Below are 57,671 nucleotides of genomic sequence, written 5' to 3' on the forward strand. Positions count from 1 at the left end.
CCATTTTGAGCAATTACATCTGCTAATAATATAACCTGGAAATTCTTATTTATGATTTGGGAATAACTTAAAGAACCAGCAAAAGTATTTCTATTTGCCGATCCATAATCGTCATCATCCCCATAACCATAGCCCCTTAATTCAATTGGTTTAATCAATTTGACCTGATCTAAAAAAGCCTGAAGTTTTGCGGAGAATTCACCGTTTTTGTTTTTTGTTTTTTGAGCAAAGTTAATGTTCCCTCCAAAAGACTGATAATCAAATTCCGTAGAAGACGATAAACCGAAACCAATTGTAGTTCCTTTTTCTTCATTTTCTATAGAATAATTAAAAGAAGGATAAAAACGAAAATCAGCTGAAGATGCCGAAGAATTTGCCTGTAAATCAATCATGTCAGAGGAAGCCGAACTGTAATGGTCAATTCCTGCTTCTAAATCCAGTGTATGTTTGTTTCCGGTTTTACCATACCTAATTAGTTTTACATCAATTGTGTTAGAAATATCCGTTAGTTTTTCTGAACCAATTCCTCCTGTAACAGCCGCATTATTTCCATCTTGTTTGTAATAACTCGAAACCAAATTAATTTCATCAATCTTAAGTTTTTTGTTTTTATAAGAAGTTGAATCTGTAGGTGTAGCTTGTGAAAAAGCTTTAAATAACCCTAGTAAGGCAAAACCTGTAATGTATATTCTTTTCATTTTCTCGATTTAATAGAATTAGGGTTAATTACAGCCGCAACCGCCACCACTTTTTCCCGCATTTGCTCCTGAAGATCCTTCGCGGTAAGACTGAAAACTGAGTTCGGTTTTTTCAATTTTTCTATTTGAAAGCACCATTTCTGAATCGTTTAATTTTCCTTTTTGATACTCTTTTACCACTGTACAGGAATGTAATGAAAGTGATAGTATTCCTAAAAGTACTAAAACGTGTCGTTTAGTTTGCTTTTTCATTTGAGATTAATGTTTTTGGAAGTATAAATTTTGTTGTTGTCGTCAATAATGATACAATATAAATCCGGAATTTGATCAATAAGATACAAGCCGGCTTTGATTCCCATGATAGCAATAGGAGTAGCCATAGCATCAGCAAATTCGGCATTGCTGCTTATAATGGTAACACTTTTTATTCCGCTTATGGGCAAACCTGTTTTTGGATCAATCGTGTGGGAATATTTTTTGCCGTCAATCATGATGAATTTCTCATAATTTCCGGAAGTTGCCACCGCTTTATTTGATATTTCAATATAAGAGAATGCTGCAGCAGGCAGGTCGGGATTAGCAATTCCAATAGTCCATGGCTTACCATTAGGTTGCACGCCCCAGGTAGTCAGGTCACCACTGGCATTGATAATTCCGCTAACGACATTATTTTTAATTAAAATATTTTTTGCCATTTCGGCAGCGTATCCTTTACCAATGCCTCCAAAACCAATACGCATACCTTTTTCTTTCAAAAAGACGGAACAATCTTCTTTATCTAATAAAATGTTGTTGTAATTAATCAGATAAACCATTTTTTTTGCTTGTTCGGCAGAAGGTAAGGAGGTCATGGTTTTATCAAAATTCCAAAGTGATTTGTCAATACTGCCGTACGAAATATCAAAAGCTCCTTGTGTAATTTTAGAAATTCCAATACTTCTTTCGATTAAATCAAAAACCTCTTTGTCAACTACAATTGGTTTTATTCCTGCATTTTGGTTGATTAAATTGGTTTGACTGTTATTATTATAGGTAGTAAACAATTGTTCGATGCGCCTGATTTCGGCTATGGCCAAATTGATATTTTCCTGTGCAAAAGATTCGTTATCGGCAACTACTGAAATCGTAAAATTATTCCCCATCAATTTCAGGGATTGTGAAAACACTCTCATTTAGAATTATTTTTGAGCATCACAAATTGTTTTGATTTCCTGTGTCCATTGTTCAACCGAAATCTTTGGTTTTCCAATCCAGGATTTTATAACTTTTCCATCCGAATTCAGTAGTAGAGTAAGTGGAAAACTGCCTTCTTTATTGTATTTTTCGGCTAAAATTTCGTTTCTTTTAACGATATCGGCAGCAGGTTCATTTTTTTTCTTTCTGGGAAAATCAACATTTACCATTACAAGATTTTTATCGGCCATTTCAGTAAAAACCGGACTGTCAAAATATTCACGATGCATTGCAATGCAAGGAATACACCAATCAGAACCTGAAAAATTCAATAAAATTAATTGATTTTTTTCTTTAGCTGCTTTTTGAGCTGTTTCAAAATTGGTTTCCCAACGAGATGGTACTAGGAATAACAAAAGAATGGCAATAAATTTCATATATAAGTAATAAAGAGAGATTGTTAATTTTTTAAAAATTATTACAACTAAATTAATTTTTTTTTATTTCTAAATGTTTAAAAAAAACTTAAAACAATTTAGTTTATACTAAGAATAAATAAATCGCTTTTAAATTAAAAATTCAATAACAAAAATGATTATTTAACCTTCAATCTAACTGATAACGTTTGATTTATGTTTTTATTACTTTTGTGTTGAGAAGAGTCTAAGAAGGTTAGGCAGAATTTAATTTTAAATTGAAATTAATAATTAAATTATAAATGAGGAGATTTTTAATTGCTTTTTTATTTTACATAATATAAATTATAGTGCAAAAGAAATGAGTCAATTCTTTGATAATCAATACTTTAAAACTAAAAGATATCAAACGGCTACCCCCCTTGATACTAATACGGTTTTGGTAAGCCAAGAATTAGTTCATTCAATAGATTTGCCGAACATTTATAAAACATTAATTCATAATATGAGGCGGGTAGCAAAAACAAATAGAACAGTAAAAGAGACAAAAGAAAATAGAAAACCAAGGATTGAATATTGCGGATATTCAATAAATGGAAATACAAACAATCCCGTTCAAATGTGTAGCAATCCCAAAGGCGGACTTTTTTTTAATGGGATTGCGAATTGTGGCGGTTATTGGCGTTGTCCCGTTTGTGCTCTTAAGATTTCAGAAAATAAAAAAGAATTATTAGCGGGATTAATTACCGAACATCAAAACAGAAATTTATCAATTGGATTTCTAACCCTAACTGTTCGTCATTCAAGATTAGACCGATTAAAAAGAACCTTAGATAAAATCACTAAAAATTATAGAAAATTTCAAACAGGACGATTTTTTGCAAAAACAGATAACGGACTAATTGGACAAGTTAAAACTCTTGAAATAACATACTCAGAAATGAACGGATGGCATCCGCATTTGCATTTGCTTTTTTTCTACAATCATAACGATGTAAAAGCAATCGAAAAATTTCAAAAGGATTTTATAAGCCGTTGGTTTAAATATGCAGATAACAACGGAACGTTAAGCGCACAAAATCAAAAAATTGTTACTTCTGATATATCGGATTATTTGGCAAAATATGATATAACATCAGAAATGACAAAAGGGCAAATAAAATCATCAAAAGGCTTAACCCCTTTTACCTGTTTGGCAAAAATAGCTGTTGGCGATTATGAAGACTATCAGGAAAAACGCAAACTATACGGTATTTATGCCGAATATGTAGAATATACACAAGGCAAACACTTTGTAAACATTTCCAACTCAATCAGAAACGAATACAAAGAATTTTTACAGGATAAAGAGAAAACAGATGATGAAATTGTAAATGAGGTAACAATTGACGAAGTCTTATTAAAAATCTCTATTCCTGTCTGGAAAAAGATAGCTATGCACGATTTACAGCCTCTAGTTTTAAATAAATGGAAAGAAAACGGTTTAGATGCTGTTTACAATCTTTTGACGTATTACAAGGCTTTTAAAGATATAGAAATTGAATATATAAACGATGTCCCACTAATAACATAACCTATGACTTTAATTAAATTTTTCAGCCGAATTCCTTTTTATAAAGGCTATAACATCAATCAAAAAATAACCTTTAAAAGTTACGCTTATGAATCCGCAAAATCCAAGTAAAAAAGTTTTTACAGGAAAAACCAAATCAAACGAAACAGTAAAAAACTGTCGTGTATTGCCTGTTTTTCATTGTCAATCGTGTGGTAATTGTGAAACACGTTTTTTTAAAGATGAGAAACTAAACGAAAAAACAGGATTCTGTTTGAGATTTAAAGAAACTGTTCTACTAGCTGAAAAAAATATAAGTTGCTGGACGAAAAAAGAAAATACATACTATAAAGATTTGTTTTTGAAAGTAGAAAAGCAAAAAACAGCAATAACCCACATTGAACAAAAAAAAGCCGAACAACTAAATTTATTTTTTGATAATGAAAACCCTTTCAATAATTAAACATATCCTTTTCTTTCCATTTAAGCTTATTACAATTTTTTTGTTGCTGTTATTGATTATTAGTAAACAATTTATTTTAAATCCGTCTAGTATAGTCATTATACCGCAAGAAATTATCAATTATTTAATGAAAATATTATTAAACAAATAAGGCGGGAATGCCCTCCCGCCCTATTCTAAAAATCCTTCAAATTATGGCAGACACCAACAATTATAAAGAATTTCAAAAGTTATCATTTAAAGATATTCAAAGCTTGATGTTAGTATCCGAGGCAACGGCAAAAAAATATCTCACAGATATAAAAACACATTTTTGTATTACAATAGTAACGTATTCCCATTTTAAACAGTATATAAAAGCGTAAAAAAGTATAAAAAAGTATTAATAATATAAAAAGGCTCAACAGCCTTTTTTTTTATTTCAACTTTTGTGCCAATAATATTACTAATTAAAAACTTTCAATCATGAAAATTTGGGAAAAATTAGCGGTTACCGCAATTACTGAAAGTGCTGAAATTGTTCTAAACAAGGGAATTTCAGCTTTGGTTATTTGTTCAGATGTAGCCCCCCACTCTTTTACTACTGAAACAATCAGTATTTGGGTAGAAAAAGCAGGGAAAAACATTGACATCGCAAAAGAGATGTTAGTTAAGGATTTAGTTGCTTTGGGAACTTATGCCGAGGACATTATCCAATCAAATGCAACATTGGCAACAATTGCAAATTGTGATTTAACACAGGACGCAGGTTATATTGTTTTGTCAGAAAGTGAAACAATCAAATTCAAACTAAGGAATTTGGATGCTTCGAAAATTTACGAGTTACACGGTTTAGAAGCTTTTTTCCCGTCAACAGGAGTAAATAAGTACGAGCGTAAAAGTATGGGGTCTGAGGATGTAAGCCGAGATTTTGATGTAAAAGGATACGATTTAGCTTCATTGCAAAAGGACAATTCAATTACAGAAATTTCATTAACTCACGAAAATGGAAGTGTTGCAAAATACACACAGTTTGAGTTAGAAGTTATGGCACGTTCTGCCGATTCTGCAAACGTTATTGCGGATGGAGTTATTAAAGTTTCGCAAACTAACAGAATTGTATTTCCTGTTCATCAAATTGTAAATGTGAATATTAGAAAAGAGCCGGGAACAAGACTTGATTTTTCATTAAGAATTGACGAAAACGATTATATCCGTTATCAGATGCCCGCAAAATAGAGTATTAACTTAATTTCTATTATATGGGATTTTTTAAAAATATCGGTAATACGATAAAAAAAGCCACTAAGCAAATTTCTTTTAAAAACATTGTTAAGCTTGGTGCATCACTAGACCCAACAGGAATTGCGGGCGGTGTTGTTGCATCAATTCAGGCAAAGAAAGAAGAGAAAAAAGCTTTAGCCGAGCAAAAAAAGGCAGAGGCAGAATACCAAAAACAACTTGAATTACAGAATCAAGCTGAGGCAAAAAAGCAGTTAGAACTTATGGAACAAGCGAAGCAAAATGCAGAATATCAAAGAATGGTTATTGCCTCAAACACTCAGGCAGTAGGCGGAAAAATTGGTATTGTTGCGGGTTCAATTGGTGGTCAAATCACTAAAGAAGCATTAGCGCAAGCGGGACAGCAAGTAAATGCAGATTTACAAACAGGTCTTGCAAAAGCAGGTGCAACAATGGCAAATCAAACTATGAATGAATGGTTAAAAATGCATTGGTGGAAAGTTCTTTTAGCAGTTGTCGGAATTGGTTTTGGATTAAGAATGTTACTTGGTGGGTCAAGGCGATAAGCTTAAAAACCGTATCTATTTTTTAATTTTTTTTTTAGATACGGTTTATTTAATCATTAAAAAAATAGAGCAAATTAGAGAAATAATAATCAATTTAATACATTGAAAAAATGGCACAAGGTCAAGACAAATTCGGAAATCCACAGGTAGTTGTAGGATTAAAAGATAAAAGCGGTTCAGGTTATCCGAAAGGATTTATTGAAATAGGTGGAAGCTTATTTAAAATTACCACTTCACCATCCAATAAAGAGGGGGTTCACGAATGGGTAACGCTTACGAAAATGCAAAAAAATCGTAATCGTGGTTTTGGTGGAAACAACCAAAAAAGAGGTTTCTAATGTTTCGCTTATTGCTTAAATATTCTTTAAAGTTACTTCCGCTAGTTCTCCATGAAATAGCGGATTACATCAAGGAAAAGCAAGCAGAAAAGAAAGAAAATCAAAGTATCACTTCAAAAATTCAAGAAAATGAAAACAGTAAATAGTATAACAACTGTCTTAAAGCTTGTAATCAAATACGGTGCTTTAATCGCTGTAGCTGTGAAAGTTATTCAATTTGCAGTTGACGAAATCGAAGCCTTAAAGCTTGACGAAAAAGAACCCGCTAAAAATGTCGAATAGTATTTCAGAGTCTTTTAAAAGCAAATTAAGCGAATCTAATCAGTTGAAAGTTTTGGAAGTTTCTGCGGAATTGTCGATTAATCCAAATTGGTTACTGGCTGTAATCTATTTCGAAACGGCAAAAACTTTCAGTCCTTCCAAAACTAATTCAATAGGTTCGGTTGGCTTAATACAGTTTACTAGAGATAAAGCCGGAGTAGCTTACAAGACTATAAACGGGGTCAAATACGTTCTTACAGATATTGCAAAATTGGATTTTAATAAGCAAATGGATTTAGTTTCTGAATACTTCAAGGAAGTAAAGAAAACTACAGGAAAATCTTTTAACTCCTTTATGGATGTTTATTTTGCCGTGTTTTTTCCAAAGGCTTTAAATCAGTCAAGTTCGTATGTTCTGCAAACATCAGGTTTAACAGCAAGTTTGATTGCAAAACAAAATCCAATCTTTGACACAAACAAAGACGGGAAGATTACAAAAGCAGAAATTCAGGACTTTTTTAAGGGTTATTTCTCGAAAAATGGTTTTGATTTTGATACCGAAATCAATCAGAAAAAGGCATTAACGTGGGTTCTTCCGCTAGTGGTTTTTTTTTATTCGGTTGGTATTATTTTTCTGTAAGAAAAACAAATAATTAATTAATTTAAAATTTAAAAAAGTGGATAAAATAAAAGATTTTTTAGCTAAACCAATCGGAATGATTGCTTTGCTAGTTGTAGGTTTTGGAGCGGGTTTTTACGTATGTAAACGCAAAAAAAGAAGAGGTTATGCAGGTCGCTAACAGGAATCAAAAAAGCCTTTCAGTTTTGGAAGGCTTTTTACTTTGGGTAAAGGCAAATTTACCTATGGTTATTATGGTTGTAGTTGGTGCAATGGCTACCCCTTTTTTGTACAGATATTTTAAATCTCAGATTCAAAATAACAAAGAGCAGGACGAAGATATAAAAGCCGAGCAACAACTTATTGAAAATAAGAACCCAGCAACAGCGCAACAAAACGCAAATAAAATTACACTAGACAAAGGTGTCCAAGCTTCCGCCCAACAATTGGCGGTTGATTTAGGTGTAAAGTATAGCGATGCGGGTAATTGGTGGGATTTCTTGAATCCTAGAGGATGGACGGAAAATGATGCTGCAGTTTTAAGAACATTGAAGTATCAAGTAAGAAACATTCATTTAGTCGAAAAGCTATATTTTGAAGTTTACACGAAAAGAAGAAATTTAAAAGACGATGTAAACAAGCTTTTAGACTCAAAAGAATTAGCAGAATTAAAAGAATATTATAAAAAATACGGTAAAGTATGGTAAATCAAAATTATGCGTTATACGTTAACGAAAAGAGGCAATTAAGAAGTGTAAAAGTCAATATTGAGGAAACAGACACTTTGTATAACATTTCTTTTTCCATTAAAGAAAAACACTTAATTTGTGGTTTGGTGATTAATGGAGTTATTGTAAAAGGTCAGGATTTGGAAAACCTACCTTTTTCAGAGTTTGAAAAATACATGTTTGATTCATCAAATATTTTCTTTTCAATTCCTGATCTAGAATTTAATCAGGAAAACAAAGATTATTCTTTTTCAATTGGTAGCTTAGGAATGATTTTAAATAGATTAATTCCTATTGGTGAATTACCTTATTTTGTCGCAGGAGATATTAAATACCCGTTGTATTTTTCTACTGATTTTAAAAATTATTATGATTCATTTAATTCTGTTACTCCTTTGTTTATAGATTGTTCATTTAATGGTGTATCTTTTAGACTATTAAGATTGCAAAACTTTATTAAAACGGATACATTAGGACGTTATTATTTAAGTTTTTCCGATGCTCCTACCTTAAAAGCTTTGGGTATTACTATTGACCCTTTTATTGATTATTCTGAACAGTTACCTAAATTTTTTAAAATTTATACAAATACTGCTTCGGGTAGTATTCTTGGTGTAGAATCAAGATTTTTGCAAATACCTGCAAAAAAAGAATCAATGGGTACAATTACAAACATTTCATTGTACAATTATGTTTCTCCAAGTGAAATTTATTACAGGGATATTTTTTATAATTTTATTCCTGCAATTATTTCAAGAATGGATGCGGATAAAAAAGCAGACGGAACAAACTGGGGGAATCAGGGTATTTTAATTTGTATCAAAAGACCAACGGATGCGGAATTTATGACGTCAATTTTCTATGATTATGATTCTCCCGAAAGTTTGCATAACATAAAGGTGAGTGATTATCCATTAATAGACGATGCGGATTTATTTCCTGTAGGTACACAGGTTAAATTTTCAGATGCAAGGGGTATTTATGCCGATTCAAACATTTTCGTTTGTACTTAATTTAAAATTTAAAAAAATATGTATATTTGCTTAAACTTCGATACAAGATAAAGAGGCGGGAACCTCTCTTGTTTGATAAAAATCAGATATATGAAAATACCACACTTATATATAAATAGTGTAGTCATTAATTTGGCTATACTATTTTTTTTATTTAGCTATAGCCTGAATAATTTTTTTTATCTCTTACCCCTTACCCCTCACCCTTTGAATAATTTTTTTTATCTCTTACCCCTATGAGAAATATATATGAAGGTTTAAAGGATAAGAATGATTATTCAGTAACCGTTTATTTGAATGGTCAAAAGAGATTGTTTACTGAATATGTTCATACTATTTATAGTTACACTCAGTGGCTTCAAAAAAAAGGTATTGAATGGGATTATATTTTAGTTTATGTAAGAAGGACAAGGGCAGTTCTTTGTTTTTACAAAAAAGGGGACTATTTACATTCAAAACCTGATTTTTCTATCAGGGGACGAACAAAACAAGGTTGGTAATCAGTTGTTTACAAAAAATATCGCCCAGGCATAAAACGAAATATTAACGCATAAAAAAAGAGGCTCTAACGGTACGGGAATACCTCGCCTCTTATTCGATAAAAATCTATGACAAATATACAAAAAAATTCTTTCCATACTATAAATTATAGTTCAAATTTAGTATATAGTAAAATATCCATTTTTGATGTTTTTATTGCCTTATTCTTTTTATAGGAATCATAATAATATGTCTTAGTTCTAAGGATATTAAAACCCTATAAATAAAAAAAACCGATACAAATCCTTGATTCACATCGGTTTTTAGTTCTTTAAAAATATAATTTATTCAGTAACGAGAATATTTTTTGTTTTTTTCTGTTTAACAGAAAGTTTATAAGTTGCATATCCATAATGAGTTACAACTGCCAAACAAATTAAAGGCAAAATAAAAGAAAAATTAACTTCGGGAATAAATCCTAAAATTTGAACATCCGAAAATCCGGAACCGCCCCAATCCAAAATACTTCCTTGCAATACAGGCATTAATGCACCACCAACAATTGCCATAACCAGTCCGGCTGAACCAATTTTAGCTTCGTCGGCCATGTCTTTTAATGCAATTCCGTAAATAGTTGGAAACATAATCGACATGAAAATAGAAATGCTAATCAACGAAATTAATCCCGGTATTCCCTGAAAAACAATTGCTCCGGCAGCACAAAAAACACCTCCAAAACCAAAATACATCAGTATTTTAGACGGATTTGTGTTTTTCATTAACGCAGTTCCAACCCATCTTCCCGATAAAAATAAAAGCATTGCACCTATATTGTAATAAGTCGCGGTTAATTCTAATCCGAATGTTTTATTGATATTGTCCACATACTGGAAAATAAATGTCCAACACATAATTTGAGCCCCTACATAAAAAGCCTGCGCGATAACGCCGTGTTTGTAATTCCTATTAGCTAATAATTTTTTAAAAGATTCTCCGATAGACATTTTGTCTTCATGAGCTGTTTTTGGCATTTTTGTTAAACAAATAATCACTAAAATAACCAATACAAAAAGTCCTAATCCAATATAAGGAATACTGATAATTCCTAAATCATTTTCTCTAATACTAGCCAATTCTGTTGAAGACAAAGCATTGAAAGCTTCTGTGCTGTAATCGTCTGATTTTATTTCTTTGATTACTAAAAACTGAGCCATTACAAGTCCTGTAATGGCACCAATTGGATTGAATGCCTGAGCTAAATTCAAACGTTGTGTTGCCGTTTCTTTGTTGCCCAGGAATAAAATTAATGGATTAGAAGTTGTCTCTAAAAACGCTAAACCACAGGTAATTACCCATAAGGATACCAGAAAGAAATTATAACTTTGATAATGAGCTGCCGGATAAAACAGGAAAGCTCCTGTTGCATACAAAATTAGTCCTACTATTATTCCTGATTTGTAACTGTATTTTCTAATGAATAATGCAGCCGGCAATGCCATAAAGAAATAGCCAAAATAAAAAGCAAATTGTACCAATGAAGCTTGTACATTGGTGAGTTCAGGCATTACTTTTTTGAATGTCGAAACCATTGGAGTGGTCAAATCATTAGCTATTCCCCAAAGGGCAAATAATATGGTGATAATAACAAACTGAAAAACATACTCTTTGCTGACAACGGATATTTTTTTAGATAAACTCATAGTTTTATTGGTTTTTGGTTAATGGATTACAAACTGTATTTTGTTTAAAGGGTTTCATATTGAGATGTCTTTTTACTGAAATCACCTAAAAATGCATCGATTTCCGATTGCGAAATAATTGGGTTTGCTCCTTCATTTTGCGCCACAATTGCTCCAATAGCACTGGCAAAATTGATGGCATATTGCGGATCTTCTCCATTGAGCAGCATGATAATTAATGAAGCCAAAAAAGAATCGCCTGATCCTACGGTATCTGCTACATTTACCTTGTAACCACAGTTATGATAGAATTTATTGTTATGAAAAAGCACTGCGCCGTGAGATCCCAACGTAACACAAACCGTTGGCGTATTAGTAAACTCAGCAATGAATTGGATGTTTTGTTCCAGAGATTTTCTATTCGAATGCAAGTCTTCGCAGATTTCATTCAATTCCTCATCATTAAATTTGATAAAATCAGCCGCATACAATAAATCCAACACATTTTTTTTGGTATAATGCGGCACTCTTAAATTCACATCGAATATTTTGTATTTGGCTACAGCCAATAATTCCAATAATGTATTTTTAGAAATGGCATCTCTACATGACAAACTTCCGTAAACCATAAAATCAGCCTGTTCCACTATGGTTTTATTTAAAGAAGAAATTTCAATTTTGTCCCAGGCCGAAGGATATTGAATATCATAAGAAGCATTTCCTTTTTCGTTCAAAATTACATTGACAATTCCTGTTGGATAATTCGATTTTACTTCAATTCCTGTGGTATTAATTCCTAAATCATTCAGATAGGTGGTTAGTTTTTTGCCATTGCTATCGTCCCCTACTGCACTTATCATTGCGACCTCCCCTCCTAAGGCTTTTAATCTTGTGGCTACGTTAAGTGGTGCTCCTCCAATTTTTTTATGTTCCAGAAATACATCAAAAAGGATTTCTCCAAAACAAACTGCTTTTAATTCTTTTTTCATTGCTTCTTTTTTTAGGTTTACTGTAGTAATTATTTGTGTGAGTTGTTATAGTGTTTGTTTACCATTGCTTTTATAAATTTCAGACTGCCTTTCGCAAGATCTTCCGAATTGTATTTGGAAGACCTCCACAGTGAAGTAGGTCCAATTAATTCCTTAATTTCAGAAGAAAAATTCTCCAATACCAATGGTTCCTGGTAATTGATTTCGGCCAGAGCTTTAAATAAATTATCCCAATGTACATTGCCTTCTCCTGTCATTCCTCTGTCTGATTCTGTGATATGAAGGTGTTTTAAATTCTTTCCGGCACGAATAATCGGATTATAAAAATTCTTTTCTTCAATATTCATATGGAAAGTATCCAAATGCAATCCTAAATTTTTAGCTGGGATACAATTAATTAAATCCAAAACTTCATCGGTACTTGTAAATACATAGCTTTCATATCGGTTGATAGGTTCTATAGCGATTGTGATATTTTGTTTTGACGCATAAGTAGACACTTCCGAAAACACCTGTTGAAGAATTAATTTTTCATCATTCGAACAAGGTTTTCCTGTAAATGTCCCAATAGCCGAATGCAGTACACCTCCTAAAAAATCGCCATCCATTTCGGCTACTTTGTCAAGCGCTTTTTTTATAATTTCAGTTGCATTTTCAGGATAAAAAGGAATATGACAATCAGCAGGCAAATTAAGCGTACAACGCGCTGAAATTCCTGCTGCATCCAGTTGCTTTTTTGTCAATTTTGAATCAAAATCTAGTGAAGCAGGTAAAATAATTTCCAGCATATCAAAACCATATTCAGCAGTTTTTTTTATGGCATATTGTCCTGCATCAGGAGTCCAGCCAGGAATAAATGATAAAATGGATGTTCCAAAAATCGGCATAACTATTTAAATTTTTATTTTAAAAATGATTTTAAGTAATGTCAGGTAAGTATTTGCAAATTAGACAGAAATAATTTTTAAAAAAGCCACCATTCTGTTTTTACTCCAACATAAGTTCCCCAACGTTTTTGATTGATTTGTAAAAAAGGAGAATAATTATGATTACGTGCATAATCGTTGTATCGAGCTACAGTTCCAACTAAACGAATATGAGGGCGGCTCCAGGGATCTCTTTTTCCCAGCGGAACAAGTGTAGGGGCTAATGAAAATTTCCACATGCCGGCTTCGGGATTATCACCGTCTTTTCTAACAGCATAATGTATTTCCTGAATTAAGTGAAACCAATTGGTCAAATAAAAAAAGTTACGCAGACCCACTACAAAATCCGTTTTTCGATTGTAGAATTGTTTCCCATTAAAATATTCATCAGTATTAGTGCTTGTCGAACCTCCTTTACTTTTAGTAAAAACTCCGTAACCATTGATGCTAAACTTGTTTGAAAGATTCAGTAAAAAATGTTCCACAATTGTAAATGAATAAGCATTAGTATATTTTCCGTTGTCATCTGGTGCGCCATAAGTAGCCCAAGTAAACGTATTACCGTTATCTCCACCATTGGCAATTCCCGAACCATAACGAGCTGATATTTGGTTAAACGAACCCGGTTTTACTGTTTTAAACGGACTATTGTATTTGATTCCGGCAACCCAGCCGTTATCGGAAGGCAGATTTTTAGAAGCTGCTGCCGAAGTTTTGGAAACATAATGAAACTCTCCTAAAAGTTTGATGGTAGCATTATTTTGCAAATGAAAACTTTGTTCTCCAATCCAAACCATACGTTGTCGAATAGCCGGATTTGTTGCTCCTGCCACTGTAACCTGATAATTGTATGGATAAACTCCGGTAGAATCGGTTGAAGCTGGCATCAGCATTGTCAATTCGGTATTTTTATATTTTACTCCAAATCCCTGTGCCGAATGGTCGTCAAAATAAAAATAATCACTAATGTGGATATCATCATATCTGCGAAAACGAGAACCCGCCCAGGCTGACCATTTACTTCCCAAAATATTTGTAGCTTCAACAAAGGCTTCCGGCAAAATAAAAGTAAGTCCATTATTAGAACGGCTACTTGCATTACCTACAAACTGTCCATTAGCCGAATACATTCCTAATCGCACCTGAAAAGTCACATTGGTACTGTCTTTTCCAATTATTTTTGGTGTAAAATGAATTGCAGGTAATAAATCAACATAATCGTTTTGCTCCATACGTCCGCCTAACGAACCCTGACCTGATAAATTTAATGGTTTCCACATATTTCCTTCCCCATTTGGCGAAAGCCCAACTCCTATTCTACCGGTTGTTCCCAATGAAAAATTAGAATTGGTAATTACCACCTGTGCTTTTGTACTCATTGAAATACTGCAAAATAGAATTGCCAAAAAAACTTTTTTTAGGTTTTTAAGATGGTTTGGTTGATAATTTATTTTCATGGTTATTGGCAAATTTGCAAAACATTTTATTAAACGTCATTTTGACTATTGTTTTTCAAATGTATTATTTTATTTTTGTATTCAGCAAATAAAAATCAATATTTTTTTGTTTTTATCAATATTATAAAAGATATATTACACATTAATAATGTAAAATAGCTATAAAAATGAGCATACTGTAAAAGAAGAATATTTAACGTTTTATATACGTTTAATTTTTATTTTTAAAGAAAATCAAAAGAAGGAATATTAAAATTTAATCGTTAAATTTGTGACATAACAAAACCAACTTACCCAAAAAAACTATGAGTTTGATTCAAAATAGGAAAGTCGAAATAATTCCAAATATATCTGTTGACTGTGTAATTTTTGGATTTGACAACACTACAAAATCATTGAATGTATTGTTAATCGAACGTGTTTTAAAATTAGAAAACACCAAAGACGCTATTGTGAATGATTATGTTTTGAAAGGATTTCACACTTATGAAAATGAGACCATAGACGATACGGCTAACCGGGTTTTGAAAGAATTAACGGGTCTGGATAATTTATACAAAAAACAATTTAATGTTTTTGGAGATCCTAACCGTTTGAAGAATGAAAAAGATGTAATCTGGGCCGAAAGCGAACATTTCAGCGAAAGAACCATCACTATTGCTTATTATATTTTATTGCCAACGGATATCGTTCAATTAGAAAATCAATACAATCCGCAATGGTTTCCGGTAAATCAACTTCCGGAATTAGGATTTGACCATGAAAAAATTATCGCCGAAGCCTATGCCGATTTAAAAGAAGATGCTTTGTCTAAGCCTATTGTTTTTGAATTATTGGCTGATAAATTTACCATCAAGGATTTACAGGATGCTTACGAAGCGATTTTAGGAGTGGAAATTGACAACCGAAATTTCAGACGAAAATTAATTACCAAAAAATACATTATTGCTCTGGACGAAAAACAAACGGGCGTTTCTAAAAAACCGTCTCAGTTGTATATGTTTAGCAAAGATGTGTATCAAAAAATCTATAAAGAGAGTTATCTGATTAATATTTAAGCTGTTTTTATTCTCAGATCACAAGGATTTTTTACGGATTATTCCGTGCAAACTTGTCTATCTGATGAAGAAAGAATCTCTGTTATTTGAGCAACTAGATGGGATTGCTTCGTTCCTCGCAATGGTAAACTAAGTGATTTTCACTTTATGTAAAAAAGAACATTTTAGAGGCTTTACCCGAAATCTTGTCATTCCGAGGAACGAAGGAATCTCACTCAGTAATTCTACACTAACTAAAGTTTTTTTAATCTAATGTGTTATCATTTTTTTCAGAATACATTACTTCATTTATTTTGTCTATATAAACCTTTCTAACAATTACTGTTCCTGCAATAAAATCATGTACTGCTCTTTTTCTTTTATTAGTCAACAAAACAAAAAATTCACTGTAAATCCAAATATTGCTTGTCCATGCGTGTACCATAAAAGGAATTGCAGCAAGTGACATTAAATACTCTGTTTGTTTTAACCAACCCAAACTATTAAAAACTGTTTCATTAGCTTTTAACAGACTTATAATCATTACTATGACACTAAAAATAGTTAGTATAAATAAAACAGAATGTCTTAAAATTGCTTCTTTCCAGCCAATTGGTTTACCATTTATTTTTATAATTTTTATACCTGCAATTAATTTACCGGGAGTTCCTCCATATTTCTTTGGAAGATAGATATTATACCAAATCCCAATTAACAGATTAGGAATTATTGTGTAAAAATACATGTTTATTGAAAGTCCATTTAGATATAAGATTAAAAAAAGTACTGGTAACAGAATTATAGAATCCATTATCATTGAAGCAAATCTTGATGAAAATCCAGCATAAATATTATTGTCAATTCCCGGAATTGTAATTGGTGTTTGTTGGTTGTCTATTTAGTTTATTTTTTATGGTCAGTTATTTATTACCAAATATAACGACTTTATCTAAAGTAATCTATTTCTTGTTATGAAAAATATTTCCATAAAAAAACCGATACAGTCTTTGCATCGGTTTCTCTATTTTTATTTGAAAAAAGGTTTAGATTTTTTTCATGAGAAATTCTCCCAATCCAAGTTTCAATATTACTTCGGTTTCGGTTAACTTTAAAATTAAAAGATTGAATTTTTCTTTCTCTGAAGTAATCAAAGTAATCAATTTTGTTTTTTCATTAAACGACCATTTTCCGTTCATATTTTGTCCAAATGCAAAAGCATTAAATTCGCTATTATTTTTAAACTCAAAAGTCATTTTATTAATTATATCTGCTTTTAAGGTTTTTCTACCTAGATCATCAACTTCTTTATTTAAAGCTTTCTTAAAAATCCATTTTCCTTCTAAATTTACTGTGCTTTGAGCACTCAAAGTCATATTTATTATCAGAAAAAATAACATTATAATATTTTTTTTCATGCAATTTTAATTTTATTATTGATTGTTTTACGCATATAAAAATAACCCCTAAAGTTCCCATTATACAAGCGGTTTATGGTTTGACGTGCAATCTTGTCATTCTGATGAGATTCCGCAAAGTATTTAAATTAATTACTCATCTTTTGGGTACGGAAAGAATTTACGCGCTATTGGAGATTTTGTGCCATAAATAAATCTATTATTCTATTTTATGTACTTCAAAAATACTTTCTAAAATTTTTTGATATTTTGTGTATTTATATAGGTTTGATTCTTTTAAAATTGAACCAAGTAATAAATCATTTTTTTCTTTTTCAGATTTATTTTCTTTATTTAAGCAAAGTAAATGTGATAAAAGTGTCTCATAATATTTATCAAGATAATAACTTTTATAACTTTGAATACCTTTACCTTCAACTATCTCCATTTCAAAATCAGTAAAATAAAAATCTGTATATTGATAATATTTTTGGTCATTAAATTTTGGAAATTTTTTTATGTAATCGTAGGCTTTACTCGTATTTGCAGGTTTCACAATATTCATATATCCCCAAATCGTTTTAGAACAAAAATCCATACAAATTAAATACATAATTCCTTTTTCTGTTTCATCTTTAAAATTGTAATCATTCATTTTAAAGTTTGTTTTTGAAAGATCAAAAGGCTGATTTTTATTACCAACAGAAGTAAATAACATGTCATAGTAATTATCAATCAATTCATATACACTAAGATTTTTATTCAATAAGCTATCAATTAGTTTATTATTATCAATTTGATTTTCTTTCCTAATGTTAAAATTAATAGCTCTAATTATGTATAGCTGTTTTAAAATATCATTTTCTGGTCTTGATAGAAAAGATTGCGATAAAAGTTTATTTTTTGATGTAATAGCTTCAGCAATAAAATCTGATGTAGTTTTTAAATTTTCAGGAACGTTTGATTTTATTTCTTTTAATATTTCCTTTGTAGGCTCGTTACGAAACATAAAGTTCTTATAATCTTTAGCAAGTTCTATCATTTTTTGATTTTCACTAATTTGCCCAAATGATATAGAATGAAAGCAAATTGCCAAAAAAGTAAAAAATATATTTTTCATTAGATAGGTTTTATTACATTAATTTGATTCGAATTATTTTCAAATATACTTATTTTAAGTAATCTATTTCCTATTTTGAAATATAAATGCATAAAAAAACCGATACAGTCTTTGCATCGGTTTTTTTAATATCTGAAAAGTAATTATTTTGTACTATCTTCTGTTTTTACTTTTTTATCCGGTCTGATAATCATTCGCAATGAATTGTCTTTAGAGAAATAAGCAATCATCCAGTTGTAGAAAGTTTTTACTTTATTTCGGTAGGTAATCAATGAAATCAAGTGAATAAATAACCAAATCATCCAGGCAAAAGTGCCTTTGAAATGCATTTTTGGCTTTGGTAAATCCACCACAGCTTTTGCTTTTCCAATGATGGCCATTGAACCTTTATCCACATATTTAAACGGCACAAGTGCTTTTTTCTGAATTTCCAGTTTGATATTTTTAGCCAGATTAATTCCTTGTTGGATAGCCACCTGTGCTACCTGAGGATGTCCGTGAGGGAAAGCTTCATCATTAAATTGAATACAGGTATCACCAATAGCGTAAATATTAGCTGTACCTTCAATTTTATTAAAAGGGTCTGTTTTTAAACGTTTTCCACGACCATAACTCTCAGCAGGAATCCCTTTGAATTCACGTGCCGTAACTCCGGCTGCCCAAATTAAATTTTTTGTCTGAATGGTATCTCCGTTAGCAAAATGAACTGTATCATCAACATAATCAACCACATTGTTGTTCAATTTTACAATGACGCCTAAATCAGTAATGGCTTTATAAGTATCTTCCTGAGATTGTTTGCTCATTGGTGTCAACAAAGCCGGAGCTCCGTCAACCAGATAAATATTACTGGCCGTAGTTTCTAATTCAGGATATTCTTTTAAAAGGATGTTTTTACGCATTTCTGCAAACATTCCCGAAATTTCAACTCCTGTAGGGCCTCCTCCGGCAACTACAATAGTCAATAATTTTCGGCGTTTACGAATATCTTTAGTAATAGAAGCTTTTTCCAAATTTTTAAGCAAAGTGTTACGCATTACAATGGCATCATTCAGCGTTTTCATTGGAATGGCGTTCTTTTTTACGTTTTCCATACCAAAATAACTTGTCTCTGCTCCCGTTGCAAAAACCAATTTGTCGTATGATAACTCACCATTACTCAGGATTACTTTATTTTCAGCAGGTACTACTTCCAATAATTCTCCTAAACGAAATTGTAGGTTCTTTTTGCCTGCGAAAAATTTTCTAAAAGGGTAACTGATACTTGATGGCTCCAAATAAGCCGTTGCTACCTGATAAATAAGTGGTGGAAAAAAATTATAATTATTTTTATCAACCAGAGTCACGTGAACTCCATCCTGATTTAATAATTCTTTTGCCAGATTCATTCCTGCAAAACCGCCTCCGATTATTACGATTTCCATAATTTGTGACCATTTTTAGATTACACCTTCTGCTAGTTAGCAAAAGATGCTGAGTTTGTTTTTATTTTTTTTGTTTTAGTTTTTTTACTGGTTTTTCTATTGCCTGGTTTTTATTTTGCAATAAATGATGGGCTAGTATTTTTTCAATTAATTCATCCTTTGTCAAATGATGAAAAATGGTTTTGATTTTTGTTTTTAATTCGGTATCGACTTCGTGGTTGGGTTTTGTTTTAAAAATTTGTTTTGCCCAAAGTACCGTGTTGTTGTCTTCGATACTGGCAACCGAAGGTTTTGCAAATGGTTTGAATTGGATACCTAATTCCCTTTCAAAATCAGCAATTTCAATTTCTTCTTCAGCCTGTAAAACGGTTAATGACAATCCGTTCGCCCCTGCTCTTGCGGTTCTTCCGCTACGATGAACGTAATTTTCGTAAGTATCCGGCAAATGATAATTGACAACATAAGCAATTTCTTTTACGTCAATTCCTCTGGCAGCCAAATCAGTAGCCACTAATATATTAATATGTCCTTCGCGAAATTGCTCCATAATACGGTCACGAATTCCCTGAGTCAGACTTCCGTGCAATGCTCCCGACGAAAAACGGTTGATCGCCAGATTTTTAGCTAATTTATTGACTGCAGCTTTGGTTTTACAAAAAATAATTCCGCGTTGTCCTTCTCTTGAATTCAAAAAGTGCATCAATACATCCAGTTTTTCAATTGGATCTACTACAATGTACTGATGATCAATCTGCTGATTTCCTGAAGTTTCCATATTGGCACTTACTTGCACTACATTTTTATGCAAATAATTCTGAATCAGTTGCTTTATCGTTCCCGACATAGTCGCCGAAAATAGATAAGTACGGTGCTTTTTAGGTAGTTCGGCAACAATTTCGTCTAAACTTTCCTTTAGAATACTCACCATTTCGTCAGCTTCGTCCAACACTAAGAACTGGGTTTCGGCTAGACTTATGGCTTTTCGTTGCAATAAATCAATCAAACGTCCCGGAGTAGCCACCACAATATGTGTGGGATTACTTAATCGTTCAATTTGCGGTTTTATTGGGATTCCTCCGCAAGTTGCTGCAATTGAAACTTCCGGAAGATTTTGAGCAAAACTTTCTAAATTTTTAAAAACCTGATGTCCTAATTCTCTCGTAGGAACTAATATTACAGCCTGTACAACGGGTTTCGAGCTATCGATTAATTGCAAAATCGGTAAACCAAAAGCAGCTGTTTTTCCCGTACCTGTTTTAGCTAATCCTACCAAATCGGTTTGATTTGCTAAAAGCAATGGAATTGCCTGTTCCTGAATGGCTGTTGGGGCCACAAGATGCAATTCGTTCAGGGATTGTAATAGAGCTGTCGAAATTCCTAAATCGGAGAATTGTTTTGACATTTTTTTGTTTTTAGTATTAATCTTCGTCTTCGTCAGGTTCGTTCATGATTTTCTCACGATACTTCTTCCCTATCAACAAGGTTAATTTTTGTTTATAATCGTCTACTAGCCATTCACGGTAGTTTTTGCTACATTGGCTTAAGCATTTCGCATAACGCTTAATACGACATTCAATATCATCATCTAATTCCTTAGACAATAATTTAGCTTCCTGTAAAGTTTCGGTATTGTAAACACACATGGTAGCGTGTTGATCCAATGATTTATCAAGTACTACTTTAGAACGTAAATTTTGTTTGATAGCTAATTTATGTTCTTCATCAACATCAAAAGTCACATCTTCCGTTTTACTGAACTTAGCTCTTAACTCAGGAGGCATGGTGTATTTAAAATACATCTCAATTTCGGCATCATCACGTAAATTTTCCAGATAAAATTCAGGTGATTTGAAAATGTGCTGCCAGTTTACCGGTTCACTCCAAAGTCCAAAACGAGCGGCATTGTTACCTAAATCGATAACGGAAAATTCATCTTTCCCCGGTAATTTACGGGAACCACGACCAATCATTTGAAAATATAAAGTCAATGATTTTGTCGCACGGTTTAATATGATGGTTTCTACTGTTGGTTCGTCAAAACCGGTTGTCAAAATCCCTACCGAAGTAAGAATAGCATCTTTGGTGTGTTTGAACCAATGTAAAATTTCTTTTCTTTCTTCGTTACTGCTGGTGTTATCTAAATGGCGAATAGCATATCCTGCTTCTCTGAAAGTTTCATATACATACAATGATGTATTGATACCGTTATTGAAAATCAGTGTTTTTTTGCCCAATGATCTCTCAGTATACGCATGCAATAATTTTTCCTGCATCAAAGTATTCGTATACAAATCATCAGAAGATTTAACGGTATAATCTCCGTTGATACCTACTTTTAATGAAGTTAAACCTACATCATAGCTGTAAGTGGTAGCTTTGGCTAAAAAGCCTTTTTCAATTAATGAACCAATAGTATCTCCTACAATTAACTCATTATAACTTTGATTCATTGGCAATTTTATGTTAGAACTCAACGGCGTAGCGGTTACTCCTAATATAAAAGCATTGGCAAATGAATTTAATAATTTTCTAAATGAATTATAATGTGCCTCGTCAATAATAACCAAACCGATGTTATCCAATAACAATTTCTCGTCGTTGATTCGGTTTTTAAGGGTTTCTACCATGGCAACAAAGCAAGAATACTCGTGTTGATCCGGTAAATCTTTTACTTTGCTATTGATAATTTTATTTTTAACGCCAAAACCTTTTAACATCTTGGAAGTTTGTTTACACAACTCAATTCGGTGTGTTAAAACAACTACTTTTTTATCGTGTTTAGACAGGTAACGGCGAACAATTTCAGAGAATATTACTGTTTTTCCTCCTCCGGTAGGCAGCTGGTATAATAAGTGGTGTTTTTCAGGACCATTATCGATACGCTCAAAAATGGCATCGATATCACCCTGTTGGTAGGCATAAAGTTCTTTTTTTTCTTCCTTTTCTATTTCTATCGTACTTTCGAACATTTGTTTTTGTTGAATTTTTGCAAAAATACGTCTAAAAAACAGTTATCCTGTTATATTTAATTTAAATTATTAACTCAATTTGAAATAATTTGATTTACACCTTCTTATTCGTTAATTCGCTCTATAATTTTTAAAAAATCATTCTTATTTTTCCATTTTTGCTCGGTAATTTCCTCAAAAATCGCAGTTATTCTACTTTTAAATTCACTTAAAATACCGTTTGCAATTAAAAATTGAACTGCTTGTTCAAAAGAATTGAACATACTTTTATAAAAAGCATCTTGTTTAATAGGAGTTTCGGCCGAAAATGTTTGAGCTATTTCGATAGTGTACAACATCACATCGGCAATTACGAAGGAATCAACCCCTAATGTGATAAAATGTTTGATGTATTTTTGGGCAACAGAACGGCGCATTTTAGCCCTTTTAGTTTTTCCTGTTGGAAAATATTCGTTGGAGATTTTTAATTTAGCTTCTAACAACAATTTGTCTTCTTTTGGATTAAAAACAAAATCGTAATATTCTTTTACAGGGGAAAATTTATCGTATAGTTCCAACAACTGCTCCTGAAGTTGTTCTCTATCGAGTTCTCCTAAATATTTCTTTAAATCCCTTTTGCTCATTGTTAAAGTTTTATGATTGCAAATGTAAATTACTTTGGGTTTTTATTAACGGGAAAATCGATGATAATCATTATTTTTGGCACGTAAATATTTAAAATAATATCCATGCTTAAGATTTTTAAAATTACTGCTGTCCTTGAAGGAATATCTTTTTTAGTATTAATTGCTAACATGATTATTCTTAAATCAAATAACCCGGAACTTTATCACACAATTGTACGTCCTTTTGGATTAGGACATGGAGCTTTGTTTATTGGTTATATTGTATTGGCTTTTTTGTTGAAAAAAGAACAAAATTGGAGTCAAAAAGACTTAGGGATTATTCTAATTGCTTCTTTAATTCCATTTGGTACTTTTTATATAGAAAAGAAATACTGCAAAAGTTTGGTTTTATCAAAATAATAAGGACAAAACTATAATAATTAAGAACCGCTAATTCACCAATTAGCGGTTTTATTTTGTAACAATCTGATTTTTAAGTAGTATCTGTTTCTGGTTGTTAAATATTGAATCACAGTAGATATTTACTTTAAAATAAAACTTCTTCAAGTATTTTTTTGCTATATTTAAGAAAAAAAGATGAGCCAGAGAGATAGTTTTTTAAGCGAGTTTAGAGGTGCAGCTATCGGTAGCGTAAGCACCCAATCTTCAAGTGATGAAATTTTTCAGAATGAAGTTTTGAGACCCATATTAAAACTACAAAATGATTTATTCATTGCTTCTTTTCATAATTTCATAAATAAATACAAACGGGATTTCTATTCGCTGAGTGTCGAAAAAAAATTGACAATCATAGAAAACGCGATTCAAAAAGACATCAAGTTTAGAAATGCCTTAAAAGGAATGATTATTGCCCTGTTTACCGTTGATGAATATTCAATTTATATCAGGAACTCATCGAGTTTAAACAAACGCATGATGAACATGCTCATTGAAAGATTAAAAAACCAAGTACAATTATTTGATAAAAGTTTGGTTGAATAAACAGCTTTTTTTTAAATACAATTCCGCTGTAAATTTACTTAAAATCAATTTTGGGTTAATTAAAGAATCATACTGTTATTGTTTTGATTCTTTAATTAACCCAATCTTTTTATTGCTTTAACAGAAGAATTAGATGTTAACAAATTGGTTTAAAATAATCTGTTTTAAACCTTAAAAATCAGAAATGTATTCAGCAAAGATAAAGAGAGTATTATCTTTTGGTTAAAATTAAAAAACGCTATTCTATATATAGATTTGATGTCATTTATTTGGTTATGATTAATAAAAAACAGGAGTTATTAAAAGGGTATTAAAACGTGTTTTTTGCTAATTCAACAGAGAAATAAGAAACCAAAATAAATACTTAATCCAGAATATATGAATGAGCGTTATTATAAGTGGTATTCTCCTAATTTGAGTCGAAATACTGAGATGCTGGTTTTTGGACATTCGGGCTATCCTGTGATTTTATTCCCTACTTCTATGGGGATTTTTCATGAAAATAAAGACATGGGATTAATTGAGTCTGCAAGATGGTATATCGAACAAGGACTAATCCAAATTTATTGTCCTGACAGCATAGATAAAGACAGTTTTTATAACAAACGAATCCATCCTGAACACCGCATACAAAATCACGATTGTTATGATAAAATGTTGTGTCACGAAATCATTGAAAAAGTAAGACATAATACCCCAACTGCAAAAGTAGCTGTTGCTGGTTGCAGTTTTGGAGGTTATCATGCCAGTAATTTTGCTTTCAGGCATCCGGGATATGTAAGTCATTTGTTTTGTATGAGTGGTATTTTTAATATCAAAAGTTATTTGGACGGTTTCTACAATGACAACGTTTTTTATCATTGTCCTGAAGATTATTTACCGGGACTTCAGGATTATGAATTGCAGAATATGGATATTGCCCTTGGAACATCAAACTGGGATATTTGTTTTGATGCCAATTTAAAAATGAGCCATTTACTGAATCAAAAAAACATGAATCACTGGCTGGATATCCGTCAAAACAGGGAACACGACTGGCCGCTTTGGAAAGAGATGTTTCCTCATTATTTATCCCGAATAAAATTTGCATAAACTCAAAACCAATACAATTATAAAATAGTAAACGAAACTAAATCGTATGAAGAAAATTGGAATTCTATTTGGAATGGAAGACACCTTTCCGCAAGCTTTTATTGACAGGGTAAATTCAAAAAACGAAAAAGATATTATAGCTGAAGCTGTATCAATAGATAAAGTAATACAAAATAAAGGAGGCGAATATGCCGTGATTATTGATAGAATTTCGCAGGACGTGCCCTTTTATCGTGCCTTTCTTAAAAATGCCGCATTAACCGGGACGAATGTTATTAATAATCCGTTTTGGTGGAGTGCCGATGATAAATTTTTTAATAATGCCTTAGCCGACACCTTGGGAGTTCCATTGCCTAATACCGTTATTATTCCTTCGGCTGAACACCCAACGGATACCAATTCTAATTCATTTCGAAATCTCAAATATCCTTTAGACTGGGAAGGAATTTTTGATTATGTTAAATTTCCGGCTTATATGAAACCGTATGCAGGCGGTGGATGGAAACATGTTTACCGACTTGAAAATAAAGAAGAATTTTGGGAAAAACATCAGCAAACCGGGCAACTTGTAATGTTATTACAAGAGGAAATTGTTTTTACCGAATATTTCAGAGTGTATTGTTTAGGCGCAAAGGCGGTTAAAATTATGAGATACGAACCCAGAAACGAACCGCATTTACGTTATGTACACGATGGTCCTGCTATAGACAAAAAATTATCTGCAACTATTAAAGATTACACTATTAAACTCTGCAAAGGTCTGGGTTATGATTTTAATACGGTAGAATTTGCGGTCCGTGATGGGATTCCTTATGCAATCGATTTTGGAAATCCTGCTCCCGATGCTGATGTCAATTCAGTAGGTGAAGAAAATTTTGAGTGGGTGGTTGAAGAAGCTGCAAAAATGGCCATTGCCTCCGCAAAAAAGCAAAAGCCCGGAAAAATAAATTTAACATGGGGAACTTTCATTAAAGAAGCCGTAATAACTAAATAAAACCACAGCTAAGAAGTATTTTTTTTATAGATTAGTATTTATAGAAAAAACCACGATTAAATTATAGAATTGAGAATGAAAAAATTGCCTGTTTTTACTCTTGGTATTGAAGAAGAGTACCAAATTATAGATCCCGAAACCAGGGATTTGCGTTCCCATTTATCAAAAATTGTAGATGGAGCGAAAATACTTTTAAACGAACAGGTAAAGGCCGAAATGCACCAGTCGGTTGTGGAAGTAGGAACTAATATCTGTAAAAATGTAAAAGAAGCCGAATGTGAGATTAAATTCCTGAGGACTAAAATTGTGGAATTAGCCGAAAAACAAGGACTTATTGTAGGTGGAGCCGGAACTCATCCGTTTTCAAAATGGCAGGATCAGCCCATAACCGATGACCCGCGTTATCATAATATCATCAACGAATTGCAGGATGCAGCGCGTTCCAATTTAATTTTTGGGATGCACTGTCATGTGGGAATCGAAAACCGCGAAGTAGGTTTAAAATTAATCAATCAGGCTTGTTATTTCCTGCCACATATTTTTGCATTATCTACTAATTCTCCTTTTTGGGAAGGAAGACAAACAGGTTATAAATCCTATAGAACCAAAGTTTTTGATAAGTTTCCCAGAACAGGACTTCCTGAATATTTTGATTCGGTAGCTTCTTATGATAATTTTTTAAATACGCTGGTAAAAACCAATTGTATCGATAATCCTAAAAAAATCTGGTGGGATTTGCGCCTGCATCCATTTTATGATACTATCGAATTCCGTATTTGCGATATGGCATTAACGGTTGAAGAAACCATGTGTATCGTATCTATTATTCAGGCTATTGTAGCCAAATTATATCGTATCAATACTCAGAATTTAAAGTTTAGTTCTTATCGGTTGGCACTGATAAAAGAGAATAAATTCCGTGCCGCCCGTTACGGAATTGAAGGTAATTTGATTGATTTTGGACTTCAAAAAGAAGTAGAAACTAAATTACTAATCATAGAATTATTGGACTTTATTGATGATGTTGTAGACGAATTAGGAAGTCGGGAGCATGTTAACTATGCCAGAGAAATTCTGAAAAATGGTACCGGTGCCGATAAACAATTAGTCGTTTTTGAAAAAACAAAAGATTTGAAAAAGGTAGTTGATTTTATAACGACCGAATTTACTAAAGGTTTGTAAATTATTATCTTATCTTTGAGTAATTGTTTTTTTAATAGAAATAAATGAGATGAATAGAACTGAAAATGAAGCTAAAAAAACAAAAATAATAAGCTTATGAAGAAGAAAAGCATAACAATAGCAATATTGGATATGTACAATGGAGAACCTAATCAGGGAATGCGTTGTATTATTGATATTGTGAATCGGTTTGCATCTTTTGTGAATTTTAAAATATTTGATGTACGGGGAAAAGCGGAATTGCCCGAAATAGATCAGTTTGATATTTATATTTCGACCGGAGGACCGGGAAATCCGTTGGAGGGCGATGGAAATTGGGATGTTAAATTTTACGCTTTTATTGATGAAATTGTAAAGTGGAATAATGAAAATCCAATAAAAAAACACGTTTTGTTTATTTGTCATTCTTTTCAAATGGCGTGTAAACACTTTGAACTGGCTGAAATCACCAAAAGAAATGATACTTCCTATGGCGTAATGCGTATTCATAAAACGGCCGATGGATTGGCAGATCCTTTATATGAAGGTTTGTCCGACCCTTTTTATGCAATTGATTCCAGAGATTATCAGGTGGTGCAACCCAAACTAAGTGTTTTTGCTAAAAAAGGAGCTAAAATTATTTCACTCGAAAAAATACGGGACAATGTACAGTACGAAAGAGCTATTATGGGAGTACGTTTTACAGATCATTTAGTAGGTACTCAATTTCATCCCGAAGCCGATCCTATTAGTTTTCTTTCGCATTTGAGAAATAAGGAAACTAAAGATAAAATAAGGAAAATGAAAGGCAAAAGAAAATTTAGAAATATGCTTGAAGATTTGTTAGATGACGATAAAATTTATAAAACCAACGAAACGCTAATCCCAAATTTTCTCCGCTCCGCTATAACTGACCTGATACAATCTAAAAAAATCATGTCAAATTAATTATAATTATTCATTCTATAAGTAGGATCACAGATTAAGCAGATTAAAGAAATTATCGCAAATAGCGATTTAAAAAATCAAATATTTCTTTTTATTTATTCAATTAATATAATCTGTGTTCCAATTTTTTTAATAATTAAATCTATATGATTTCAAAATATCGAGAATTATTTAACGAACTATTTACTCAGAAAAAATACCAGGAATTAAAAAAAGATATTGCTCAGGATTTTGATTACGAACCCACATTTCGATTAGGAGAAACCCCTTTTTTTATTTCTAACGAATTAAAATCACAATTAATAGAGGGTTGTAATGAAGTTATAGCTTTAATTCAAAAAGAAGATTTTAAACATCTTACAGATAGATCTCTAGAATTGAATAATAATATTCCAAACGAAGATAATCATACTACATTTTTATCGATTGATTTTGGTATTTGTGAAGAAAACGGAAATGTAATTCCTAAATTAATTGAAGTACAAGGATTCCCTTCTTTGTTTAATTATCAAAACAATTTATACCAAAAATTTCAAAAGCATTATCCTTTTTTAGGAGAGTTAACGCCTTTTTTCAATACTATCAGTCCCGATGATTATCTTAAAAATCTGGAAGCTGTTTTTTGTAATAATCATCCAAAAGAAAATGTAATTCTGTTAGAGATTGAGCCTGAAAAACAAAACACAAAAATTGATTTTTATTATTGCAAAAGAGACTTAGGCTTGTCGATTGTATGTGTGACCGAAGTTATAAAACGAGAAAACCAATTGTTTTACAAAAACGAACAAGGCAAAGAAATTCTAATCAAACGCATTTACAATAGAGTAATATTTGACGAACTTAATTTACGAACCGATTTAAAACTAAACTTCAGTTTTTCAGACGAACTGGATGTAGAATGGGCCGGACATCCCAACTGGTTTTTCAGAATCAGTAAGTTTATTTTGCCTTTGTTAAAAGGCAAATATTTCATTGAAACTACTTTATTGAGCAAACTAAAAGAAATTCCGGAAGATTTAGAAAATTATGTATTGAAACCTTTGTTTTCTTTTTCCGGTTCAGGTGTGATTTTTCACGTAAAGAAAGAAGACATTGAAGCTGTTAAGGACAAAGAACTTTATATTCTTCAAAAAAAAGTCAATTATTTACCTATAGTACAATCACCGGACGGCAAAGTTAAAGCCGAAGTACGCATACTTTGCACCTGGAAAAAAGACGATGCTGCTCCTACTCTTTTGTGTAATTTAGTGCGTTTGAGTCGTGGAGAAATGATTGGCGTAAAATACAATCAGGACAAAGACTGGGTGGGCGGCACTATCGGATTGTTTGAAAGGTAATTTTATTAGTTCCGAATTAATTTTTAAAATAGTTTAACCACAAATTGCACAAATTTACATGAATTGATTTGTAAAAATTTGTGCAATTTGTGGTCAATTAAAAACTACTGTTTTTTTTCAATGTTTCTTTTAGAATTTTTGATCATCGGCAGAAGGGCCATAGCTTCCCGGAAGTGGAATATTGTTCAAACGATAATAAACTCCCAATTGAGCGCGGTGGTGTGTTATCTGATTTAAAGCATGTCTAATTGCACCATATTTACTCCATTCGTTTAATGTTTGTCCGTTCATTTTGATTGCCCAACTTGGTTCTAAATCTTTTTCAGCTGCTTTTTCCAGGGCTGCTTTTCCGGCAGAGTAATCAGTTTCTAATTTCTGCATCAATTCTTCTTTGCTATTGAGAATGGTAGGTTTGTATTCATTTTTTCCAAAATCCAATTCAGAAGTAGTTAAAATTACAGCAGGCCAGGCAAAAATCTCAACAATATGCACAGCAAGCGGCATCATTTTAAAGCTTTTTTCATGTGGAGTATAATCATTTTTTCCTTCAGGGAAATTTTCAATAAACTTTCTTGTGGTTTTATATTCTTGATCTAACTCGGTTATTAGGTTGGCTAATGTGTTCATTTTTTTGATTTTTTTTAATTAGTGAGTCATAAATTTTTTAAACAAAACAGGACAAACTTTTTCCATTGTTTTAGGATCATCAACATTCCAGTTGAATTCTAATAATGGATAATTTTCATCAGTGGTTTTAAAATTTTCATAATCAATGTAGGCTTGCAAATCTTTATTGGTCATGTTTTTAAAAGCTTCTACCGCTACATACCAAAACCCTTCAAAATCATAGGTTTTTGGTTCGTTTTCGACCAAATTAACCAAATAATCAGGGTTTTCCATTGTTTTATAATAAGCCTCTTTTCCTCTGGAAATTAGCCAACATCTGAAATAATCAAAACCATCATCGGCTTTACCATTGCTGATTACAAAATTAGCACACCACAAATTAGAGGTATAAGAATCAAATAAAAGTTTGTCGGTTCTTAAACGAAAACCAATCATTTCCTTGGGCGAAAGCTGCTCTAATGCCGACGTTAGGAATAACTCCTGATCTTCCTGATTTTTAGTTTCCTTTAAGGATTTTTCAATAATTGTCCAATAAGTTTCTTCATCTAACATTTCATTTGAAGGCGCCAACTGAATAGAATCCAGGTTAATTTTTGGAGCCGTTTCAACTGAATCAGCCAAGACTACTAAATCATCTTTCTTTACCTTGTTATTTTGTGCATAACTGGTTAAAGTAAATATAAAAACAGCAGACAAAAGAAAACGAGATGATTTCATATGAATAGAGTATTTAAAATTGAACTTTTAAATTCACTATAAAATTAGTCTTTTTAATTTGTTATAAGCTTTGAAGTAATATAAAAATTAGAATCAATAATCAATTTTGAATTTTCTTCACTATATGATTCACTTTTCCAATTAGTTTCTGGTTTTATCCATTTTTCAACTCCGTTAATACTAATTTTTATTGGTATCGAAAAATTAGCTACACAGTTAGTCCAACGATAAACCAGTTTATTTTTTTCAAAATAATATTCTAATGTTGGTATTCGGGTATCTCTCAAATATTGATTAAAAAATGGATTCAAATCCATTCCTGTTTGCTCGCTTAGGTAATCCTCTATTTGTTTTGTAGTTACTGTTTGATGATAAAAAGTAGAATTTAAACCTCTTAAAATGCTTCTCCATTTTGCATCATCATTCACTATTTGGCGTAAAGTATGCAGCATATTTCCTCCTTTAGGATACATGTCGCCGGAACCTTCATTATTTACATTGTAATGACCAATGATAGGAATATCGTTTTTAATATCTTTTCTCGTTCCTCTAACATACTCAGCCCCGGCATTTTTTCCGTAATAATATTCCACAAAAAGACTTTCGGCATAGTTTGTAAAACTTTCATGAATCCACATATCAGCGATGTCTTTGTAAGTAATATTGTTAGCAAACCATTCATGTCCGGATTCGTGAATAATAATAAAATCAAACTTTAATCCCCAGCCTGTACTGCTCATATCATGTCCTAAATAACCGTTTTGAAAACCATTACCATAAGTAACCGAACTTTGATGCTCCATGCCTAAATAAGGAACTTCGACCAGTTTGTAACCATCTTTGTAAAAAGGATAAGGTCCAAACCAATATTCAAAAGCTTTCAACATTCGGGGAGCATCTTTGAATTGCTTTTTGGCTTTCGCCAAATCAGCTCTCAAAACATAATAGCTACAATCCAAAATTCCTTTTTCACCTTTATATTTCTCGGAAAAAGAAACATAATCTCCAATATTGATATTCACTCCGTAATTATTTATCGGATTGGAAACATACCAGTTATAGGTTGTCGTTCCGTTTTTTAATTTTTTAACGCTTAGCAAACGGCCATTGGAAACATCCATTAAATCCGAAGGAACATTAACACTTATGTACATGTCATCGACTTCGTCATACATATGATCTTTGTTTGGCCACCAAACACTGGCACCAATTCCCTGACAGGAAGATGCAATAAAAGGTTTACTATTACTATCTCTTTTCCATGTTATTCCTCCATCCCAAGGCGGGCTTTTAGCGACTTTAGGCTTACCCTGATAAAAAACAGTAAGCTCATTTAGAGTTCCCGGTTTTTGTAATGAAACCAAATCTATAAAATAAGCATTCCCGTCCCGGCGGTATTTTAGGACATTCCCATTCTGAATGACTTTCGTTATTTCAAGAGGGGGTTGCAAATCTATCTGCATTATATTATACTCCTGTAACACAAGATATTTAATAGTGTTAGAGCCTGTAATTGTACTGTCTGCAGGATTTACTTTTATGTTTAAATGATATTGTTTTAAATCCCACCAGGATCTTTCCTTTGTGATACTTCCTCGCAAACTATCCTGTCGGGTAAATAAAATAGTCTGTTTATCTAAAAGTTGTTGTGCCTTAATTTCATTGGAAATAAAGGAAGAAATAAAAAATAAAAAACAAAGAATTCTCATTGTGGTTAAAATCAATCTTTAAACTAAAACAGTTAGTGTAAATGAGTTATTTTATTTTGTTCTAAAACAGCGGTATAATCTGTTATTAAACGTTGGCTATAATCCTTAACCAATTCTAAAATTCGTTCGTTTTTATCCGATTTTACGATTAATCCTGCATGAAAATCCAAAGGTACTCTAAAACAGATTTCAGTATCTGTAAAAGAAGTCAAATCCGGATTTTGGAATTTAGATAAACTTAAAACAATGCCTGCATATTCTTTTCTAACTTTAGGCAAGTTATACTTTTTTTCTTTAACGAAAGCATCTTCAATTACAGCCCATTCTTTCCAGAGATTAATATCAGATGCTGCTTCGACCATTTCGGCTAAATGAGCACCGCCAACACGGGAAGACGTTTCGAGAAAATGAATTTTTCCACTTTCTCTGCATTTTATAAATTCGGTATGCGCAGCTCCCTGTTTTAAACCAAAAGCTTTTAAAACAGCCTGATTTACTTTCTTGATCTCAATATCATCTTCGGAATTGTAGGGAACAGTAACACTCCTGAAAACGCCTCCTCCCTGAGAAATTTCCATAGGTGTAGCCAGATATTTAGAACTTATACTAAACAAAACTTTATTATCCAGAAGCAAACTATCGCAATGGTATACATCTCCGGGGATAAATTGTTCCAATAAATATTTAAAACGATTGTCTCCCAATTCATTAATGTGATTCCACAAATTTTCTTTGTTGGAAACTTTTATAATTCCCGAAGAAGACGCTTCAGAACGCGGTTTTAAAACCCAGGGTTCAGGAACAGTATCAGTAAAAACCGTTATTTCCTGATCATTAAATAATGAACAAAATGCCGGAATGCTAATACCAGCACTTTGTGCTTTCATTCGCATGGCTAATTTATCCCTAAAATGACGTGCTGTGGTTTGTCCCATGCCGTCAATCCTGAGGTTTTCCCTTAAATAGGCTACTTTTTCAACATCATAATCGTCTAAGGCAACGATGGCGTCTATTTTGTGGGATTTCATTAAATTCCCTATCCCTAAAAGTAAATGTTCTAAATTCCATTCGACATCCAAACCCTGCATATAGAAAATTTCGTCTATAGAATCTTTAGGCCAGGGTTTGTCTTTTAATTTTTCGCTGGTAACCAGATATACTGTATTTCCCAGTTTTTTGAGCTGAATTATAAAATCAGTCCCTTTGAAATAATTTGATATGCAAACGAATGTTTTAGCATTTTCCATGAGTTATAATTTTTTCAATGAATTTAGTCAATAAATGCACTCCATAAGCAGTTGCATGTTTTGTTTTTGTAAACTCATTGTCAAGAAATGCTACACCGGCAATATCTAAATGTGCCCAGGCAGGATGCTCCTGAGTAAAAAATTCTAAAAATTTGGCAGCACTGATAGCTCCCGCTACAGCTTTACCGCTAAAATTTTTAACATCGGCTATATCACTTTCAATATCTTTTGAATAGACATCCCATAAAGGCAATTGCCACAGGCGTTCCCCGATAGATTCACCTGTTTCCTGAATTGTTTTAACTATGGCATCATTATTAGAAAACAATGCCCCACATTCGTAACCAAAAGTAGCTACACTACTTCCTGTAAGTGTTGCTATGTCTATAAGGTATCCAGGATTATAATTTTTAATTATGTACGATAAGCCATCGGCTAAAATTAATCGGCCTTCGGCATCGGTATCAATAATTTCAATAGAATTCCCGCTATAACTTTGGATAACCTCGCTAGGTAAAAAAGATTTAGCATCTACCGAATTTTCAGCACAAGGCACAATAGCGGTGACTTTTACAGGCAGTTGCAAATCGGCTATCAATTGCATTGCTCCAAGAACAGCTGCGCCACCGGCCATATCGCATTTCATGTTTACCATGCCTGCGGTTTTAATGTTCAGTCCTCCGGTATCAAAGGTGATTCCTTTACCCACCAATCCTATGTGTTTTAAATTAGCCTCACTGCTTTTAGGACTGTAATTCATAATTACAAATTGAGCTTCATTTTTACTTCCTTTACCAACAGCAACAAAAGCGCCCAGATTTTCATTTTTGGCAGCTTCTAGTCCTAAAACTTCTACTTTAAAACCATATTGTTTTCCTTTAGCTTCGGCCCATTGAGCCAGGTATTTTGGGGTAACTTTATTAGGCGGTAAATCAACCAAAGCGAAAGTTTCCAGTTGGGCTTGGGTAAGTTTTAAGGCTTTCGATATTGATTTTGAAAAATCGCTCTTCGATAAAATGCTTAATTCAAAATCGGTCTGTAAAAACGGATGTAATTCCTCTTTTTTATAATGACCAATGTTATAAGTACCAAGATACAAACCCGAAATCATCGCTTCTGCTTGTTCTTCGGTAAAAACTTCCGGTAAAAACAAAGACACATTAGCAGTTAATGTGTCTTTTTCTTTTGAAGCGATTCTTCTGAATATTGTTTTTAACGATTTATAATCGATAGTTTTTCCCAAGCCAATAAAAATATAAACATTGCCTTTGTCTTCAGCTAAATAGTAACTGTCTTTTTTTCCATAAAAAACTTTAGAACTGATTTCTAAATTTTCAAATTTGACAGGAAGTATATTTTTAACTGAGGTTTCAAAAACAGGAACTAAAACCGTTCCTGAGAAATTTTCTAAACTATCAATTTTTCTTATTTTCATTCTAATTGTCTTTAAGTTGTAAGAGTAAAATAATGTCGTATTTTTCAATCCTATAAGTCATTTAAGTTTTTTTACTTATATAACTTAAGTAACAATAAGTGTATAGAAAATTTAATTCTTACATGACTTATATGTTTATATTATAGATCCTTGTTTACAGTATGTCATTAAATATTTCCAATTACTTAGTATTAAAAAACAGCCATTCTATGGCTTTAGGAAATTCGTCACTCCAATAGGTCTCATTATGTTTTCCTAATTTGTTGATGCTTAAATTGATTTTCATTTTATCATCAACAAATTCATTTTTTATTATTTTTTTCTTGAAAGCCTGTACATGTTCAATCATGGTTTCACTTTCGTCTCCACCAGCGTATAAATAGATTTTAGTATCTTCAGAATCTTCATGATTTTTAATTTTCATCTTTGGATCAACCCAAAGAGAAGGCGAAAAAATCATTAGTTTACTAAAGACTTCAGGATATCTCAAACCACTAAAAATACTCACCAAAGCCCCCATCGAGCTACCTCCTATTCCAGTATGTTTTCGTTCGGGTTTGGTTCTGTAATTACTGTCCACATAAGGTTTTAGTGTTTCTACCAGAAAATCGATATATTTTTTACCCTTTCCTTTTCCTAAAACGGTTTTACCTACATTGTATTCCTTAACTCTGTCTTCTTCGGCGTGCTCCACCGCTATAACGATAATTTTGCCCACCTGATATTCTGACATAACAGCTAGTTTTTTATCAATTTCCCAATTGCCGTATTCAGCATTTTCATTGAATAAATTTTGGGCATCCTGTAAATACATTACCGGATAACTTTCGGTTGAAAAATCATAATCGTGTGGCAAAAGTGCCCAGATTTTCCGGGTGGTATTTAACTGTGGAATTTCAAATTCGTCTGAAATTAATTGGATTTGTGGTAAAAAATTAGGTTTAAAAGGTAACCAGTTTTTTCTCCATCGAAACACATGTTCGTTTTGAATTCCTGTTCGTTGTGTAGTAGAACGATTCTCAGTTCGTTCACCATTGGCACCAATTTCTACTTCACTCCAATCACCTTTTGTAAATTTATACAATACCGTTTCGGGATAATTAAAATCATGAGTAAATTTAAAGTGATATAAGCCCACACCTACTTTTTCCATCATGAAATCTTTATCCTGGGTACGCCAGTCATTAAAATTTCCTGAGATATAAACCGGACGAATATCATCTTCATCTGTAGTTAATATGATATGTAATCCTGTTTCTATTTTAGAATCAATTAAATCTTCTGAAAAATGGGTTTTATCAAAAATCATGAGTTTAAGAGTGTGATGATTAATTTGCGGAAGTAAATATAACAGATTGTTATTTTTAGAAAAAGTAAAAACGAGTCAGGAGAAGAATTTAACCTTCTAATAGACTCGTTTTTACAATAAATTAACACAAAATATAGATGCTATTTCTGACGGCTTTTTAAAACATTAATAACATCGTCAAGTTTATAACCTTTAGCTTGTAATAAAATCAAATAATGAAATAATAAATCGGCACTTTCACTTAAAAATAAATTATCGTTAGCATCTTTGGCTTCGATAACCACTTCTACAGCTTCTTCTCCAACTTTCTGAGCTATTTTGTTGATTCCTTTTGCAAAAAGAGAAGCTACATAACTTTGTTCAGAATCCGCTTTTTCTCTTCTTGATTGAATGGTGTTTTCTAATTCAGAAATAAAGCCATAGCTATTTTTGTTTTGAGTTTGCCAACAAGTATCAGCACCTGTATGGCAAGTTGGTCCTACAGGAACAGCCTGAATTAAAAGGGTATCACCATCGCAATCGTTCTTAATATCAACCAAATTTAAAAAGTGACCGCTTTCCTCTCCCTTTGTCCAAAGACGTTGCTTAGAGCGACTAAAAAAAGTTACTTTTCCTGTCTCAATTGTTTTTTGATAAGCTTCGTCATTCATATAGCCTAACATCAAAACATTTTTAGTTTCACTATCCTGAATAATGGCGGGAATTAATCCGTGTGCACTTTTTGAAAAATCTATTTCCATTTTTATAATTTAATGATTGAAAAATTAAAAGATAAGCAATCTGACTTCTTTTCTCTTTTTTCTATATTCTAACTTCTATATTGTTATTTCTTAATTCGTTTTTCAACGTTTTTATTTCAATTTCTTTGAAATGAAAAACACTGGCTGCAAGGGCTGCATCGGCTTTTCCTTTTGTAAAACTATCTACAAAATGCTGAATAGTTCCGGCACCACCCGAAGCAATAATCGGGATATTTACTAAGTTTGACAATTTAGCCAAAGCCTCATTAGCAAATCCGTTTTTTGTTCCGTCATTATCCATTGAGGTAAAAAGAATTTCTCCTGCACCTCTTCTTTCTACTTCTTGTGCCCAGTCAAATAATCGGATTTCTGTTGGTACTTTTCCTCCAACTAAATGCACAATCCATTGTCCGTCAATTTGTTTAGCATCAATTGCTACCACTACGCATTGACTTCCAAATTTCTGCGCCAAATCGTTAATCAACTGTGGATTTTTAACCGCCGAAGAATTGATAGAAACCTTGTCGGCACCGTTTTGTAACAATACTTCAACATCTTCAACAGCTGAAATTCCACCACCTACAGTAAACGGAATATTGATAGTCGAAGCTACTTTTCGAACCAAATCAACCAAAGTTCGTCTCCTTTCTTCCGTTGCCGAAATATCCAGAAACACTAATTCGTCAGCTCCTTCATCCGAATAAATTTTAGCTAATTCCACCGGATCTCCCGCATCGCGCAAATCTACGAAATTTACTCCTTTTACCGTTCTTCCGTTTTTAATATCCAAACAAGGTATTATTCTTTTTGTAAGCATTCTTTTTGTTTGTTGTAAGTGGTTTATTGTTTAAGGTTTGCTGTTCTACAACTACAAACTATTAACAATAAACTATAAACTAATTATATAATTCTCTAACTGTTTCAACGAAATTCTCCCTTCGTAAATCGCTTTTCCGATAATGGTTCCTTCACACCCAATTTCGGCTAATTTTGGCAATTCGTCAAAAGTAGAAATTCCTCCCGAAGCAATTAATTTTAAACCCTGGGCTTGTTGCAAAATTTTAGTGTACAAATCAAAACTTGGTCCTTGTAACATTCCGTCTTTGGCAATATCGGTACAAATTACATATTGAATTCCTTTAGCTTGATAATCCTGAATAAAAGGAACTAAATCTTCATTAGAATCCTCTAACCAACCTGAAACTGCTACTTTTTCATTATTAGCATCAGCTCCTAAAATGATTTTGTCCGAACCGTATTCAGCAATCCATTTTTCGAAAACAGCGCGATTTTTAACCGCAATACTTCCACCTGTAATTTGGTTTGCACCACTTTCAAAAGCAATTTTCAAATCAGAATCGGCTTTTAAACCACCACCAAAATCAATTTTCAATTTGGTTTGGGTAGCAATTTGTTCCAAAATTTTATAATTGACAATCTTGCTTGATTTTGCTCCATCCAAATCTACTAAATGTAAATACTCAATTCCGTGTGCCTCAAATTCTTTGGCTACTTCAAGCGGATTTTCGTTGTAAATTATTTTAGTATTGTAATCACCTTTGGACAAACGAACACATTTTCCGTCGATGATGTCTATAGCTGGTATTATTCTCATTTTATTTGTCATTGCGAGGAACGAAGCAATCTCATTCCGCTGATTTTTAATATTGTTATTGAAATTTTAAAGTTTCAAAAAATTGCCTAAGATTTGCTCTCCCATATCTCCACTTTTCTCCGGGTGAAATTGTGTTCCGTAAAAATTTCCATTTTCTAATGCAGAAGAATAAGGAAGCTCATAATCGGTGGTTGCAATGGTTTCTTCACAAAGCGGCGCATAAAAACTATGCACTAAATACATGTATTCTTTTTCGGCTACATCCTTAAATAAATCCGATTTCAGATCGTAAATGGTGTTCCAACCCATTTGTGGTACTTTTACTTTTGGTGTAAATTTAGTCACATCCACATCAAAAATCCCTAAACCGGTTGTATCACCTTCTTCGGTGTGATTACACATCAATTGCATCCCCAGACAAATTCCTAAAACAGGTTGTTTTAATGTTGGAATCAAAGTATCCAAGCCACTTTCTTTAAGCATTTTCATGGCATAACTAGCCTCTCCCACACCAGGAAAAATCACCTTGTCGGCAGCTTTAATTTCGTCAGGATTATTCGTCAACACAGCAGTAAATCCAAGTCTTTCTATAGCAAATAGAATGCTTTGAATATTTCCTGCTCCGTAATTGATAATTACTATTTTCATTTTTTTTAGTTGTTGGTTGTCCGTTGTTTGTTGATAGCTAAAAACTATCAACAAACAACTATCAACTTTAAAGCATTCCTTTTGTCGAAGGTAAAATCATTTTCTCTGTATCACGTTTTACGGCTACTTTTATCGCTTTTGCAAAAGCTTTAAAGATTGCTTCGATTTTGTGATGTTCGTTATCGCCTTCTGCTTTGATGTTGATGTTTGCTTTAGCACCATCAGAGAACGATTTAAAGAAATGGAAAAACATCTCCGTCGGCATTTTACCTACCATTTCACGTTTGAATTCGGTTTCCCAAATTAACCAATTTCTTCCTCCAAAATCGATAGCCACTTGCGCTAAACAATCGTCCATAGGTAAACAGAAACCGTAACGCTCAATTCCTAATTTGTTTCCCAAAGCTTTAGCATAAACTTCTCCAAGAGCAATGGCAGTATCTTCAATCGTGTGGTGCTCATCAACTTCTAAATCACCTTTTACTTTGATTTCCAGGTCCATTTGTCCGTGACGCGAAATTTGGTCTAACATATGGTCAAAAAAAGCAATTCCGGTATCGATGTTACTTTTTCCGGTTCCGTCCAAATTCAATTTGATATAGATATCGGTTTCGTGCGTTTTTCTTGTGATGGAAGCGGTACGAGCTTCTAATTTTAAAAACTCATAGATTTTTTTCCAATCCATAGTTTGCAAAACAATCACAGCATCCAACTCTTCTCTTTTAGCGCTTATTTCAGAACTTCCGACACCATCAGTAGTGTTTAAAAAGATGGCTTTTGCACCAAGGTTTTTAGCCAGTTCCACATCCGTTAAGCGGTCACCTAGAACAAATGAATTAGCCAAATCATAATTAGGATTGTCAATATATTTAGTCAACATTCCTGTGCGAGGCTTGCGTGTTGGCGCATTATCCTCAGGAAAAGAACGGTCAATAAAAATATCATCAAACAAAACGCCTTCGTTTTGAAAAGCCTTTAGAATAAAATCCTGTGTTGGCCAAAAAGTATCTTCCGGAAAAGAATCCGTTCCTAAACCATCCTGATTCGTTACCATTGCCAATTCATAATCTAATTCGTTAGCAATTTTAGCCAAATATTGAAATGCTTTTGGGAAAAACTCTAATTTTTCCAAACTGTCTAATTGATATCCTTCCGGTTCTAAAACAATCGTTCCGTCACGATCTATAAAAAGTACTTTTTTCATTTATTTTATAAATTAATTTGCAAATAATGAATTAAAGACATTTCGTATCTTCTTCCATTATCTCCATTTTCTTTTTAGCAGTATTTTCAGTTATTTCTTCGCAATAAATATTATTAATAAAAAGACCTGTCTCAAAAACAAGTTGTACATAGGTTGTTTTTCCTGGTTCAACTTGAATTTCAAATTTTTCTGCTTTTTCCTTAGATGTCTTTCCTCCAAATTGTACAGAACATTCATGTTTACCAACCGGAACTTCATGAATAGAATACTTTTTGTTGTTCAAATTACACACAAATACTCCATCAATAAAGGTCTTGAATGCGACAGCTGAACCCTGAAATCCCGTTGATCTTAAAAAATAAATTTTACCTGTTTCTGTTTTTTCTTGAGCATTCACGAATGAAGTCATGATTAAAAGAACTAATAATGCAAATACTGTTTTTCTCATTATCTTTTATACTTTTTTGCGGTAAATTCATAACTTTTAAAAGATTAAAAATCTTTTAAAATCTTGAAATCTGTGGCTTATTTTAATTCTGTTAAAGCTTTCATCAGCTTTTTGTTTTCCTCAGCTGTTCCAATAGTCAAACGCAAAGTGTTTTCACAAAGCGGTTGTGTGGTTCTGTTTCTAATTACGATTCCTTTAGCAATTAATTCATCGTAACGTTTATTAGCATCATCTACTTTTATCAGTATGAAATTAGCTTCTGTTGGATAAATTTTTTCAACAAAAGAAACATGATTTAAAACATCTAACAAAGTATCTCTTTCCTCTAAAATCGAACTTATTTCTCTGTTTATTTTTTCCTGATCATTTAATCTTTCCAACGCACGTTGCTGTGTCAATTCGTTTACGTTATAAGGTGGTTTGATTTTGTTTAAAACAGCAATAACTTCTGTTGAAGCATAGCAAATCCCTAAACGAATTCCTGCCAAACCATAAGCTTTTGACAAAGTTTGCGTAATAATCAAATTAGGATATTGGTCTAATTTTTCCAGCCAACTTGCTTTATCTGAAAAGTCAATATAAGCTTCGTCAATCACCACAAAACCATTGAATTTTTCCAACAAAGTGGTTACACTTTCGGTAGTAAATGAATTTCCGGTTGGGTTATTTGGCGAGCACAAAAAGATCAATTTGGTTGTAGGAGTTACCGCTTCTAAAATTTTATCAACTTGTGGCTGGAAATCATTTGTCAATAAAATCTCTTTGTTTTCAACGTTATTGATGTTTGCCAAAACACCGTACATACCATAAGTAGGTGGCAAAGTAATTACATTATCAACCTTAGGCTCACAAAAAGCCCTGAACAATAAATCCAACACTTCATCACTTCCGTTACCTAAAAGGATTTGTTGTGGATTTAGGTTTTTAATTGCTCCCAAAGCTACTTTAACGTTAGCTTGTTGTGGATCAGGATAACGGTTTACCCCATTTTGATACGGATTTTCATTGGCATCCAAAAACACCATTTCGGCAGTATCAAAATCTTCAAACTCATCACGTGCCGAAGAATAAGGTTTTAAAACCTTTACGTTTTCACGGATAAGCGTATTTATATCAAAATTTTTCATGTTTTTATTTTATTAAGAATAAAGAAAATAGAGCATAGAATATAGACTTTATGATGTTTCTAAACTTCTATCTATTTTCTTTTATCTATATTCTATTTTCTTTTTATTCTAAACTTTTCAATCTCAAAGTCACCGCATTTCTATGTGCCTGTAAACCTTCAGCTTCAGCCATTACTTCGATTGCAGTTCCAATGTTTTGAATTCCCTTTTCGGAAATTTTTTGGAACGTCATTGATTTCATAAAACTATCCAGATTTACTCCCGAATAATTTTTAGCATAACCATTCGTTGGCAAGGTGTGATTGGTTCCTGATGCGTAATCTCCGGCGCTTTCAGGAGTGTAATTCCCTATAAAAACCGAACCTGCGTTTTGGATTCCATCCACATAAAAATCATTATTTGCTGTACAAACAATAAAGTGCTCCGGACCGTATTCGTTGATTAAATCCAAAGCAATGCTATCATTTTCCACAAAGATTGATTTAGAATTCGCAATGGCTTTTTCAGCAATGGTTTTACGCGGTAATAGTTCTAATTGGGCTTGAATTTCGCTTTCTACAGCATCAATCATAGCTTTAGATGTAGAAACCAAAATCACCTGACTATCAACACCATGTTCGGCCTGAGACAATAAATCAGAAGCTACAAAAGCAGGAACAGCAGTATCATCAGCTACAACTAACAATTCAGATGGTCCGGCTGGCATATCAATGGCTACACCAAACTGTGTTGCCAATTGTTTTGCTACCGTTACATATTGATTTCCAGGTCCAAAAATCTTATATACTTTTGGAATTGCCTTTGTACCAAAAGTCATTCCGGCAATCGCCTGGATTCCTCCTACTTTGATAATTTTGGTTACGCCACATAAATTAGCAGCGTACAAAATCGCAGGATTAATATTCCCGTTTTTATCCGGTGGCGAACATAAAACAATTTCGCTGCAACCTGCAATTTTAGCCGGAACAGCCAGCATTAAAACTGTAGAAAACAATGGTGCCGTTCCACCGGGAATGTACAAACCTACTTTTTGAATAGGTCTTTTTTCCTGCCAGCATTGCACTCCTTCAGCTGTTTCAATCGATACACGAGTTGTTTTTTGTGCCTGATGAAATTTTTCCACATTGGCTTTTGCCAAAGAAATAGCTGCTGTTAATTCGTCAGAAATAGTATTAATAGCAACTTCAATTTCAGCAGCGGTAACTTCACTGTTTTCAAAATATACGCCATCAAACTGAGTCGTATATTTGGCAACAGCCGCATCTCCGTCTTTTTGAACAGCAGCAAAAATTTCTTTTACTGTTGCTTCTATATCGTTTACCGTTTTCGTGGGTCTTTCTAAAATGGAAGCCCAGGTATCGGGTGTTGGATTATATATTTTGTTCATGTCGTTAAGTTATGAGTTATGGGTTATAAGTTAAGTGTCAATTGTTATTCGATTATTTGAATACTTCTAACTCCCAACTTCTAACTTCTAACTTTTTAAAGTACCATTTTTTCAATAGGGCAAACCAAAATTCCTTCTGCACCTGCTTCTTTCAATTGGTCAATTACTTCCCAAAAAGTATCTTTATCAATTACTGAGTGTACACTACTCCAGCCTTCCTGTGCCAATGGCATCACTGTTAAGCTTTTTAAAACAGGTAAGATTTTACCAATTGCATCAATTTTATCATTTGGCACGTTCATCAAAATATATTTTGATTTTCTTGCTCTTAAAACCGATTCGATTCTGAATTTTAAAGTATCAATTATTTTTTGCGCTTCCGGAGTTACTTTTGGAGAAACCGCTAAAACAGCTTCACTTTTCAAAATAACCTCCACTTCTTTTAGGTTGTTTTTAAACAAAGTACTTCCGCTGGAAACGATATCCACGATAGCATCAGCCAAACCAATATTAGGTGCAATTTCTACAGAACCTGAGATTTGGTGAATGTCAACTGATAATCCAAATTTGTTAAAAAACTCAATTACAGTATTTGGATAAGAAGTTGCAATACGCAAACCATCTAAATCTTTTACTGATTTGTATTCAAAAGTTTTTGGTACCGCTACGGAAACTTTACATTTTGAAAATCCTAATTTTTGGATTACCTCGATGTCTTTTCCTTTTTCAACCAATAAATTATCTCCTACAATAGCGATATCCACTACTCCATCAATCAAATATTGAGGAATATCAGAATTACGTAAATACAGTACTTCCAATGGAAAATTAGACGCTTCTGCCTTTAATTGATCGATACCATTGTTGATAGAAATTCCGGCATCTTTCAGGATTTGAATACTATCTTCGTTTAATCTGCCTGATTTTTGAATTGCAATTTTTAACGTACTCATTGTTTTGTTTTTTTATGTTTTATTGAATGTGTTTGAGTACAAAGGACTTAACACACAATGAAAAACCCGTTTGATGTACTCAAACGGGTTTATTAATATGATGACTTACACGCATACCATTAACACATCGCCTGAGAGCAATAGTGAGAATGATGATGATGCAATTGATTTGATAACATTATAATTTTGTATTAATCTTAATTTTTTTTGTGATGCAAATATAAGTTATAAAATAGTTACAAGCAAATTTTTGATTTAACTAAATTTTCAAAATATCAAAAAACTTTAGTCCTTATCAATAGTTGATTCAGTACTTTTAGAATTAGTGTTTAATAAAACCGCATCTGGACGAATCTCAGTATGACGAATTTCACCTCCGGAAGTGCCAACTTTTGTGGATAAAAATACCGCTACAATAGCAATGATTAAAATTGCATAAGAAAAGAATTTTGCCTTAGCGTGATTTTTAATATTAGTTATCAAACCTATAAACGATACAATTCCTAATAAATACATTACAATAGCTAATTTTTCCGCTAATTCTTCATGATTATGAATAATTTCATGACCAATTGTAGGCATATCTTCAACGAGTTCTTCTGCTCCTTCACCTGTTGCCATGCTAAACACCGTAAAAACAGTTGCTATGATAAATAAAAAATAAGAGGTGTTTTTAATTGAAATACTTCTAAAATAAATCCCTCCAATTAAAACCAATAATCCCAGAATAGTTCCAATAATAGGAAAATGGTTTACAATCATGTGTAAATGTGCGTCATTCATAACTACCAGTTTTTAATATTAATATTTGTTTATATTTAAAATTATCCTGCTAAGGAAACACCAATAAGCGAACCAATTCCATAGGTCACTGCAGCTGCCGCCAATCCGAACAAAACCTGTCTAAAGCCTGAAAACCAAATACTTTTTGCAGTTAATAAAGTAATTGCGGCTCCAATTCCAAAAAGCCCGATTACAGAACTTCCTAAACTTAATAAAATAGCTTTTTCACTATTGATAAAAATAAATGGATACAAAGGAATAATTGCTCCTATTGAAAATAAAATAAATGAGGCAATGGCTGCTTCCCAGGCTGAACCACCTAATTCTTCCTTATCAATTCCTAATTCTTCCGTGATGATAGCATCCATTGCTGTTTCAGGATTTTCAAATGCTTTTTCGGCTAATTTTTGAGCCTCATCAACATTCATTCCTTTGGCCTGATACAATAAAACCAATTCTTTTTTTTCTTCTTCAGGCGAAGCTTCCAATTCTTCCAATTCTAAATCTATTTGTCTTTGATTTAATTCTCTCGAACTTTGTACTGAAAGCCATTCTCCTAAAGCCATGGAAATAGCTCCTGCCAATAAGCCAGCTATTCCGGTAAGCAAAATAGTATTATTAGAAACAGCCGCACCGGCAACTCCCATAACCAAACTCATATTAGAAACCAAACCGTCATTAGCTCCCAAAACTGCTGCTCTTAAAGCATTTCCTCCAACAGATTTGTGACGGCTTTCAAATTTTGACAACAAACCGCCCGAAACATTCAGAGCTTCATTTTGACTTACGGATTCGATTATATTCAAATGATTGTGTTCAAAACCCGAAGCTTTAATTCCTTTAGCCTTCTTATCTTTAATAGCCGTTTCAGCAAACTCTCTTTCGGTATTTGATAAATTACTGATAATACTGCTATACCCAAAATACTTACCTGCTTTGAGTTGCATCTTAGCTCTGGAAGAAGCTGTCGGCATTTTACAATCAGGTTCTAAAGTTCGGACTTTTTCAAGCATGTGAGTGGCATGTTTATTCTCAATCTCTGCCAAACCATTCAAAACCTTAGCTAAATTAGCATCTGTTTGTATAGCTGCAATATTTTCATAAAGAAAAGCAGTATCAACTTCAGTTTGTAACTGACTTTTTAATTTTTGTAAGTTCATATCAAAAAATTAATTAGCAATATCGTAAGCTCCTTTTGTTAAAATTTTAGAATTCTCATTGATTTGATTATCAGGAATTATTTCAGCATATTCCTCTGATACAGCCCCAATAGTAACGGCTACTTTTTTAAAAATATAATTACCATTTTTGTCTTTATTCAATAAAAGTACGATTTTTTTGTTTTCTTCATTCAATAAAGCATCTTTAGGTATTGCTAAAGCTTTTAGAATCAATGATAATATTAACCAAAAAAATCTATAAACAAATCGGTTTTAAAAAAAATCTCTAAAATGGAATTGGATTAATTGTGTATTCCTCTTATTCTCCCTGAAACAATTACCAAACATTCTCTGAAAATAAAATTAATTAGACACATAAATTTATTTTAAATAAAACTTAAGATATCGAACTGAATAACTTTCTTATTTATAATATCAAATTAACTAATTTTACAAAAAATTAAAATCTAAATATGTTCCTTTCCAAAAAACTGGCTCCGTTTTACAATCTTACTTTATTTTATGTAGCTATTAGTATTATTCTCAGAATTGTACTTATTTTTCATCCAATAACCCAATCCGCTTTTTCTGGTTTAGAAATTGTCAAAATTTTTTCATTAGGACTTGTTTCTGATGTTTTTGTTTTTATTCTGGCAAGTGCCTTTTTGTGGCTGTATCTTATTTTTATTTCTAATGCAAAATACCAAAAACCCTATGGATATATCCATTTAGGATTATTAGCAGCACTATTTTTATATATTTTATCCGGAAAATCAATCCTAACCGAATATGGTGGTGGATTAGAAAAAGTGGGGCTACTATTTGTTGGAATTAAAACTCTTTTGTTCAGTTTGCTTTTATTTTTGCCTAAAAAAAGAGAAAAAATCAGGTATTGGCTATTTGCTTTTGTGATGTTTTTATATGTGGTTTTGATATTGCAAAATGCTATTAGTGAGTATTTTTTCTGGAATGAATTTGGTGTAAAATACAACTTCATTGCTGTTAATTATTTGGTTTACACTACTGAAGTTATCGGGAATATTATGGAATCTTATCCAGTGATTCCTATTTTCTCTACATTATTTTTAGTAGCTGGAATTATTAGTTATTACATCATCAGAAGGTCTAAAATTTACATCGAAAAAATTCCTTCTGTTTTTGAAAAAATACAAATTTCAATTGTGTATTTGTTGCTATTTGGATTATCACTTTGGGCTGTTCCTAATTTGGCTAAAACTGAAAATGCAACCAATGTTTTTACCAATGAATTGCAGGCTAACGGAATTTATCGTTTTTATTTGGCTTTTGGAAACAGTGAATTGGATTATTTTAAATTTTACAAAACCTTACCGGAAAAAGAAGCATTTGCTTTATTGGATAAACAAATTCCAAATATTCAGGGATTTTCCAGTACCCGAAATATTCAATCGGACAGTGTCGAATTACATAAAAATGTAGTATTAATTACCATCGAAAGTTATAGCGCCGATTTCATGAAAATGTATGGTAATAAGGATAATATTACACCGTTTTTAGACGATTTAGCTAGTAAAAGTTTGGTATTCACCAATTTGTATGCATCAGGAAACAGAACTGTACGAGGACTAGAAGCGGTAACATTATGCCTTCCTCCTACAGCTGGTGAAAGTGTGGTGAAAAGAAAAGATAATAAGGATAAATTCTCTACCGGAAGTGTGTTCAAATCCAAAGGTTATCAGGTAAAATACCTTTATGGTGGTGATGCCTTTTTTGATAATATGCAGGATTTCTTTTCAGGAAATGGATATGGTATCGTAGATAAGAAAACTTTTAGTCCGGAGGAAATTACCTTTGCGAATATTTGGGGAGTTTGTGATGAAGATATGGCCAACAAGGCAATTAAAATCATGAATGCAGAGTTTCAAACTAAAAAGCCTTTTTTCAATCATTGGATGACAGTAAGCAATCACAGACCTTTTACTTATCCAAATAATAAAATTGATATTCCGGGCGATTCTAAATCAAGAAAAGGTGGTGTGAAATACACTGATTATTCTTTGAGAAAATTCTTTGAAATGGCCGAAAAACAACCTTGGTTTAAAAATACTGTTTTTGTTATTGTTGCAGATCACTGCGCTTCAAGTGCCGGAAAAACGGAACTTCCATTGGATAAATACAGAATTCCGGCTATGATTTATAGTCCCGGATTTATACAGCCAAAGCATTACACCCAATTAATGTCGCAAATTGATTTAATGCCAACTGTTTTTGGATTATTGAACTTTAATTATCAATCTAAATTCTTTGGTCAGGATGTTATGAAAGCCGATTATAAGCCAAGAGCTTTAATAGCAACCTATCAGGATTTAGGATTGATTAAGGACAATGTATTAACGATTCTTTCTCCTAAACAACAAGTAAAACAGTACAGTTTAATTCTAAAACCAAAAGAAGGAATTGCTGCTGATTTTCAGTTGTACTATGACGAAAAACCTTTAAAAGAAGAAAAAACCGACTTAGTAAACGATGCTATTTCGTTCTACCAAACGGCTTCGGATATTTTGAAAAAGAAGAAATATCAAAAATAAACGATAAAAAAAGGGTGAATTTCAATTCACCCTTTTTTATTTTATAAAGTATCATTATTAATTTAGATATAAGATAGCCAAAAGTGACAAGCTTGCTATAAATCCCCATAACAAAATCCCCTGAATAAGGGGCTTTATACCAACAGCCAACAATACGGAACTACTTAATCCTGAACCAATAAAAAACAAAGTTACCGTCAGACCTACTTTAGCCACCGCAACAATATAAGGCGATACTAATACCACTTGTTCTACATAAGTATTCAAAATCATCGCCAGTATGAAAAAACCAATAAAATAGGGAATTTTTATTTTGTTTGCTTTGTTTTTGAACAAGAAGCTCGTTAGTAAAATAACAGGAATAATCCATAGCGCACGAGCTAATTTTACAGTTGTAGCAATTGCCAAAGCTTCGGCACCATATTTATTAGCTGCTCCTACAACTGAACTGGTGTCGTGGATGGACAAAGCACACCATAATCCAAAATTTTCCTGAGATAATTGCAGCCAATGTCCAATAGCCGGAAATAAAAACAAAGCGATGGAGTTTAAAATAAAAATAACTCCCAGAGCAACCGAAGTTTGTTTTTCATCTGATTGAATAACCGGAGTAATCGCGGCAATGGCACTTCCTCCGCAAATAGCGGTTCCACAGGAAATTAAATGAGAAGTTTTCAAATCGGTTTTGAGCCATTTTCCAATGAATCTGCCTAAGAAAATAGTACTGAACAATGTAGCAACGGTCAATAAAAAACTTTCTTTACCCGACAATAATGCATTGGTAACATTCATTCCAAATCCCAGACCTACAACCGAAATTTGAAGTAAAACCCGAATAATTTTATGGTTCAAATGCAACCACGGATGACCGGAAATATTAGCAACAAGCAATCCGAGTAATAAAGCAATGGGCGGAGTAATATAACCTGTTAGGCAAACAAGCAACAAACACACAAAAATAAATTGCTGGGTTCGGGTATGTTTTTCTAAATTAAAAATTCCTTTTTCGGAAAATATTTCGGCTTGTTTTTTCAAGAGCTTTTTTCTAATAAGTTACAATAAACCATTGTATTTTCGAATAAACCATTCTGCTGAAAAGAAGATGCAAATCAATAGTAATAACCATTTCCAATCGATTAATGGTAAACGTCTAACGTTGTTTTTTTCTATAGTTTTATAATTTTCATCAGCCAATAATGATTGAATTAAAGTTTCTGCCTGATTTGGGTAATACAACTTTCCTTTTGTTAAACTTGCCAATTGATCCAATCGGTTAACATCGGGATTTACAAATTGCTTTTCGATGTCAAAATCTAAAATTTCAAAATTACCAGAATAAGACGATTTTGAATTCAATTCTTTTACCGTAAACCGGTAACTTCCCGCGGCTAATCCATCCAGATTTACCTTGTAAGCATTGTTTCCTTTTAATAAATCGTAATTTTTAGTTTGTTTTGTTTTGGAATTAACTACTGCAATAGTCAGGTGTGCTTTCTCATCAAATTCGTAATTCTTATTGAAATATTGAGCGGTAATTTCGATAGCATCTCCCGAATTATAAAAACTCTCATGATTGACAACTAAAGATTTTTTAGTATTGTTTGTTGCCAAAAACTGAATGATTTTGTCAATAAAAATATCGTATTTTTCAAAAGACTCTTCTTTAGTATGACTTTCTAATCGCCATTTCCAACTATTTTCACCTAATAAAAAAGCAGAACGATTATCTTTATTTTCACAGAAAGCTAATAAGGGTGCCTGAGTTTCGATAGCGCGGATTTTTGACCAAAGCAAAACATTAGTATTCGGTTTCACTTTAATGCTCCCATAAGGATTTTGCAAAGGCGGAAAATTTTCAAAACCAATATTATCTATCGCGAAAAGATTAAATTGCGAATTGAATCCCGCCAGGTAATCTTCTTTTTGGGAAGTCATTTTGAAATCTAAATTGTTTTGTAACTGATTTAAAAAGTTAAAATCAGTATGCGTTCCAGTGATTATTAAAGTATTTAATTTAGCTGATTGATTAGCATCAAAAATCGATTTAAAATCTATTGTAGGTTGGTAAAAAACCAAAACATTATAATTACTTAATTGACTAATTTGTTTAGGTTTAATAATATCAACCTTACGTTGTGCATTAGATTCTATTGCTCGTTTTAAAGCTGCGATATCGGGATGGTTTATAACAGAAATTATTGCAATACTTGTCTTTTGATCAATAATTTCTACGGCAAAATTTTTATAGTTATTATAGCTGTTTTTTTCTTTTTCAGCCAAAGTTAAACTTGCTTTATATAACTGTGTCCCGATTTTATTTGCAGTTAAAAACACATTGACAACCGCTGTATTTTTACCCGGAGAAAAATTCACTTTTTGCTTATTCAAAATTGAATTTCCCTGAGAAATTTGAAAATTGGCAGTTATAGCTTTAGTTCCTGAATATTGCAAAAACACTTCTACAGGAAATTTATTCTTCAAAAAAGCATATTTATTGACATTCAGTTGGTTGATTTTTAAATCTAAAACTTTTGTGGTATCTCCTAAAACTATTGGAAAAACTTTATTAGAATCGCCAAAACTATAAACATAGTCATTTCCCGAAGTTTGATTACCATCACTAATCAATACGGTTGGATATAACTGATTTCTGTAAATTGCTTTTAAATCATTGGCAACAACATCAAGATTGGTTTGTTTTCCGCTGAAATCTAACTTTTTAAATGGTAAAAAATCAGTATCAAATTGATACGATTGGATATTAAATTTTTCTTTTAAAGCCGAATTTGATTCTAATTTAGCTGCTAATTCATTTGCTTCTTTATCAGCCTTTAAATAAGTAATTGATCTTGAGTTATCATTTACAATTGCTAAAATTGGCTTTTCAACTACAGTACTATTACTTGTAATTATTGGATTAATCAACAGCAATAATAAACAAAAAATACCTGAAAAACGTAAAAAAGCCAAGAGTAAATTCACTTTGGAATTACTCCTGGCTTTAAAATAATATTGAAAATAAGACAAACCACCCGCAATAATCAATGAAATAATGATATAAAGAATGGTGTTTGTTGTCATTTATTTTTTAATTTAAAGATTGAAAAATTGAATAATTAAAAGATTCTAAATATCATGAATATAAAAAATCTTTAAATCTTTTAACTTTTAAATCATTTAATTACTATGTAAGCATTCCACCGCAAACATTTAACACCTGACCTGTTACATAAGCACTCATATCAGAAGCTAAGAAAAGACAAGCATTGGCTACATCTTCAGGAGATCCTCCACGTTTCAACGGAATACCATCTCTCCATCCTTTAACAACATCTTCGCTTAGTTTAGCTGTCATTTCAGTTTCGATAAATCCAGGAGCTATCGCATTACAACGGATGTTACGGGAACCTAATTCTAAAGCTACTGATTTTGTAAATCCAATAGCTCCTGCTTTAGAAGCAGCATAATTAGTTTGACCTGCATTTCCTGAAACCCCTACTACTGAACTAATATTAATAATAGATCCGGCGCGTTTTTTCAGGAATGTTTTTTGAATAGCTTTAGTCATGTTAAAAACTGACTTCAGATTTACATCGATAACCTGATCAAAATCAGCTTCTGACATACGCATTAACAAGTTGTCTTTAGTAATTCCGGCGTTGTTAATTAATACATCAACAGTACCAAAATCAGCTAAAACAGCATCTACTAAAGTTTGAGCTTCATCAAAATCAGCTGCGTTTGATTTGTATCCTTTAGCTTTAACCCCTAAAGCGTTTAATTCGTTTTCTAATGCTAAAGCTGACTCAGCAGAAGAGCTGTAAGTAAAAGCTACATCAGCACCGTTTTTTGCAAAAACTTCCGCAATACCTCTTCCTATTCCGCGGCTTGCTCCTGTGATAATAGCTACTTTTCCTTCAAGTAATTTCATATTAAGATATAAATTTATTTTTAAATTTTGAGGTACAAATATAAAGCATTTAGCTGTTTAATAAAATTAATGCTATAAAAAAAGCCTTACCGAAGTAAGGCTTTTTAAAAACAGTATCTTTTTTATTGAAAATAAACTAGAATGCTACATTCCATCTAGGTAATTTATCATTTTCACTTAAGAAATTTTGTAAAACTTGTGCTTCAACAAAAGTAGGAATCACTTTTGTATTCTTATTATATGTTTCGTACCAAACAACTTCTAAACGACTAATTTCTTCTTTTTTCATTTGTGCCGGCCAGGAATATTTTCTTCCTGTTTTAGCAAATTGATGACCATTTACAATTTTATCATACAATCCACCATTTTTAGTTTTTAAAGTACCATCGTTTTGAACTGTTCCTGTTGAACCTACCATGATTAACTCTTTTTCTTCAGCCACATCATAAACCAAAAATACTCCAGAACCTTCAGACGCATTACATACTTCTTCAAGATTATCTTCAACTGTTAATGAAAACTGATTATTTACTTTGAATCCTTCTAATTCCTTATACATAATTTTCTTTTTGAATTGATTTTAACACCTGCCAATGTTGGTGATTTTAATTGGGTGCAAATGTATTTCTTTAATTCTGTTTTATACTAAAAAAGCCCCACAAATGTGAGGCTTAATTTATTTAAAATTTAGTTTTGAGATTATACTGTAGCATTAACCAAAACTTCTTTTACTTTTTTACCAATTTCAGCAGGAGAATCAACAACGTGAATTCCGTTTTCTCTCATGATACGCTTTTTAGCAGCAGCTGTATCGTCAGAACCACCAACGATAGCACCAGCGTGCCCCATTGTTCTACCAGCAGGAGCAGTTTCTCCAGCAATAAAACCTACAACTGGTTTACGGTTACCGTCAGCTTTAATCCATTTAGCAGCATCAGCTTCTAATTGACCTCCAATTTCACCAATCATGATGATACATTCAGTCTCAGGATCGTTCATTAATAATTCAACAGCTTCTTTAGTAGTTGTTCCAATGATTGGGTCTCCACCAATTCCGATAGCAGTTGTGATTCCTAAACCTTGTTTTACAACTTGGTCAGCAGCTTCATAAGTTAAAGTTCCTGATTTAGAAACGATACCTACATTTCCTTTTTTGAAAACGAAACCTGGCATGATACCAACTTTAGCTTCACCCGGAGTAATAACACCAGGGCAGTTAGGACCTATTAATCTGGCGTTTCTTTGTTTAACGTAGTTGTTAGCAAGAATCATATCAGCAACAGGAATACCTTCAGTAATAGCAATGATAACTTTAATTCCTGCATCAGCAGCTTCCATAATAGCATCAGCAGCAAAAGCTGGTGGTACGAAAATGATAGAAGTATCAGCACCTGCTTGCTCAACTGCATCTTTCACAGTATTAAAAACAGGACGCTCTAAATGTAAAGTACCTCCTTTTCCCGGAGTTACACCACCTACAACGTTTGTACCGTATTCAATCATTTGAGAAGCGTGGAAAGTACCTTCGCTTCCTGTAAATCCTTGAACAATTATTTTAGAATCTTTGTTAACTAAAACACTCATGATATATATTTTATATGATTTTCAAATTTTATGATGCAAAAATAAGGTTTTCGAAATTATTTGTGCAGTTTTCTTATCAAAAAAAAAGTCTGTTATTGCACTCATTTGTTAGCTTCAAAACAAATTATCACTTTTGAAACAAAATGCAATAATTTCCATTTACTTTTTATTACTTTAATTTATCCAGAATCTCAGGAATTTTTTTGATGTTAGCCAATTGCTTTAATTTTTCTCTGGACTCCTGTATAGGTGTACCAAAATAAGTTTTTCCACCAGTAACTGATTTAGTTACTCCGGTTTGTCCCATAACAACCGCTTTTTCTCCAATTGTTATTCCGCTGGTTGTACCAACTTGTCCCCAAAGTGTAACTTCATCTTCGATAATCACACAGCCTGCAATTCCGGTTTGAGAAGCAATTAAGCATTTTTTACCAATAACAGTATCGTGCCCTACATGAACCTGATTGTCAATTTTTGTTCCTTCGCCAATAGTAGTATCACCGGTAACTCCTTTATCAATAGTACAAAGAGCTCCAATTCCCACATTGTCTTTAATAACAACACGGCCTCCTGAAAGCAATTGGTCAAATCCATCCGGACGTTTTTTATAATAAAAAGCATCAGCTCCAAGAACAGTTCCGGCGTGAATAATTACGTTATCCCCTATTACGGTATTGTCATAAATAGCAACATTGGAATGAATCAAACAATTCTTTCCTATTACCACATCATTTCCAATAAACGAATTAGGCTGAATTATTGTTCCTTCTCCTATAATTGCTGTTGGAGATACAGAAACACGTGAAAACTGAAACGGTTTGAAATGTTGCGTTAATTTATTAAAATCTCTAAATGGATCGTCTGAAATCAACAATGCTTTACCTTCCGGACATGCTACATTTTTATTGATTAAAATAATTGTTGCAGCTGAATTTAAGGCTTTATCGTAGTATTTTGGATGATCTACAAAAACAATATCTCCTTTCTCTACCACATGAATTTCGTTCATGCCCAAAACCTCAAAATCCTCATTCCCTACAAATTCACAGTTTAGTAAATCCGCTATTTCTTTTAAAGAATATGCTTTTGTAAATTTCATAATTTAATTTAAAAATTGAAAAATTTAAAGATTAAAAAAATGCTATTGTCAACTTAAAGCTTAAAATCATTTAATTTTTAATCTTTAAATTTTTCAATTAAATTACTCTTTTACACGCTCCATATATGAACCTGAAGCGGTATCAATTTTAATTTTATCTCCTTCATTGATAAACAACGGAACGTTTACTGTTGCACCTGTTTCAACTGTAGCTTGTTTAGTAGCATTAGTAGCGGTGTTTCCTTTCACTCCCGGTTCAGCATAAGTTACTTCAAGGATAATTGAAGCCGGCATATCAACAGATAAAGGTAAATCTGTTTCAGTATTAATCTGAACCATTACATTAGTTCCTTCTTTCAATAAATCCGGAGCATCAAGAATACTTTTATTCAAAGTAATTTGCTCAAAAGTTTCATTATTCATAAAATGAAACTGATCTCCTTCTGCATATAAATATTGGTAAGTGTGTGTTTCAACACGAACATCATCAATTTTATGTCCTGCAGAAAAAGTATTATCCAATACTTTTCCAGTAGTTAAACTTTTCAGTTTTGTTCTCACGAAAGCAGGACCTTTACCTGGTTTTACGTGTAAAAATTCGATAATTTTATAAATATCGTGATTGTATTTAATACAAAGACCGTTTCTAATATCTGATGTAGATGCCATTATTTTAATTTTTGATTTAAGATTTCTGATTTTAGAAAAAATCAGTCTTCTATATTTATTTTAATTTTTATTACTCTGTTATATTGAACAAATTCTGTTTAGAAATCTAAAATCAGAAATCTAAACTCTAAAATGATTAATAGCTACCGCTGTAACCTTTCATAATTCCACGAGATGAATTTCTGATGAAATCGATAATTTCGTCTCTTTCGGGTGTAGCCTCCATTTCGGCTTCAATAATACCTAAAGCCTGAGTGGTATTGTAATTCTTTTGATATAAAATTCGATAGATATCCTGGATTTCCCTGATTTTTTCAGTAGAAAAACCTCTTCTTCTTAAACCAACAGAATTAATCCCCACATAAGACAAAGGTTCTTTAGCTGCTTTAGTATAAGGAGGAACATCTTTACGCACTAAGGACCCTCCGGAAATCATCGCATGATCACCAATATGAATAAATTGATGAATTGCTGCTAAACCTCCAATCACCGCATGATTACCCACTACTACGTGTCCGGCTAATGCCACTCCATTTACAATGATCGCATTATTACCTATAACACAATCGTGAGCAATATGTGCATAAGCCATCACAAGACAATTGTTTCCTAAAATGGTTTGTCCTGAAGCTACTGTACCTCTATTGATAGTTACACATTCTCTAATGGTACAATTATCTCCAATGATAGCCAATGAATCTTCACCGCCAAATTTTAAATCTTGAGGAACCGCCGAAATAACTGCTCCGGGAAAAATATTGCAATTTTTTCCAATTCTTGCACCTTCCATAATAGTTACATTAGAACCTATCCAGGTACCATCACCAATTACCACATTGTTATGAATGGTTGTAAAAGGTTCAATAACCACATTTTTGGCGATTTTTGCGCCAGGATGAACATATGCTAACGGTTGATTCATCTATTTTAGTTTTTTTTATAATTAATTACCTTAATTACTAATATTTATAATAACAGTGAGGAAAACTGCTATTTTATTGTTGTTTTTTTGCAATTTGAGCCATCAACTCAGCCTCAGCAACTAATCTT

The 57,671-nt window shown here is 32.5% G+C and carries 62 protein-coding genes (2 of these 62 cut by a window edge); 20 read left to right on the top strand and 42 right to left on the bottom strand.

The window, feature by feature from the left end; translation table 11 throughout:
* The 4 genes in view from BLR17_RS13795 to BLR17_RS13810 are tightly spaced (at most 24 nt apart) and all read right to left on the bottom strand, a layout consistent with a single transcriptional unit that may run on beyond the window.
* Positions 1-698 carry the 5' portion of a DUF3570 domain-containing protein gene (locus BLR17_RS13795; protein WP_066325997.1) on the bottom strand. The gene continues 496 nt to the left of window position 1, outside the view, so the window shows 698 of its 1,194 coding nt (coding positions 1-698); the start codon lies at positions 696-698; the stop codon falls past the left edge of the window.
* 24 nt (positions 699-722) lie between these two features.
* Positions 723-950, bottom strand: coding sequence for a DUF4266 domain-containing protein (locus BLR17_RS13800; RefSeq protein ID WP_066326002.1), 228 nt, complete (start codon positions 948-950; stop codon positions 723-725).
* Entirely contained in the window at positions 947-1,870 is a 924-nt protein-coding gene (locus tag BLR17_RS13805; RefSeq protein ID WP_066326004.1) for an FAD:protein FMN transferase, read from the bottom strand. Before BLR17_RS13805 ends, BLR17_RS13800 begins: the two co-directional genes overlap by 4 nt.
* Positions 1,871-1,876: 6 nt before the next feature.
* Positions 1,877-2,308 (bottom strand): thioredoxin family protein, encoded by a 432-nt coding sequence (locus BLR17_RS13810; RefSeq protein ID WP_066326006.1) that lies wholly within the window; start codon positions 2,306-2,308, stop codon positions 1,877-1,879.
* Positions 2,309-2,648: 340 nt separating this feature from the next.
* Between BLR17_RS13810 and BLR17_RS13815 the strand changes: the two genes are divergently transcribed.
* The 11 genes from BLR17_RS13815 to BLR17_RS13855 all read left to right on the top strand — a co-directional run bounded on the left by BLR17_RS13815 (position 2,649) and on the right by BLR17_RS13855 (position 9,548).
* A complete protein-coding gene (locus tag BLR17_RS13815) occupies positions 2,649-3,860 on the top strand; it encodes a protein rep (RefSeq protein ID WP_066326007.1) in 1,212 nt (403 codons plus the stop codon).
* 88 nt (positions 3,861-3,948) lie between these two features.
* Positions 3,949-4,302 (top strand): hypothetical protein, encoded by a 354-nt coding sequence (locus BLR17_RS13820; RefSeq protein WP_066326009.1) that lies wholly within the window; start codon positions 3,949-3,951, stop codon positions 4,300-4,302.
* Positions 4,303-4,767: 465 nt separating this feature from the next.
* Positions 4,768-5,520 (top strand): hypothetical protein, encoded by a 753-nt coding sequence (locus BLR17_RS13825; RefSeq protein ID WP_066326011.1) that lies wholly within the window; start codon positions 4,768-4,770, stop codon positions 5,518-5,520.
* A gap of 23 nt (positions 5,521-5,543) precedes the next feature.
* Complete coding sequence (locus BLR17_RS13830; protein ID WP_066326016.1) at positions 5,544-6,089, top strand: hypothetical protein; 546 nt, start codon at positions 5,544-5,546, stop codon at positions 6,087-6,089.
* A 110-nt stretch (positions 6,090-6,199) separates the two neighbouring features.
* Entirely contained in the window at positions 6,200-6,427 is a 228-nt protein-coding gene (locus tag BLR17_RS13835; RefSeq protein ID WP_066326018.1) for a hypothetical protein, read from the top strand.
* A 129-nt stretch (positions 6,428-6,556) separates the two neighbouring features.
* Complete coding sequence (locus tag BLR17_RS16505; protein WP_169817146.1) at positions 6,557-6,709, top strand: hypothetical protein; 153 nt, start codon at positions 6,557-6,559, stop codon at positions 6,707-6,709.
* The gene (locus tag BLR17_RS13840) at positions 6,699-7,328 is read left to right on the top strand and encodes an EF-hand domain-containing protein (protein WP_066326020.1); all 630 of its coding nucleotides are present in this window, start codon (positions 6,699-6,701) and stop codon (positions 7,326-7,328) included. Before BLR17_RS16505 ends, BLR17_RS13840 begins: the two co-directional genes overlap by 11 nt.
* Before the next feature lie 37 nt (positions 7,329-7,365).
* On the top strand, positions 7,366-7,488 hold the full coding sequence (locus BLR17_RS16610; protein WP_255283845.1) for a hypothetical protein: 123 nt from the start codon (positions 7,366-7,368) through the stop codon (positions 7,486-7,488).
* On the top strand, positions 7,475-8,014 hold the full coding sequence (locus tag BLR17_RS13845) for a hypothetical protein (protein WP_066326023.1): 540 nt from the start codon (positions 7,475-7,477) through the stop codon (positions 8,012-8,014). The genes BLR17_RS16610 and BLR17_RS13845 overlap by 14 nt, the downstream gene beginning before the upstream one ends.
* Positions 8,008-9,048 carry a hypothetical protein gene (locus BLR17_RS13850; RefSeq protein ID WP_066326027.1) on the top strand — a complete coding sequence of 347 codons (1,041 nt, stop codon included), beginning with the start codon at positions 8,008-8,010 and terminating at the stop codon, positions 9,046-9,048. The genes BLR17_RS13845 and BLR17_RS13850 overlap by 7 nt, the downstream gene beginning before the upstream one ends.
* A gap of 236 nt (positions 9,049-9,284) precedes the next feature.
* The gene (locus tag BLR17_RS13855; RefSeq protein ID WP_066326028.1) at positions 9,285-9,548 is read left to right on the top strand and encodes a hypothetical protein; all 264 of its coding nucleotides are present in this window, start codon (positions 9,285-9,287) and stop codon (positions 9,546-9,548) included.
* 324 nt (positions 9,549-9,872) lie between these two features.
* Here the strand turns inward: BLR17_RS13855 and fucP are convergent, their stop codons facing one another.
* The 4 genes from fucP to BLR17_RS13875 form a co-directional block, all read right to left on the bottom strand.
* Entirely contained in the window at positions 9,873-11,228 is a 1,356-nt protein-coding gene (fucP, locus tag BLR17_RS13860; RefSeq protein WP_066326029.1) for an L-fucose:H+ symporter permease, read from the bottom strand.
* A 44-nt stretch (positions 11,229-11,272) separates the two neighbouring features.
* The gene (locus BLR17_RS13865) at positions 11,273-12,196 is read right to left on the bottom strand and encodes a carbohydrate kinase family protein (protein ID WP_066326030.1); all 924 of its coding nucleotides are present in this window, start codon (positions 12,194-12,196) and stop codon (positions 11,273-11,275) included.
* A gap of 29 nt (positions 12,197-12,225) precedes the next feature.
* Positions 12,226-13,083: a sugar phosphate isomerase/epimerase family protein gene (locus BLR17_RS13870; RefSeq protein WP_066326031.1), complete on the bottom strand. Its 858-nt coding sequence runs from the start codon at positions 13,081-13,083 to the stop codon at positions 12,226-12,228.
* A 77-nt stretch (positions 13,084-13,160) separates the two neighbouring features.
* Positions 13,161-14,528, bottom strand: a complete 1,368-nt coding sequence (locus BLR17_RS13875; RefSeq protein WP_245683143.1) for a carbohydrate porin — start codon at positions 14,526-14,528, stop codon at positions 13,161-13,163.
* Positions 14,529-14,884: 356 nt separating this feature from the next.
* Between BLR17_RS13875 and BLR17_RS13880 the strand changes: the two genes are divergently transcribed.
* A complete protein-coding gene (locus tag BLR17_RS13880) occupies positions 14,885-15,637 on the top strand; it encodes an NUDIX hydrolase (protein WP_066326034.1) in 753 nt (250 codons plus the stop codon).
* Between the two features lie 244 nt (positions 15,638-15,881).
* Here BLR17_RS13880 and BLR17_RS13885 read toward each other — a convergent pair whose 3' ends face one another.
* The 7 genes from BLR17_RS13885 to BLR17_RS13915 all read right to left on the bottom strand — a co-directional run bounded on the left by BLR17_RS13885 (position 15,882) and on the right by BLR17_RS13915 (position 23,146).
* The gene (locus BLR17_RS13885; RefSeq protein ID WP_317039654.1) at positions 15,882-16,514 is read right to left on the bottom strand and encodes an RDD family protein; all 633 of its coding nucleotides are present in this window, start codon (positions 16,512-16,514) and stop codon (positions 15,882-15,884) included.
* Positions 16,515-16,659: 145 nt separating this feature from the next.
* Positions 16,660-17,031 carry a hypothetical protein gene (locus tag BLR17_RS13890; protein ID WP_066326038.1) on the bottom strand — a complete coding sequence of 124 codons (372 nt, stop codon included), beginning with the start codon at positions 17,029-17,031 and terminating at the stop codon, positions 16,660-16,662.
* Positions 17,032-17,230: 199 nt separating this feature from the next.
* On the bottom strand, positions 17,231-18,130 hold the full coding sequence (locus tag BLR17_RS13895; RefSeq protein WP_066326041.1) for a hypothetical protein: 900 nt from the start codon (positions 18,128-18,130) through the stop codon (positions 17,231-17,233).
* 143 nt (positions 18,131-18,273) lie between these two features.
* Positions 18,274-19,554 carry an NAD(P)/FAD-dependent oxidoreductase gene (locus BLR17_RS13900; RefSeq protein WP_066326043.1) on the bottom strand — a complete coding sequence of 427 codons (1,281 nt, stop codon included), beginning with the start codon at positions 19,552-19,554 and terminating at the stop codon, positions 18,274-18,276.
* Positions 19,555-19,615: 61 nt separating this feature from the next.
* Positions 19,616-20,956 carry a DEAD/DEAH box helicase gene (locus BLR17_RS13905; protein WP_066326045.1) on the bottom strand — a complete coding sequence of 447 codons (1,341 nt, stop codon included), beginning with the start codon at positions 20,954-20,956 and terminating at the stop codon, positions 19,616-19,618.
* A gap of 16 nt (positions 20,957-20,972) precedes the next feature.
* Complete coding sequence (locus BLR17_RS13910; RefSeq protein ID WP_066326047.1) at positions 20,973-22,523, bottom strand: DEAD/DEAH box helicase; 1,551 nt, start codon at positions 22,521-22,523, stop codon at positions 20,973-20,975.
* Between the two features lie 104 nt (positions 22,524-22,627).
* Positions 22,628-23,146, bottom strand: coding sequence for a DUF6155 family protein (locus BLR17_RS13915; protein ID WP_066326049.1), 519 nt, complete (start codon positions 23,144-23,146; stop codon positions 22,628-22,630).
* A 105-nt stretch (positions 23,147-23,251) separates the two neighbouring features.
* Here BLR17_RS13915 and BLR17_RS13920 point away from each other — a divergent pair, with 105 nt between their 5' ends.
* The 7 genes from BLR17_RS13920 to BLR17_RS13950 all read left to right on the top strand — a co-directional run bounded on the left by BLR17_RS13920 (position 23,252) and on the right by BLR17_RS13950 (position 29,662).
* The gene (locus tag BLR17_RS13920) at positions 23,252-23,548 is read left to right on the top strand and encodes a DUF3817 domain-containing protein (RefSeq protein WP_066326051.1); all 297 of its coding nucleotides are present in this window, start codon (positions 23,252-23,254) and stop codon (positions 23,546-23,548) included.
* Positions 23,549-23,725: 177 nt separating this feature from the next.
* On the top strand, positions 23,726-24,130 hold the full coding sequence (locus tag BLR17_RS13925) for a glyoxalase (protein WP_066326053.1): 405 nt from the start codon (positions 23,726-23,728) through the stop codon (positions 24,128-24,130).
* A 378-nt stretch (positions 24,131-24,508) separates the two neighbouring features.
* Complete coding sequence (locus BLR17_RS13930; protein WP_066326055.1) at positions 24,509-25,222, top strand: alpha/beta hydrolase-fold protein; 714 nt, start codon at positions 24,509-24,511, stop codon at positions 25,220-25,222.
* Positions 25,223-25,268: 46 nt separating this feature from the next.
* Positions 25,269-26,216 carry an ATP-grasp domain-containing protein gene (locus BLR17_RS13935; RefSeq protein WP_066326057.1) on the top strand — a complete coding sequence of 316 codons (948 nt, stop codon included), beginning with the start codon at positions 25,269-25,271 and terminating at the stop codon, positions 26,214-26,216.
* Positions 26,217-26,291: 75 nt separating this feature from the next.
* A complete protein-coding gene (locus tag BLR17_RS13940; RefSeq protein ID WP_066326059.1) occupies positions 26,292-27,398 on the top strand; it encodes a carboxylate-amine ligase in 1,107 nt (368 codons plus the stop codon).
* Between the two features lie 96 nt (positions 27,399-27,494).
* On the top strand, positions 27,495-28,325 hold the full coding sequence (locus tag BLR17_RS13945) for a type 1 glutamine amidotransferase (protein ID WP_066326061.1): 831 nt from the start codon (positions 27,495-27,497) through the stop codon (positions 28,323-28,325).
* 146 nt (positions 28,326-28,471) lie between these two features.
* On the top strand, positions 28,472-29,662 hold the full coding sequence (locus tag BLR17_RS13950) for a hypothetical protein (RefSeq protein WP_066326062.1): 1,191 nt from the start codon (positions 28,472-28,474) through the stop codon (positions 29,660-29,662).
* 129 nt (positions 29,663-29,791) lie between these two features.
* On the opposite strand, the gene BLR17_RS13955 is transcribed toward BLR17_RS13950, so the two are convergent.
* The 18 genes from BLR17_RS13955 to BLR17_RS14040 all read right to left on the bottom strand — a co-directional run bounded on the left by BLR17_RS13955 (position 29,792) and on the right by BLR17_RS14040 (position 47,005).
* Positions 29,792-30,289: a DinB family protein gene (locus BLR17_RS13955; RefSeq protein ID WP_066326064.1), complete on the bottom strand. Its 498-nt coding sequence runs from the start codon at positions 30,287-30,289 to the stop codon at positions 29,792-29,794.
* 18 nt (positions 30,290-30,307) lie between these two features.
* Complete coding sequence (locus BLR17_RS13960; RefSeq protein ID WP_083189227.1) at positions 30,308-31,006, bottom strand: DUF4240 domain-containing protein; 699 nt, start codon at positions 31,004-31,006, stop codon at positions 30,308-30,310.
* A gap of 53 nt (positions 31,007-31,059) precedes the next feature.
* A complete protein-coding gene (locus BLR17_RS13965) occupies positions 31,060-32,715 on the bottom strand; it encodes a M1 family metallopeptidase (RefSeq protein WP_066326066.1) in 1,656 nt (551 codons plus the stop codon).
* Between the two features lie 32 nt (positions 32,716-32,747).
* Positions 32,748-33,962, bottom strand: a complete 1,215-nt coding sequence (locus tag BLR17_RS13970; protein ID WP_066326068.1) for an ATP-grasp domain-containing protein — start codon at positions 33,960-33,962, stop codon at positions 32,748-32,750.
* Positions 33,949-35,397: a leucyl aminopeptidase family protein gene (locus tag BLR17_RS13975; protein ID WP_066326069.1), complete on the bottom strand. Its 1,449-nt coding sequence runs from the start codon at positions 35,395-35,397 to the stop codon at positions 33,949-33,951. Before BLR17_RS13975 ends, BLR17_RS13970 begins: the two co-directional genes overlap by 14 nt.
* Before the next feature lie 181 nt (positions 35,398-35,578).
* Positions 35,579-36,706 carry an alpha/beta hydrolase gene (locus BLR17_RS13980; RefSeq protein WP_074517194.1) on the bottom strand — a complete coding sequence of 376 codons (1,128 nt, stop codon included), beginning with the start codon at positions 36,704-36,706 and terminating at the stop codon, positions 35,579-35,581.
* Between the two features lie 140 nt (positions 36,707-36,846).
* Positions 36,847-37,446, bottom strand: coding sequence for a bifunctional phosphoribosyl-AMP cyclohydrolase/phosphoribosyl-ATP diphosphatase HisIE (hisIE, locus tag BLR17_RS13985; RefSeq protein WP_066326070.1), 600 nt, complete (start codon positions 37,444-37,446; stop codon positions 36,847-36,849).
* Positions 37,447-37,507: 61 nt separating this feature from the next.
* Positions 37,508-38,263, bottom strand: a complete 756-nt coding sequence (gene hisF, locus BLR17_RS13990; protein WP_066326071.1) for an imidazole glycerol phosphate synthase subunit HisF — start codon at positions 38,261-38,263, stop codon at positions 37,508-37,510.
* Positions 38,264-38,335: 72 nt separating this feature from the next.
* Entirely contained in the window at positions 38,336-39,061 is a 726-nt protein-coding gene (gene hisA, locus BLR17_RS13995) for a 1-(5-phosphoribosyl)-5-[(5-phosphoribosylamino)methylideneamino]imidazole-4-carboxamide isomerase (RefSeq protein WP_066326527.1), read from the bottom strand.
* A 66-nt stretch (positions 39,062-39,127) separates the two neighbouring features.
* Positions 39,128-39,709: an imidazole glycerol phosphate synthase subunit HisH gene (gene hisH, locus BLR17_RS14000; protein ID WP_066326536.1), complete on the bottom strand. Its 582-nt coding sequence runs from the start codon at positions 39,707-39,709 to the stop codon at positions 39,128-39,130.
* 67 nt (positions 39,710-39,776) lie between these two features.
* On the bottom strand, positions 39,777-40,913 hold the full coding sequence (gene hisB, locus BLR17_RS14005) for a bifunctional histidinol-phosphatase/imidazoleglycerol-phosphate dehydratase HisB (protein WP_066326072.1): 1,137 nt from the start codon (positions 40,911-40,913) through the stop codon (positions 39,777-39,779).
* Between the two features lie 31 nt (positions 40,914-40,944).
* Positions 40,945-41,361 (bottom strand): DUF2846 domain-containing protein, encoded by a 417-nt coding sequence (locus BLR17_RS14010; RefSeq protein WP_083189230.1) that lies wholly within the window; start codon positions 41,359-41,361, stop codon positions 40,945-40,947.
* 77 nt (positions 41,362-41,438) lie between these two features.
* On the bottom strand, positions 41,439-42,488 hold the full coding sequence (hisC, locus tag BLR17_RS14015; RefSeq protein ID WP_066326077.1) for a histidinol-phosphate transaminase: 1,050 nt from the start codon (positions 42,486-42,488) through the stop codon (positions 41,439-41,441).
* 103 nt (positions 42,489-42,591) lie between these two features.
* Entirely contained in the window at positions 42,592-43,875 is a 1,284-nt protein-coding gene (gene hisD / locus BLR17_RS14020) for a histidinol dehydrogenase (RefSeq protein ID WP_066326079.1), read from the bottom strand.
* Positions 43,876-43,970: 95 nt separating this feature from the next.
* Positions 43,971-44,828, bottom strand: coding sequence for an ATP phosphoribosyltransferase (hisG, locus tag BLR17_RS14025; RefSeq protein ID WP_066326080.1), 858 nt, complete (start codon positions 44,826-44,828; stop codon positions 43,971-43,973).
* A gap of 285 nt (positions 44,829-45,113) precedes the next feature.
* Complete coding sequence (locus tag BLR17_RS14030; protein ID WP_066326081.1) at positions 45,114-45,611, bottom strand: DUF2231 domain-containing protein; 498 nt, start codon at positions 45,609-45,611, stop codon at positions 45,114-45,116.
* A gap of 41 nt (positions 45,612-45,652) precedes the next feature.
* Complete coding sequence (locus BLR17_RS14035) at positions 45,653-46,771, bottom strand: VIT1/CCC1 transporter family protein (protein WP_066326082.1); 1,119 nt, start codon at positions 46,769-46,771, stop codon at positions 45,653-45,655.
* A gap of 9 nt (positions 46,772-46,780) precedes the next feature.
* On the bottom strand, positions 46,781-47,005 hold the full coding sequence (locus BLR17_RS14040; protein WP_066326086.1) for an efflux RND transporter periplasmic adaptor subunit: 225 nt from the start codon (positions 47,003-47,005) through the stop codon (positions 46,781-46,783).
* Between the two features lie 239 nt (positions 47,006-47,244).
* Here BLR17_RS14040 and BLR17_RS14045 point away from each other — a divergent pair, with 239 nt between their 5' ends.
* On the top strand, positions 47,245-49,338 hold the full coding sequence (locus tag BLR17_RS14045; protein WP_066326088.1) for an LTA synthase family protein: 2,094 nt from the start codon (positions 47,245-47,247) through the stop codon (positions 49,336-49,338).
* Positions 49,339-49,395: 57 nt separating this feature from the next.
* Here the strand turns inward: BLR17_RS14045 and BLR17_RS14050 are convergent, their stop codons facing one another.
* The 9 genes from BLR17_RS14050 to BLR17_RS14090 form a co-directional block, all read right to left on the bottom strand.
* Entirely contained in the window at positions 49,396-50,355 is a 960-nt protein-coding gene (locus BLR17_RS14050; protein ID WP_066326538.1) for a YeiH family protein, read from the bottom strand.
* Positions 50,356-50,391: 36 nt separating this feature from the next.
* Complete coding sequence (locus tag BLR17_RS14055; RefSeq protein ID WP_066326090.1) at positions 50,392-52,419, bottom strand: hypothetical protein; 2,028 nt, start codon at positions 52,417-52,419, stop codon at positions 50,392-50,394.
* 103 nt (positions 52,420-52,522) lie between these two features.
* Positions 52,523-53,269, bottom strand: coding sequence for a 3-oxoacyl-[acyl-carrier-protein] reductase (gene fabG, locus BLR17_RS14060; protein ID WP_066326091.1), 747 nt, complete (start codon positions 53,267-53,269; stop codon positions 52,523-52,525).
* Between the two features lie 136 nt (positions 53,270-53,405).
* Complete coding sequence (locus tag BLR17_RS14065) at positions 53,406-53,828, bottom strand: hypothetical protein (RefSeq protein WP_066326092.1); 423 nt, start codon at positions 53,826-53,828, stop codon at positions 53,406-53,408.
* 140 nt (positions 53,829-53,968) lie between these two features.
* Entirely contained in the window at positions 53,969-54,853 is an 885-nt protein-coding gene (sucD, locus tag BLR17_RS14070) for a succinate--CoA ligase subunit alpha (protein ID WP_066326094.1), read from the bottom strand.
* 169 nt (positions 54,854-55,022) lie between these two features.
* Entirely contained in the window at positions 55,023-55,952 is a 930-nt protein-coding gene (locus BLR17_RS14075; protein ID WP_066326096.1) for a UDP-3-O-(3-hydroxymyristoyl)glucosamine N-acyltransferase, read from the bottom strand.
* A 102-nt stretch (positions 55,953-56,054) separates the two neighbouring features.
* Entirely contained in the window at positions 56,055-56,621 is a 567-nt protein-coding gene (efp, locus tag BLR17_RS14080; protein WP_066326098.1) for an elongation factor P, read from the bottom strand.
* 136 nt (positions 56,622-56,757) lie between these two features.
* Entirely contained in the window at positions 56,758-57,543 is a 786-nt protein-coding gene (gene lpxA / locus BLR17_RS14085) for an acyl-ACP--UDP-N-acetylglucosamine O-acyltransferase (protein WP_066326104.1), read from the bottom strand.
* Positions 57,544-57,616: 73 nt separating this feature from the next.
* Positions 57,617-57,671, bottom strand: the final stretch of a protein-coding gene (locus BLR17_RS14090; RefSeq protein ID WP_066326540.1) for a bifunctional UDP-3-O-[3-hydroxymyristoyl] N-acetylglucosamine deacetylase/3-hydroxyacyl-ACP dehydratase. 1,337 nt of this gene lie beyond the right edge of the window; the window shows 55 of its 1,392 coding nt (coding positions 1,338-1,392); the start codon falls outside the window, past its right edge; it ends in the stop codon at positions 57,617-57,619.

The organism is Flavobacterium glycines, from assembly GCF_900100165.1.
Taxonomy (GTDB): domain Bacteria; phylum Bacteroidota; class Bacteroidia; order Flavobacteriales; family Flavobacteriaceae; genus Flavobacterium; species Flavobacterium glycines.

What these genes read in the sequence shown, in the direction of transcription:
- BLR17_RS13800 (WP_066326002.1), bottom strand. Translation starts at nt 950, where the DNA reads ATGAAAAAGCAAACTAAACGACACGTTTTAGTACTTTTAGGAATACTA.
- BLR17_RS13805 (WP_066326004.1), bottom strand. Translation starts at nt 1,870, where the DNA reads ATGAGAGTGTTTTCACAATCCCTGAAATTGATGGGGAATAATTTTACG.
- BLR17_RS13810 (WP_066326006.1), bottom strand. Translation starts at nt 2,308, where the DNA reads ATGAAATTTATTGCCATTCTTTTGTTATTCCTAGTACCATCTCGTTGG.
- BLR17_RS13815 (WP_066326007.1), top strand. Translation starts at nt 2,649, where the DNA reads ATGAGTCAATTCTTTGATAATCAATACTTTAAAACTAAAAGATATCAA.
- BLR17_RS13820 (WP_066326009.1), top strand. Translation starts at nt 3,949, where the DNA reads ATGAATCCGCAAAATCCAAGTAAAAAAGTTTTTACAGGAAAAACCAAA.
- BLR17_RS13825 (WP_066326011.1), top strand. Translation starts at nt 4,768, where the DNA reads ATGAAAATTTGGGAAAAATTAGCGGTTACCGCAATTACTGAAAGTGCT.
- BLR17_RS13830 (WP_066326016.1), top strand. Translation starts at nt 5,544, where the DNA reads ATGGGATTTTTTAAAAATATCGGTAATACGATAAAAAAAGCCACTAAG.
- BLR17_RS13835 (WP_066326018.1), top strand. Translation starts at nt 6,200, where the DNA reads ATGGCACAAGGTCAAGACAAATTCGGAAATCCACAGGTAGTTGTAGGA.
- BLR17_RS16505 (WP_169817146.1), top strand. Translation starts at nt 6,557, where the DNA reads ATGAAAACAGTAAATAGTATAACAACTGTCTTAAAGCTTGTAATCAAA.
- BLR17_RS13840 (WP_066326020.1), top strand. Translation starts at nt 6,699, where the DNA reads ATGTCGAATAGTATTTCAGAGTCTTTTAAAAGCAAATTAAGCGAATCT.
- BLR17_RS13845 (WP_066326023.1), top strand. Translation starts at nt 7,475, where the DNA reads ATGCAGGTCGCTAACAGGAATCAAAAAAGCCTTTCAGTTTTGGAAGGC.
- BLR17_RS13850 (WP_066326027.1), top strand. Translation starts at nt 8,008, where the DNA reads ATGGTAAATCAAAATTATGCGTTATACGTTAACGAAAAGAGGCAATTA.
- BLR17_RS13855 (WP_066326028.1), top strand. Translation starts at nt 9,285, where the DNA reads ATGAGAAATATATATGAAGGTTTAAAGGATAAGAATGATTATTCAGTA.
- fucP (WP_066326029.1), bottom strand. Translation starts at nt 11,228, where the DNA reads ATGAGTTTATCTAAAAAAATATCCGTTGTCAGCAAAGAGTATGTTTTT.
- BLR17_RS13865 (WP_066326030.1), bottom strand. Translation starts at nt 12,196, where the DNA reads ATGAAAAAAGAATTAAAAGCAGTTTGTTTTGGAGAAATCCTTTTTGAT.
- BLR17_RS13870 (WP_066326031.1), bottom strand. Translation starts at nt 13,083, where the DNA reads ATGCCGATTTTTGGAACATCCATTTTATCATTTATTCCTGGCTGGACT.
- BLR17_RS13880 (WP_066326034.1), top strand. Translation starts at nt 14,885, where the DNA reads ATGAGTTTGATTCAAAATAGGAAAGTCGAAATAATTCCAAATATATCT.
- BLR17_RS13890 (WP_066326038.1), bottom strand. Translation starts at nt 17,031, where the DNA reads ATGAAAAAAAATATTATAATGTTATTTTTTCTGATAATAAATATGACT.
- BLR17_RS13895 (WP_066326041.1), bottom strand. Translation starts at nt 18,130, where the DNA reads ATGAAAAATATATTTTTTACTTTTTTGGCAATTTGCTTTCATTCTATA.
- BLR17_RS13900 (WP_066326043.1), bottom strand. Translation starts at nt 19,554, where the DNA reads ATGGAAATCGTAATAATCGGAGGCGGTTTTGCAGGAATGAATCTGGCA.
- BLR17_RS13905 (WP_066326045.1), bottom strand. Translation starts at nt 20,956, where the DNA reads ATGTCAAAACAATTCTCCGATTTAGGAATTTCGACAGCTCTATTACAA.
- BLR17_RS13910 (WP_066326047.1), bottom strand. Translation starts at nt 22,523, where the DNA reads ATGTTCGAAAGTACGATAGAAATAGAAAAGGAAGAAAAAAAAGAACTT.
- BLR17_RS13915 (WP_066326049.1), bottom strand. Translation starts at nt 23,146, where the DNA reads ATGAGCAAAAGGGATTTAAAGAAATATTTAGGAGAACTCGATAGAGAA.
- BLR17_RS13920 (WP_066326051.1), top strand. Translation starts at nt 23,252, where the DNA reads ATGCTTAAGATTTTTAAAATTACTGCTGTCCTTGAAGGAATATCTTTT.
- BLR17_RS13925 (WP_066326053.1), top strand. Translation starts at nt 23,726, where the DNA reads ATGAGCCAGAGAGATAGTTTTTTAAGCGAGTTTAGAGGTGCAGCTATC.
- BLR17_RS13930 (WP_066326055.1), top strand. Translation starts at nt 24,509, where the DNA reads ATGAATGAGCGTTATTATAAGTGGTATTCTCCTAATTTGAGTCGAAAT.
- BLR17_RS13935 (WP_066326057.1), top strand. Translation starts at nt 25,269, where the DNA reads ATGAAGAAAATTGGAATTCTATTTGGAATGGAAGACACCTTTCCGCAA.
- BLR17_RS13940 (WP_066326059.1), top strand. Translation starts at nt 26,292, where the DNA reads ATGAAAAAATTGCCTGTTTTTACTCTTGGTATTGAAGAAGAGTACCAA.
- BLR17_RS13945 (WP_066326061.1), top strand. Translation starts at nt 27,495, where the DNA reads ATGAAGAAGAAAAGCATAACAATAGCAATATTGGATATGTACAATGGA.
- BLR17_RS13950 (WP_066326062.1), top strand. Translation starts at nt 28,472, where the DNA reads ATGATTTCAAAATATCGAGAATTATTTAACGAACTATTTACTCAGAAA.
- BLR17_RS13955 (WP_066326064.1), bottom strand. Translation starts at nt 30,289, where the DNA reads ATGAACACATTAGCCAACCTAATAACCGAGTTAGATCAAGAATATAAA.
- BLR17_RS13960 (WP_083189227.1), bottom strand. Translation starts at nt 31,006, where the DNA reads ATGAAATCATCTCGTTTTCTTTTGTCTGCTGTTTTTATATTTACTTTA.
- BLR17_RS13965 (WP_066326066.1), bottom strand. Translation starts at nt 32,715, where the DNA reads ATGAGAATTCTTTGTTTTTTATTTTTTATTTCTTCCTTTATTTCCAAT.
- BLR17_RS13970 (WP_066326068.1), bottom strand. Translation starts at nt 33,962, where the DNA reads ATGGAAAATGCTAAAACATTCGTTTGCATATCAAATTATTTCAAAGGG.
- BLR17_RS13975 (WP_066326069.1), bottom strand. Translation starts at nt 35,397, where the DNA reads ATGAAAATAAGAAAAATTGATAGTTTAGAAAATTTCTCAGGAACGGTT.
- BLR17_RS13980 (WP_074517194.1), bottom strand. Translation starts at nt 36,706, where the DNA reads ATGATTTTTGATAAAACCCATTTTTCAGAAGATTTAATTGATTCTAAA.
- hisIE (WP_066326070.1), bottom strand. Translation starts at nt 37,446, where the DNA reads ATGGAAATAGATTTTTCAAAAAGTGCACACGGATTAATTCCCGCCATT.
- hisF (WP_066326071.1), bottom strand. Translation starts at nt 38,263, where the DNA reads ATGCTTACAAAAAGAATAATACCTTGTTTGGATATTAAAAACGGAAGA.
- hisA (WP_066326527.1), bottom strand. Translation starts at nt 39,061, where the DNA reads ATGAGAATAATACCAGCTATAGACATCATCGACGGAAAATGTGTTCGT.
- hisH (WP_066326536.1), bottom strand. Translation starts at nt 39,709, where the DNA reads ATGAAAATAGTAATTATCAATTACGGAGCAGGAAATATTCAAAGCATT.
- hisB (WP_066326072.1), bottom strand. Translation starts at nt 40,913, where the DNA reads ATGAAAAAAGTACTTTTTATAGATCGTGACGGAACGATTGTTTTAGAA.
- BLR17_RS14010 (WP_083189230.1), bottom strand. Translation starts at nt 41,361, where the DNA reads ATGAGAAAAACAGTATTTGCATTATTAGTTCTTTTAATCATGACTTCA.
- hisC (WP_066326077.1), bottom strand. Translation starts at nt 42,488, where the DNA reads ATGAAAAATTTTGATATAAATACGCTTATCCGTGAAAACGTAAAGGTT.
- hisD (WP_066326079.1), bottom strand. Translation starts at nt 43,875, where the DNA reads ATGAACAAAATATATAATCCAACACCCGATACCTGGGCTTCCATTTTA.
- hisG (WP_066326080.1), bottom strand. Translation starts at nt 44,828, where the DNA reads ATGAGTACGTTAAAAATTGCAATTCAAAAATCAGGCAGATTAAACGAA.
- BLR17_RS14030 (WP_066326081.1), bottom strand. Translation starts at nt 45,611, where the DNA reads ATGAATGACGCACATTTACACATGATTGTAAACCATTTTCCTATTATT.
- BLR17_RS14035 (WP_066326082.1), bottom strand. Translation starts at nt 46,771, where the DNA reads ATGAACTTACAAAAATTAAAAAGTCAGTTACAAACTGAAGTTGATACT.
- BLR17_RS14045 (WP_066326088.1), top strand. Translation starts at nt 47,245, where the DNA reads ATGTTCCTTTCCAAAAAACTGGCTCCGTTTTACAATCTTACTTTATTT.
- BLR17_RS14055 (WP_066326090.1), bottom strand. Translation starts at nt 52,419, where the DNA reads ATGACAACAAACACCATTCTTTATATCATTATTTCATTGATTATTGCG.
- fabG (WP_066326091.1), bottom strand. Translation starts at nt 53,269, where the DNA reads ATGAAATTACTTGAAGGAAAAGTAGCTATTATCACAGGAGCAAGCCGC.
- BLR17_RS14065 (WP_066326092.1), bottom strand. Translation starts at nt 53,828, where the DNA reads ATGTATAAGGAATTAGAAGGATTCAAAGTAAATAATCAGTTTTCATTA.
- sucD (WP_066326094.1), bottom strand. Translation starts at nt 54,853, where the DNA reads ATGAGTGTTTTAGTTAACAAAGATTCTAAAATAATTGTTCAAGGATTT.
- BLR17_RS14075 (WP_066326096.1), bottom strand. Translation starts at nt 55,952, where the DNA reads ATGAAATTTACAAAAGCATATTCTTTAAAAGAAATAGCGGATTTACTA.
- efp (WP_066326098.1), bottom strand. Translation starts at nt 56,621, where the DNA reads ATGGCATCTACATCAGATATTAGAAACGGTCTTTGTATTAAATACAAT.
- lpxA (WP_066326104.1), bottom strand. Translation starts at nt 57,543, where the DNA reads ATGAATCAACCGTTAGCATATGTTCATCCTGGCGCAAAAATCGCCAAA.